The 57,671-nt window shown below is 74.0% G+C and carries 50 protein-coding genes and 1 pseudogene (2 of these 51 cut by a window edge); 37 read left to right on the top strand and 14 right to left on the bottom strand.

Annotated elements, in window-relative coordinates; translation table 11 throughout:
* The 12 genes from alaS to nusB form a co-directional block, all read left to right on the top strand.
* Positions 1-2,541 carry the 3' portion of an alanine--tRNA ligase gene (gene alaS, locus LPA54_RS08480; RefSeq protein ID WP_228975378.1) on the top strand. Its footprint begins 129 nt before the window's first position, so 2,541 of the gene's 2,670 nt are visible here — the last part of the coding sequence; the start codon falls outside the window, past its left edge; it ends in the stop codon at positions 2,539-2,541.
* On the top strand, positions 2,541-3,014 hold the full coding sequence (gene ruvX, locus LPA54_RS08475; protein ID WP_228975376.1) for a Holliday junction resolvase RuvX: 474 nt from the start codon (positions 2,541-2,543) through the stop codon (positions 3,012-3,014). The genes alaS and ruvX overlap by 1 nt, the downstream gene beginning before the upstream one ends.
* Positions 3,015-3,115: 101 nt before the next feature.
* Complete coding sequence (mltG, locus tag LPA54_RS08470) at positions 3,116-5,062, top strand: endolytic transglycosylase MltG (protein ID WP_228975375.1); 1,947 nt, start codon at positions 3,116-3,118, stop codon at positions 5,060-5,062.
* Positions 5,043-5,921: a shikimate dehydrogenase gene (locus LPA54_RS08465; RefSeq protein ID WP_228975373.1), complete on the top strand. Its 879-nt coding sequence runs from the start codon at positions 5,043-5,045 to the stop codon at positions 5,919-5,921. Before mltG ends, LPA54_RS08465 begins: the two co-directional genes overlap by 20 nt.
* A gap of 195 nt (positions 5,922-6,116) precedes the next feature.
* Entirely contained in the window at positions 6,117-7,301 is a 1,185-nt protein-coding gene (aroC, locus tag LPA54_RS08460; RefSeq protein WP_228975371.1) for a chorismate synthase, read from the top strand.
* Complete coding sequence (locus tag LPA54_RS08455) at positions 7,298-7,816, top strand: shikimate kinase (protein WP_228975369.1); 519 nt, start codon at positions 7,298-7,300, stop codon at positions 7,814-7,816. Before aroC ends, LPA54_RS08455 begins: the two co-directional genes overlap by 4 nt.
* The gene (gene aroB / locus LPA54_RS08450; RefSeq protein ID WP_228975368.1) at positions 7,813-8,907 is read left to right on the top strand and encodes a 3-dehydroquinate synthase; all 1,095 of its coding nucleotides are present in this window, start codon (positions 7,813-7,815) and stop codon (positions 8,905-8,907) included. Before LPA54_RS08455 ends, aroB begins: the two co-directional genes overlap by 4 nt.
* The gene (gene aroQ, locus LPA54_RS08445; protein ID WP_228975366.1) at positions 8,904-9,365 is read left to right on the top strand and encodes a type II 3-dehydroquinate dehydratase; all 462 of its coding nucleotides are present in this window, start codon (positions 8,904-8,906) and stop codon (positions 9,363-9,365) included. The genes aroB and aroQ overlap by 4 nt, the downstream gene beginning before the upstream one ends.
* Before the next feature lie 122 nt (positions 9,366-9,487).
* On the top strand, positions 9,488-10,513 hold the full coding sequence (locus tag LPA54_RS08440) for an AAA family ATPase (RefSeq protein WP_228975365.1): 1,026 nt from the start codon (positions 9,488-9,490) through the stop codon (positions 10,511-10,513).
* 70 nt (positions 10,514-10,583) lie between these two features.
* The gene (locus LPA54_RS08435) at positions 10,584-11,690 is read left to right on the top strand and encodes an aminopeptidase P family protein (protein WP_228975363.1); all 1,107 of its coding nucleotides are present in this window, start codon (positions 10,584-10,586) and stop codon (positions 11,688-11,690) included.
* 58 nt (positions 11,691-11,748) lie between these two features.
* Positions 11,749-12,315, top strand: coding sequence for an elongation factor P (gene efp / locus LPA54_RS08430; RefSeq protein ID WP_058941092.1), 567 nt, complete (start codon positions 11,749-11,751; stop codon positions 12,313-12,315).
* Positions 12,316-12,317: 2 nt separating this feature from the next.
* Positions 12,318-12,746, top strand: a complete 429-nt coding sequence (gene nusB, locus LPA54_RS08425; RefSeq protein WP_228975362.1) for a transcription antitermination factor NusB — start codon at positions 12,318-12,320, stop codon at positions 12,744-12,746.
* A gap of 308 nt (positions 12,747-13,054) precedes the next feature.
* On the opposite strand, the gene bldD is transcribed toward nusB, so the two are convergent.
* A complete protein-coding gene (bldD, locus tag LPA54_RS08420; protein WP_005319862.1) occupies positions 13,055-13,555 on the bottom strand; it encodes a transcriptional regulator BldD in 501 nt (166 codons plus the stop codon).
* 199 nt (positions 13,556-13,754) lie between these two features.
* On the opposite strand from bldD, the gene pyrR reads away from it, so the two are divergent.
* The 13 genes from pyrR to metK all read left to right on the top strand — a co-directional run bounded on the left by pyrR (position 13,755) and on the right by metK (position 28,381).
* Positions 13,755-14,342 (top strand): bifunctional pyr operon transcriptional regulator/uracil phosphoribosyltransferase PyrR, encoded by a 588-nt coding sequence (pyrR, locus tag LPA54_RS08415; RefSeq protein WP_228975361.1) that lies wholly within the window; start codon positions 13,755-13,757, stop codon positions 14,340-14,342.
* Positions 14,343-14,573: 231 nt separating this feature from the next.
* Positions 14,574-15,566: an aspartate carbamoyltransferase catalytic subunit gene (locus LPA54_RS08410; protein WP_228975360.1), complete on the top strand. Its 993-nt coding sequence runs from the start codon at positions 14,574-14,576 to the stop codon at positions 15,564-15,566.
* A gap of 6 nt (positions 15,567-15,572) precedes the next feature.
* Positions 15,573-16,859, top strand: coding sequence for a dihydroorotase (locus LPA54_RS08405; protein WP_228975356.1), 1,287 nt, complete (start codon positions 15,573-15,575; stop codon positions 16,857-16,859).
* Positions 16,856-17,428, top strand: a complete 573-nt coding sequence (locus tag LPA54_RS08400) for a hypothetical protein (RefSeq protein WP_228975355.1) — start codon at positions 16,856-16,858, stop codon at positions 17,426-17,428. Before LPA54_RS08405 ends, LPA54_RS08400 begins: the two co-directional genes overlap by 4 nt.
* The gene (carA, locus tag LPA54_RS08395) at positions 17,425-18,564 is read left to right on the top strand and encodes a glutamine-hydrolyzing carbamoyl-phosphate synthase small subunit (protein ID WP_228975353.1); all 1,140 of its coding nucleotides are present in this window, start codon (positions 17,425-17,427) and stop codon (positions 18,562-18,564) included. Before LPA54_RS08400 ends, carA begins: the two co-directional genes overlap by 4 nt.
* On the top strand, positions 18,557-21,865 hold the full coding sequence (carB, locus tag LPA54_RS08390; protein ID WP_228975351.1) for a carbamoyl-phosphate synthase large subunit: 3,309 nt from the start codon (positions 18,557-18,559) through the stop codon (positions 21,863-21,865). Before carA ends, carB begins: the two co-directional genes overlap by 8 nt.
* 58 nt (positions 21,866-21,923) lie before the next feature.
* Positions 21,924-23,027: a quinone-dependent dihydroorotate dehydrogenase gene (locus LPA54_RS08385; protein ID WP_228975349.1), complete on the top strand. Its 1,104-nt coding sequence runs from the start codon at positions 21,924-21,926 to the stop codon at positions 23,025-23,027.
* The gene (gene pyrF, locus LPA54_RS08380) at positions 23,024-23,869 is read left to right on the top strand and encodes an orotidine-5'-phosphate decarboxylase (protein WP_308112819.1); all 846 of its coding nucleotides are present in this window, start codon (positions 23,024-23,026) and stop codon (positions 23,867-23,869) included. The genes LPA54_RS08385 and pyrF overlap by 4 nt, the downstream gene beginning before the upstream one ends.
* A gap of 484 nt (positions 23,870-24,353) precedes the next feature.
* Positions 24,354-24,677 carry an integration host factor gene (locus tag LPA54_RS08375; protein ID WP_016638838.1) on the top strand — a complete coding sequence of 108 codons (324 nt, stop codon included), beginning with the start codon at positions 24,354-24,356 and terminating at the stop codon, positions 24,675-24,677.
* A gap of 51 nt (positions 24,678-24,728) precedes the next feature.
* Positions 24,729-25,322 carry a guanylate kinase gene (gene gmk / locus LPA54_RS08370; RefSeq protein WP_228975347.1) on the top strand — a complete coding sequence of 198 codons (594 nt, stop codon included), beginning with the start codon at positions 24,729-24,731 and terminating at the stop codon, positions 25,320-25,322.
* A gap of 29 nt (positions 25,323-25,351) precedes the next feature.
* Positions 25,352-25,624 (top strand): DNA-directed RNA polymerase subunit omega, encoded by a 273-nt coding sequence (gene rpoZ / locus LPA54_RS08365; RefSeq protein WP_003982715.1) that lies wholly within the window; start codon positions 25,352-25,354, stop codon positions 25,622-25,624.
* A 94-nt stretch (positions 25,625-25,718) separates the two neighbouring features.
* Positions 25,719-26,927 carry a bifunctional phosphopantothenoylcysteine decarboxylase/phosphopantothenate--cysteine ligase CoaBC gene (gene coaBC, locus LPA54_RS08360; protein WP_228975345.1) on the top strand — a complete coding sequence of 403 codons (1,209 nt, stop codon included), beginning with the start codon at positions 25,719-25,721 and terminating at the stop codon, positions 26,925-26,927.
* 245 nt (positions 26,928-27,172) lie between these two features.
* The gene (gene metK, locus LPA54_RS08355; protein WP_228975344.1) at positions 27,173-28,381 is read left to right on the top strand and encodes a methionine adenosyltransferase; all 1,209 of its coding nucleotides are present in this window, start codon (positions 27,173-27,175) and stop codon (positions 28,379-28,381) included.
* A gap of 124 nt (positions 28,382-28,505) precedes the next feature.
* On the opposite strand, the gene LPA54_RS08350 is transcribed toward metK, so the two are convergent.
* On the bottom strand, positions 28,506-28,880 hold the full coding sequence (locus LPA54_RS08350) for a hypothetical protein (protein ID WP_306806483.1): 375 nt from the start codon (positions 28,878-28,880) through the stop codon (positions 28,506-28,508).
* A 65-nt stretch (positions 28,881-28,945) separates the two neighbouring features.
* Between LPA54_RS08350 and LPA54_RS08345 the strand changes: the two genes are divergently transcribed.
* Entirely contained in the window at positions 28,946-31,099 is a 2,154-nt protein-coding gene (locus LPA54_RS08345; protein WP_228975342.1) for a primosomal protein N', read from the top strand.
* A gap of 97 nt (positions 31,100-31,196) precedes the next feature.
* On the opposite strand, the gene LPA54_RS08340 is transcribed toward LPA54_RS08345, so the two are convergent.
* The gene (locus tag LPA54_RS08340; protein ID WP_228975340.1) at positions 31,197-31,745 is read right to left on the bottom strand and encodes a hypothetical protein; all 549 of its coding nucleotides are present in this window, start codon (positions 31,743-31,745) and stop codon (positions 31,197-31,199) included.
* Positions 31,746-32,053: 308 nt separating this feature from the next.
* Between LPA54_RS08340 and fmt the strand changes: the two genes are divergently transcribed.
* The 6 genes from fmt (at position 32,054) to LPA54_RS08310 (ending at position 39,242) form a co-directional block, all read left to right on the top strand.
* On the top strand, positions 32,054-32,989 hold the full coding sequence (gene fmt, locus LPA54_RS08335; protein WP_228975338.1) for a methionyl-tRNA formyltransferase: 936 nt from the start codon (positions 32,054-32,056) through the stop codon (positions 32,987-32,989).
* Positions 32,990-33,122: 133 nt separating this feature from the next.
* Positions 33,123-34,559 (top strand): RsmB/NOP family class I SAM-dependent RNA methyltransferase, encoded by a 1,437-nt coding sequence (locus tag LPA54_RS08330; protein WP_228975337.1) that lies wholly within the window; start codon positions 33,123-33,125, stop codon positions 34,557-34,559.
* A 191-nt stretch (positions 34,560-34,750) separates the two neighbouring features.
* Entirely contained in the window at positions 34,751-35,434 is a 684-nt protein-coding gene (gene rpe / locus LPA54_RS08325) for a ribulose-phosphate 3-epimerase (RefSeq protein ID WP_228975336.1), read from the top strand.
* A gap of 85 nt (positions 35,435-35,519) precedes the next feature.
* Positions 35,520-36,566, top strand: a complete 1,047-nt coding sequence (locus tag LPA54_RS08320; RefSeq protein WP_228975333.1) for a sugar-binding transcriptional regulator — start codon at positions 35,520-35,522, stop codon at positions 36,564-36,566.
* A gap of 188 nt (positions 36,567-36,754) precedes the next feature.
* Entirely contained in the window at positions 36,755-38,200 is a 1,446-nt protein-coding gene (locus tag LPA54_RS08315) for a GuaB1 family IMP dehydrogenase-related protein (protein WP_228975331.1), read from the top strand.
* Between the two features lie 199 nt (positions 38,201-38,399).
* Positions 38,400-39,242, top strand: a complete 843-nt coding sequence (locus LPA54_RS08310; protein WP_228975329.1) for an RNA polymerase sigma factor SigF — start codon at positions 38,400-38,402, stop codon at positions 39,240-39,242.
* Here the strand turns inward: LPA54_RS08310 and LPA54_RS08305 are convergent.
* From LPA54_RS08305 to LPA54_RS08275, 7 genes are all read right to left on the bottom strand, one after another.
* Positions 39,181-39,696: an ATP-binding protein gene (locus LPA54_RS08305; RefSeq protein ID WP_228975328.1), complete on the bottom strand. Its 516-nt coding sequence runs from the start codon at positions 39,694-39,696 to the stop codon at positions 39,181-39,183. The genes LPA54_RS08310 and LPA54_RS08305 overlap by 62 nt on opposite strands.
* Before the next feature lie 144 nt (positions 39,697-39,840).
* The gene (locus tag LPA54_RS08300; RefSeq protein WP_228975327.1) at positions 39,841-41,097 is read right to left on the bottom strand and encodes a PP2C family protein-serine/threonine phosphatase; all 1,257 of its coding nucleotides are present in this window, start codon (positions 41,095-41,097) and stop codon (positions 39,841-39,843) included.
* Complete coding sequence (locus LPA54_RS08295) at positions 41,094-42,233, bottom strand: SpoIIE family protein phosphatase (RefSeq protein WP_228975326.1); 1,140 nt, start codon at positions 42,231-42,233, stop codon at positions 41,094-41,096. Before LPA54_RS08295 ends, LPA54_RS08300 begins: the two co-directional genes overlap by 4 nt.
* On the bottom strand, positions 42,218-42,739 hold the full coding sequence (locus LPA54_RS08290) for an anti-sigma regulatory factor (RefSeq protein ID WP_228975324.1): 522 nt from the start codon (positions 42,737-42,739) through the stop codon (positions 42,218-42,220). Before LPA54_RS08290 ends, LPA54_RS08295 begins: the two co-directional genes overlap by 16 nt.
* Positions 42,736-43,134, bottom strand: a complete 399-nt coding sequence (locus LPA54_RS08285; protein ID WP_228975321.1) for an STAS domain-containing protein — start codon at positions 43,132-43,134, stop codon at positions 42,736-42,738. Before LPA54_RS08285 ends, LPA54_RS08290 begins: the two co-directional genes overlap by 4 nt.
* Positions 43,131-44,018, bottom strand: a complete 888-nt coding sequence (locus LPA54_RS08280; protein WP_228975318.1) for an STAS domain-containing protein — start codon at positions 44,016-44,018, stop codon at positions 43,131-43,133. Before LPA54_RS08280 ends, LPA54_RS08285 begins: the two co-directional genes overlap by 4 nt.
* Before the next feature lie 362 nt (positions 44,019-44,380).
* Positions 44,381-45,430, bottom strand: coding sequence for a GDSL-type esterase/lipase family protein (locus tag LPA54_RS08275; RefSeq protein ID WP_228975317.1), 1,050 nt, complete (start codon positions 45,428-45,430; stop codon positions 44,381-44,383).
* Positions 45,431-45,746: 316 nt separating this feature from the next.
* On the opposite strand from LPA54_RS08275, the gene LPA54_RS08270 reads away from it, so the two are divergent.
* The 4 genes from LPA54_RS08270 (at position 45,747) to LPA54_RS08255 (ending at position 50,597) form a co-directional block, all read left to right on the top strand.
* Positions 45,747-47,219, top strand: a complete 1,473-nt coding sequence (locus LPA54_RS08270; protein WP_228975315.1) for an amino acid permease — start codon at positions 45,747-45,749, stop codon at positions 47,217-47,219.
* A gap of 10 nt (positions 47,220-47,229) precedes the next feature.
* Positions 47,230-47,685: an Lrp/AsnC family transcriptional regulator gene (locus LPA54_RS08265; RefSeq protein ID WP_168440253.1), complete on the top strand. Its 456-nt coding sequence runs from the start codon at positions 47,230-47,232 to the stop codon at positions 47,683-47,685.
* A gap of 352 nt (positions 47,686-48,037) precedes the next feature.
* Positions 48,038-48,835 (top strand): carbon-nitrogen hydrolase family protein, encoded by a 798-nt coding sequence (locus tag LPA54_RS08260; protein WP_228975313.1) that lies wholly within the window; start codon positions 48,038-48,040, stop codon positions 48,833-48,835.
* 70 nt (positions 48,836-48,905) lie between these two features.
* Entirely contained in the window at positions 48,906-50,597 is a 1,692-nt protein-coding gene (locus tag LPA54_RS08255; protein WP_228975312.1) for an NAD(P)/FAD-dependent oxidoreductase, read from the top strand.
* Between the two features lie 245 nt (positions 50,598-50,842).
* Here LPA54_RS08255 and LPA54_RS08250 read toward each other — a convergent pair.
* From LPA54_RS08250 to LPA54_RS08240, 3 genes and pseudogenes are all read right to left on the bottom strand, one after another.
* Positions 50,843-51,556, bottom strand: a pseudogene (locus LPA54_RS08250) (DUF5995 family protein); the annotation flags it as partial.
* 164 nt (positions 51,557-51,720) lie between these two features.
* Positions 51,721-53,196 carry a uracil-xanthine permease family protein gene (locus LPA54_RS08245; protein WP_228975311.1) on the bottom strand — a complete coding sequence of 492 codons (1,476 nt, stop codon included), beginning with the start codon at positions 53,194-53,196 and terminating at the stop codon, positions 51,721-51,723.
* A gap of 168 nt (positions 53,197-53,364) precedes the next feature.
* Positions 53,365-54,579: an MFS transporter gene (locus tag LPA54_RS08240; RefSeq protein WP_228975309.1), complete on the bottom strand. Its 1,215-nt coding sequence runs from the start codon at positions 54,577-54,579 to the stop codon at positions 53,365-53,367.
* 140 nt (positions 54,580-54,719) lie between these two features.
* Between LPA54_RS08240 and LPA54_RS08235 the strand changes: the two genes are divergently transcribed.
* Positions 54,720-56,099: an ROK family transcriptional regulator gene (locus LPA54_RS08235; protein ID WP_228975308.1), complete on the top strand. Its 1,380-nt coding sequence runs from the start codon at positions 54,720-54,722 to the stop codon at positions 56,097-56,099.
* Positions 56,100-56,581: 482 nt separating this feature from the next.
* Here the strand turns inward: LPA54_RS08235 and LPA54_RS08230 are convergent, their stop codons facing one another.
* Positions 56,582-57,671, bottom strand: the 3' end of a protein-coding gene (locus LPA54_RS08230) for a chitinase C-terminal domain-containing protein (protein ID WP_228975602.1). The gene runs 1,232 nt beyond the window's last position; 1,090 of the gene's 2,322 nt are visible here — the last part of the coding sequence; the start codon falls outside the window, past its right edge; the stop codon is at positions 56,582-56,584.

The following is a 57,671-nucleotide window of genomic DNA, read 5'->3' as shown; positions in this document are numbered from 1 at the left end:
TTCAAGCCGTACTTCCTCGGCGAGGTCAAGCCGCCCTACGCGCGCGCCACCAGCGTCCAGAAGTGCGTGCGCACGCCGGACATCGAAGAGGTCGGCAAGACCACCCGCCACGGCACGTTCTTCCAGATGTGCGGCAACTTCTCCTTCGGCGACTACTTCAAGGAAGGCGCCATCAAGCTCGCCTGGGAGCTGCTCACCTCCCCGGTCGCGCGCGGCGGCTACGGCCTGGAGCCCGAGAAGCTCTGGATCACCGTCTACCAGGACGACGACGAGGCCGAGCAGATCTGGCGCGACGTCGTGGGCGTCCCCGCCGAGCGCATCCAGCGCCTGGGCAAGAAGGACAACTTCTGGTCCATGGGCGTCCCCGGCCCCTGCGGCCCCTGCTCCGAGATCAACTACGACCGCGGCCCCGAGTTCGGCGTCGAGGGCGGCCCCGCCGTCAACGACGAGCGGTACGTGGAGATCTGGAACCTCGTCTTCATGCAGTACGAGCGGGGCGAGGGCACCTCGAAGGAGGACTTCGAGATCCTCGGCGACCTGCCGAGCAAGAACATCGACACGGGCCTCGGCCTGGAGCGCCTGGCGATGATCCTCCAGGGCGTCCGCAACATGTACGAGACGGACACCCTCAAGGTCGTCATCGACAAGGCCACCGAGCTGACCGGCGTCCGCTACGGCGAGGCCCAGGACAGCGACGTGTCCCTGCGCGTCGTCGCCGACCACATGCGCACCTCGGTCATGCTCGTCGGCGACGGCGTCACCCCGGGCAACGAGGGCCGCGGCTACGTCCTGCGCCGCATCATGCGCCGCGCCATCCGCAACATGCGGCTGCTGGGCGCCACCGGCCCGGTCGTCGGCCGGCTCGTCGACACGGTCATCCGGACGATGAGCGAGCAGTACCCGGAGCTGGAGACCGACCGCAAGCGCATCGAGACGGTCGCCCTCGCCGAGGAGGCCGCCTTCCTGAAGGCCCTCAAGGGCGGCACCAACATCCTCGACACCGCCGTCACCGAGACGAAGGCCGCCGGCGGCACCGTCCTCTCCGGCGACAAGGCGTTCCTCCTGCACGACACGTGGGGCTTCCCCATCGACCTCACCCTGGAGATGGCCGCCGAGCAGGGCCTCTCCGTGGACGAGGACGGCTTCCGCCGCCTGATGCGGGAGCAGCGCGAGCGGGCCAAGGCCGACGCCAAGGCCAAGAAGACCGGACACGCCGACGTCACCGCGTACCGCGAGATCGCCGACTCCGCCGGCGCCACCGAGTTCACCGGCTACACCAGCACCGAGGGTGAGACGACGGTCGTCGGCCTCCTCGTCAACGGCGTCCCCTCGCCGGCCGCCTCGGAGGGCGACGACGTCGAGGTCGTCCTCGACCGCACGCCGTTCTACGCCGAGGGAGGCGGCCAGATCGCCGACACCGGCCGCATCCGGCTGCACAGCGGCGCCGTCATCGAGGTCCGCGACGTCCAGCAGCCCGTCCCGGGCGTCTCCGTGCACAAGGGCTCGGTCCAGGTCGGTGAGGTCACCGTGGGCGCCACCGCCTACGCCGCCATCGACGTCCGGCGCCGCCGCGCCATCGCCCGCGCCCACAGCGCCACCCACCTCACGCACCGGGCGCTGCGCGACGCGCTCGGCCCGACGGCCGCCCAGGCCGGTTCGGAGAACCAGCCCGGCCGCTTCCGCTTCGACTTCGGCTCGCCGTCCGCCGTCCCCCAGGCGGTCATGACGGACGTCGAGCAGAAGATCAACGAGGTGCTCTCCCGCGAGCTCGACGTGCACGCCGAGGTCATGCCGATCGACGAGGCGAAGCGCCAGGGCGCCATCGCCGAGTTCGGCGAGAAGTACGGCGAGAAGGTCCGCGTGGTCACCATCGGCGACTTCTCCAAGGAGCTGTGCGGCGGCACCCACGTCCACAACACCGCGCAGCTCGGCCTGGTGAAGCTGCTCGGCGAGTCCTCCATCGGCTCCGGCGTGCGCCGCATCGAGGCCCTCGTCGGTGTCGACGCGTACAACTTCCTGGCCCGGGAGCACACGGTCGTCGCCCAGCTCCAGGAGCTGGTCAAGGGCCGCCCGGAGGAGCTCCCCGACAAGATCTCCGCCATGCTCGGCAAGCTGAAGGACGCCGAGAAGGAGATCGAGAAGTTCCGCGCCGAGAAGGTGCTCCAGGCCGCCGCCGGCCTCGCCGAGTCCGCCAAGGACGTCCGCGGCGTGGCGCTGGTCACCGGCCAGGTCCCGGACGGCACCGGCGCCGACGACCTGCGCAGGCTGGTCCTCGACGTCCGCGGCCGGATCCCGGGCGACCGCCCGGCCGTCGTCGCCCTCTTCTCCACCTCGGGCGGCCGCCCGCTGACCGTGATCGCCACCAACGAGGCCGCCCGCGAGCGCGGCCTCAAGGCCGGCGACCTGGTCCGCACCGCGGCCAAGACCCTCGGCGGCGGCGGTGGCGGCAAGCCGGACGTCGCTCAGGGCGGCGGCCAGGACCCGCACGCCGTCGGCGCCGCCGTCGAGGCCGTCGAGCGCCTGGTCGCCGAGACGGCCTGATGAACGCGATGCGACGCGGACGCCGACTGGCGGTCGACGTCGGGGACGCCCGGATCGGGGTCGCCTCGTGCGACCCCGACGGGGTCCTCGCCACGCCGGTGGAGACCGTGCCGGGACGTGACGTCCCGGCCGCCCACCGGCGGCTGCGGCAGCTGGTCGAGGAGTACGAGCCGATCGAGGTCGTCGTCGGACTGCCCCGCTCCCTCAACGGGGGCGAGGGCCCGGCGGCCGCCAAGGTCCGTGCCTTCGCCCGGGAGCTGGCCAAGGGCGTCGCCCCCGTCTCCGTGAGGCTGGTCGACGAGCGGATGACCACGGTCTCCGCCACCCAGGGGCTGCGTGCCTCGGGCGTGCGGTCGAAGAAGGGCCGCTCGGTCATCGACCAGGCCGCCGCTGTGATCATCCTGCAGAACGCTCTTGAGTCCGAACGGGTATCGGGTAATCCGCCCGGTGAGGGCGTCGAAGTGGTCATCTGATCGCGATACGGTAACGTTCCGCGCGATGCGGTGGCGTTCGAACAGCTGCCGTACGACGTAGAGGCGGACCTCCCGGAAGCCTCACGGCTGTTTGGGGATCGATGACTGAGTACGGCCGGAACCCCGGCTCCCAGCCCTGGCACCCCGAGGACCCCCTGTACGGGGACCAGGGCTGGGGCGGTCAGCAGGCCGGAGGCGCCCACTACCAGCAGCAGCCGCAGTACGGCGGTCACCAGGACGCCTACCAGCAGGGATACGCCGGACAGGGCCACGACGAGGCGGGCCGCCCGTACGACACCGGGACCCCGGGCGGCGACCCGTACGGCACCGGCGCCCAGGACCGGCAGTACGGATCCGGCCACGCCCAGCCGTACGACACGGGCGCCCACGCCCGACAGCAGTACGACACGGGAACCCACGGCGGACAGCAGTACGGCCCCGGGACGCACGGCGCCCAGCAGTACGACGGTGGAACCCACGGCGGGCAGCAGTACGACGGTGGGACGCACGGCGCCCAGCAGTACGACGGTGGAACCCACGGCGGGCAGCAGTACGGCGGCGGCTGGGACACCGGCACCGGACAGCCGGCCGCCATGGCCTACGGCCCCCCGCCCCCCGCCGACCCCTACGGCGGCCAGGGCGCCGACCCGTACAGCACCCCCGAGGCGTACCCGCCGCCGCAGCCCCCCGGCCAGCGCCGCGCCGAGCCGCACCCCCACGACGCGCACCCCCGGCGGGACGCGGACGACGGGACCGGCGAGTGGCGCGAAGACGCCCCCCGGGAGGAGCGCCGCGGCTTCTTCGACGGGCCCGACGACGACGCGGGCCGGGACGGCGGTGACGACGCCGGCCGCGACGGCCGGGACGACGGCGCTGACGGCTCCGACGACCACGACGGCGGGTACGACGACGAGCCGGCCGAGAGCCGCCGCGCCGCGCGCGAGAGCCGCGGCCGGACCAAGAAGCGCAAGAGCCGCAACGGCGTGGCCTGCCTGTTCGTCGCGCTCGTCCTCGCGGGCGGCCTCGGCGGCGTGGGCTACTTCGGCTACCAGTTCTGGCAGGACCGCTTCGGCCCCTCACCCGACTTCACGGGCACGGGCACCGGCGAGGCGGTCACCGTCGAGGTGCCCAAGGACGCCGTGGGCGCGGAGATCGGCGGCATCCTGCTGAAGGCGGGCGTCGTCAAGAGCGTCGACGCCTTCGTCACGGCGCAGGAGAAGAACCCCAAGGGCCTGTCCATCCAGCCGGGCTTCTACACCCTGCAGAAGGGCATGTCCGCCGCGTCCGCCGTCGAGGCCATGCTCAGCCCCAAGAGCCGCAACGTCCTCATCATCCCCGAGGGCCGCCGCAACGCCTGGGTGTACGAGCAGATCGACAAGCGCCTGGAGCTGGCGCCCGGGACGACGAAGAAGACCGCCCTGGAGAAGGCCGGCACCCTCGGCCTGCCCGCGTGGGCGACCGGCCACCCGAACGTCAAGGACCCGCTGGAGGGCTTCCTCTTCCCCGCCGACTACCCGGTCGCCAAGGGCAACAAGCCCGAGGACGTGCTGAAGCGGATGGTCACCCGCGCCAACAGCGAGTACGGCAAGGTCGACCTGGCCGCCAAGGCGAAGGGCCTCGGGCTCAAGAGCCCGTGGGAGCTGATCACGGTGGCGAGCCTCGTCCAGGCGGAGGGCAAGACCGAGGACGACTTCCGCAAGATGAGCGAGGTCGTCTACAACCGGCTCAAGCCCGACAACACCGAGACCAACCAGAAGCTCCAGTTCGACTCGGCCTTCAACTACCTGCGGGGCCAGAGCGAGATCAAGATCAGCGAGTCCGAGATCAACAGCAACCCGGACCCGTACAACACGTACTACCACCGGGGTCTCACGCCCGGTCCGATCGGCAACCCCGGCGCGGAGGCCCTCGCGGCGGCGCTCGAACCGACCTCGGACGGCTGGATGTACTTCGTCGCGACCGACGGCATGCACAAGACGGAGTTCGCGAAGACGCACGACGACTTCCTCAAGCTGAAGGACAAGTTCAATGACAACCAGGGGGGCTGACGGGCGGGGTGCCGGCGGGGGCGGGGCCGGCGGGCCGCGCAGGGCGGCGGTCCTGGGCTCTCCCATCGCCCACTCGCTCTCCCCGGTCCTGCACCGCGCCGCCTACGCCGAGCTCGGGCTGACCGACTGGACGTACGGCCGGTTCGAGGTCGACGAGGCGGCCCTGCCCGGCTTCTTCGAGGGGCTCGACGCCTCCTGGGCCGGCCTGTCGCTCACCATGCCGCTCAAGCGCGCCGTCATCCCGCTGCTCGACGCGGTCAGCGACACGGCCCGCTCGGTGGAGGCCGTCAACACCGTCGTCGTCACGGGCGACGGCCGCCGCGTCGGCGACAACACCGACATCCCCGGCATGATCGCCGCCCTGGGGGAGCGCGGCGTGGAGAAGGTCGAGGAGGCCGCGGTGCTCGGCGCGGGGGCCACCGCCTCCTCCGCCCTCGCCGCCCTCGCCCGCGTCTGCGCCGGGCCCGTCACCGCCTACGTGCGCAGCGCCGCCCGCGCCGACGAGATGCGCGGCTGGGGCGAGCGGCTCGGGGTGGAGGTGCGCACCGCCGACTGGGCGGACGCGCCCCGCGCGCTCACCGCGCCCCTCGTCGTAGCGACCACCCCGGCCGGCACCACCGACGCCCTCGCCGCGCACGTGCCGGAGCGGCCGGGCACCCTCTTCGACGTGCTGTACGACCCCTGGCCCACACCGCTCGCGGCCGCCTGGTCCGCCCGGTCCGGCCGGGTGGTGGGCGGCCTCGACCTCCTCGTCCACCAGGCGGTCCTCCAGGTCGAGCAGATGACCGGAAGCGCCCCGGCCCCGCTGCGCGCGATGCGGGAGGCGGGGGAGTCGGCCCTGCGCGCCGCCGCGCGGTAGCCCACCGCCCCACCGCGGAGCGACGCCCTCCGCGGTGGCGGACGGCGGTGTCACCGCAGCGCCGTGCCCGTACCGCTGTCCGGAACCTGGGACGGCGGCCTGACGGGTGGACGGACATGGGAGGATCGGGGGTGGAGGCGCGGGCCGCGTACCGGCCGAGCCGTCCGCAGATCCGGCCCGAGAGAAGGAGCACCGTTGAGCAGGTTGCGCTGGCTTACGGCGGGGGAGTCGCACGGCCCCGCGCTGGTGGCGACGCTGGAGGGTCTTCCCGCCGGTGTCCCGATCACCACGGAGATGGTGGCGGACCACCTGGCCCGGCGCCGCCTGGGCTATGGACGCGGCGCGCGGATGAAGTTCGAGCGCGACGAGGTCACGTTCCTCGGCGGTGTCCGCCACGGCCTCACCATGGGCTCGCCCGTCGCGGTCATGGTGGGCAACACCGAGTGGCCGAAGTGGGAGAAGGTGATGTCCGCCGACCCCGTCGACCCGCAGGAGCTCGCCGAGATGGCGCGCAACGCGCCGCTGACCCGCCCGCGCCCCGGCCACGCCGACCTCGCCGGCATGCAGAAGTACGGCTTCGACGAGGCCCGGCCGGTGCTGGAGCGCGCCAGCGCCCGCGAGACGGCCGCGCGCGTCGCGCTCGGCGCGGTCGCCCGGTCGTACCTGAAGGAGACCGCCGGCATCGAGATCGTCTCGCACGTCGTCGAGCTGGCCGCCGCCAAGGCGCCCTACGGCGTCCACCCGACCCCCGCCGACGTGGAGAAGCTGGACGCCGACCCGGTGCGCTGCCTCGACGCCGACGCGTCGAAGGCGATGGTCGCCGAGATCGACCAGGCCCACAAGGACGGCGACACCCTCGGCGGCGTCGTCGAGGTCCTCGCTTACGACGTGCCCGTCGGCCTCGGCTCGCACGTCCACTGGGACCGGCGGCTGGACGCCCGCCTGGCCGCCGCCCTCATGGGCATCCAGGCGATCAAGGGCGTCGAGGTCGGCGACGGCTTCGGCCTGGCGCGCGTGCCCGGGTCGCAGGCGCACGACGAGATCGTCGGCACCGACGAGGGCATCCGCCGCACCTCCGGGCGGGCCGGCGGCACCGAGGGCGGGCTGAGCACCGGCGAGCTGCTGCGGGTGCGGGCCGCCATGAAGCCGATCGCGACCGTGCCGCGCGCGCTGCGCACCGTCGACGTCGTCACCGGCGAGCCGGCCCAGGCGCACCACCAGCGCTCGGACGTCTGCGCGGTCCCGGCGGCCGGCATCGTCGCCGAGGCGATGGTCGCCCTCGTCCTCGCCGACGCGGTCGCGGAGAAGTTCGGCGGCGACAGCGTCACCGAGACCCGCCGCAACGTCCGCTCCTACCTCGACAACCTCCACATCCGGTGAGCACCGGCCCGCTGATCGTCCTGGTCGGCCCGATGGGCTCCGGCAAGTCCACCGTGGGTGCCCTGCTCGCCGAGCGCCTGGGCGTGGCCTACCGGGACACCGACGCCGACATCGTCGCCGCCGAGGGGCGGGAGGTCTCCGACATCTTCGTCGAGGACGGCGAGGAGCGCTTCCGCGAGCTGGAGCGCGCGGCCGTCCGCGCCGCCGTCGCCGAGCACACGGGCGTCCTCGCCCTCGGCGGCGGCGCCGTCCTCGACGGCGGTACGCGCGCCCTGCTCACCGGCATGCCCGTGGTCTACCTGTCGATGGACGTCGAGGAGGCCGTCCGGCGCGTCGGCCTCGGCGCCGCCCGGCCGCTCCTCGCGATCAACCCGCGCCGCCAGTGGCGCGAGCTGATGGAGGCCCGCCGCCACCTGTACACCGAAGTCGCGCGTGTCGTCGTCGCCACCGACGAGCGCACCCCCGAAGAGGTCGCCGAGGCGGTCCTCGACGCACTGGAGCTGAAGGACGAATGACGGACCAGGCAGTCACCCGCATCCACGTCGGCGGCAGCGCCGGCTCGGAGCCGTACGAGGTGCTGGTCGGACGGCAGCTCCTCGGGGAGCTGGCCGGGCTGATCGGCCCCCGGGCCAGGCGCGTCGCCGTGATCCACCCGGAGGCGCTCGCCGAGACCGGCGAGGCCCTGCGCGCCGACCTCGCCGACCAGGGGTACGAGGCCGTCGCCATCCAGGTGCCGAACGCGGAGGAGGCGAAGACCGTCGAGGTCGCCGCCTACTGCTGGAAGGCGCTCGGCCAGACCGGCTTCACCCGCACCGACGTGATCGTCGGCGTGGGCGGCGGCGCCACCACCGACCTGGCCGGGTTCGTCGCGGCGACGTGGCTGCGCGGGGTGCGCTGGGTCGCGGTGCCGACGACGGTCCTCGCCATGGTCGACGCGGCCGTCGGCGGCAAGACCGGCATCAACACCGCCGAGGGCAAGAACCTCGTCGGCGCCTTCCACCCCCCGGCCGGCGTCCTGTGCGACCTGGCCGCGCTCGACTCGCTGCCGGTGAACGACTACGTCAGCGGCCTGGCCGAGGTCATCAAGGCCGGTTTCATCGCCGACCCGGTGATCCTCGACCTGATCGAGGCGGACCCGGCCGCCGCCCGCACGCCCACCGGCGCGCACACGGCCGAGCTGATCGTGCGCTCCATCCGGGTCAAGGCGGACGTCGTCTCCTCGGACCTCAAGGAGTCGGGCCTGCGCGAGATCCTCAACTACGGCCACACCCTCGCCCACGCGATCGAGAAGAACGAGCGCTACAAGTGGCGGCACGGCGCGGCCGTCTCGGTCGGCATGGTGTTCGCCGCCGAGCTGGGCCGCCTCGCCGGCCGGCTCGACGACGCGACCGCCGACCGGCACCGCTCGGTGCTGGAGTCGGTCGGCCTGCCCCTGACCTACCGCGGCGACCAGTGGCCCAAGCTGCTGGAGACCATGAAGGTCGACAAGAAGTCCCGCGGCGACCTGCTGCGCTTCATCGTCCTCGACGGGCTGGCCAAGCCGGCGGTCCTGGAGGGCCCCGACCCGGCGGTGCTGCTCGCGGCGTACGGGGAGGTGTCCGCGTGAGGGACCGCAGGGGCGCGGACGTCCGCACGGTGTACGTCCTCAACGGCCCCAACCTCGGCCGGCTCGGCTCCCGCGAGCCCGACGTGTACGGCGCCACCTCCTACGCCGGCCTCGTGGCGGGCTGCCAGGAGCTCGGCAAGGAGCTCGGCTTCGACGTCGACGTGCGGGAGACGAACGACGAGGGCGAGCTGGTCCGCTGGCTCCACGAGGCGGCGGACCGTTCGATTCCGGTCGTTCTGAACCCGGGCGCCTTCACCCACTACTCGTACGCGATGCGGGACGCCGCGGCCCAGCGCACGGCCCCGCTGATCGAGGTGCACATCTCCAACCCGTACGCCCGCGAGGAGTTCCGCCACACGTCCGTCGTCGCGGCGGTCGCCACCGGGACGGTCGCCGGCTTCGGCATCGGCTCCTACCGGCTCGCGCTGCGCGCGCTGGCCGACGAGTTGACGGACTGAGGGCCAGCCGGAACCCTCCCGGGCCGTTCACCGTCTGACGGCGCGGGAGGGTACGGTTCGATGGCGGGCGCCCCGAACGGCCGCCCGATCAGCGTCAGTCGTACGAGACGGAGTGGCACCGGATGCAGCACGCAGTGGGGGCTCCGCTGCCGCCGCCCCACCAGCCGGGGAACGCGGCGGCCGGGTGGGCCCAGCAGGCACACCACCCCGGCCCGCCGCCCCCGCACGCCCCCCAGGGCCCGCACGGCTCCCACGGCCAGCACCCGCCCCAGGCCCCGCACGGCCCTCACGGCGGGCACGCGCCCCAGGGCCCGCACGCGCCCCAAGCGCCGCACGGCCCCCACGGCGGGCACGCGCCCCAGCCCCCGCACGGTCACGTGCCGCAGGCGCCGCCGCCACCCCAGCAGCCGCAGCACCAGCCCCAGCACCCCGGGCAGGCGCCCGGCGGCTGGACGTCACGGCCCCCCGCCCCGCACCCTCCGGCCGCGCCGCCCCCGCCCGACGCGACGGGCCACGTCCGGCTCCCGGCGGGCGCGCCGGTCATCGCCCCGGTCCCCGAGCCGGGCGCCGGCCCGACCGCCGGGACGGGCACCGCCACCCTCGCGGTCCTCCTCATCGGCCCGGCGGGCGCCGGCAAGACCACCGTCGCGCGGTACTGGGCGCAGCACCGCCGCGTCCCCACCGCCCACATCAGCCTCGACGACGTGCGCGAGTGGGTGTGCTCCGGGTTCGCCGACCCCCAGTCGGGGTGGAACGACCAGTCCGAGGCCCAGTACCGCCTGGCCCGCCGCACCTGCGGCTTCGCCGCGCGGAACTTCCTCGCCAACGGCATCTCCTGCATCCTCGACGACGCCGTCTTCCCCGACCGACCGGTCGTCGGACTCGGCGGTTGGAAGCGCCACGTCGGCCCCGGCCTGCTGCCCGTGGTCCTCCTCCCCGGCCTGGAGATCGTCCTGGAGCGCAACGCCGAGCGCTCCGGCAACCGCCGCCTCTCCGACGAGGAGGTCGCCGGCATCCACGGCCGCATGGCCGGCTGGCACGCGTCGGGCCTGCCCATCATCGACAACACCCACTACGACGTGGAGACCACGGCCCGCGCCCTCGACGACGTCCTCGCCCGCTCCCTGGCCAGCCCGCCGAGCTGGTGACCGGCCGGGGCCCGTCCCGATCGGCCCCCTCCGGACTGCCGGGTCGCGCCCGCGCTCGTAGGCTCGGGTCATGTCCCAGGTGTTCGCAGACCGCCGCGGGCGGCTGCGCGGCCGGTGCGCGGTGGCCGGATCCGCGGCGGCGCTGGTCTCCCGCCCCGCCAACGTCCGCTACCTCGCGGGCGGCTCGCCGCCCGGCTCCGTACTGCTGGTCGGGGCGGAGGACGACGTGCTGCTGTGCCCCCGCCCGCCGAGCGGCGACCCCACCGAGGGACGGGTCGACGAGGGGCTGCGGCTCGTCGTGCTGCCGTCCGGCGGCGGGGACCCGGCCGTCGCCGCGGCCGACCTGGCCCTGCGCGCCGACGCCGACGGGCTGGCCGTGGAGGAGCACCACCTGAGCGTCGCCCGCTACCGGGCGCTCGGCTCCGCCGCCCCCCGGCTGCGCCTCGCGGACCTCGGCCACGCCGTCGAGCAGGAGCGCGTGGTCAAGGACGACGACGAGATCACCTGCCTGCGCATCGCGGCGGAGATCACCGACCAGGCCCTCGGCGAGCTGCTCGAGTCGATCCTCGTCGGCCGCACCGAGCGCCACCTCGCCCTGGAGTTGGAGCGGCGCCTCGTCGACCACGGCGCCGACGGCCCCGCCTTCCCCACCTCCGTCGCCACGGGACCGCACTCGGGGCGCGGCGGCCACCGCCCCACCGACCGCCGGGTGGAGGAGGGCGACTTCCTCTCCGTCTGCCTCGGAGCGGACTACCGCGGGTACCGCTGCGAGATCGGCCGGACGTTCGTCATCGGCACCGCCCCCGCCGACTGGCAGATCGAGCTGTACGACCTCGTCTTCGCCGCCCAGCGGGCCGCGCGGGAGGCACTCGCGCCGGGCGCCGCCTACCGGGACGTGGACCGGGCGGCCCGCCAGCTCCTCGACGCGGCGGGCCACGGGGCCGCCCTCGCGCCGAGCCTCGGCCACGGGGTCGGCCTCGAAATCGAGGAGGACCCGCAGTTGTCCCCCTCGGCCATGGGTAAACTGGACGCTTGCGTGCCGGTCACCGTCGAACCAGGGGTCCACCTCCCGGGACGGGGCGGGGTCCGGATCGATGACACGCTCGTCGTGCGCCAGGAGGCGGACGGCGGCCCCGAGCTACTCACCATCACGACCAAGGAGCTGCTCGCGCTGTAGCGCGTGACGCACCACGCCTCGGTCGTCCACCAGCGTCAGTCCAGGAGATTCCGCAACCGTGGCTTCCACGAACGACCTCAAGAACGGCATGGTGCTCAAGCTCGACAACGACCAGCTCTGGTCCGTGGTCGAGTTCCAGCACGTCAAGCCCGGCAAGGGCCCCGCCTTCGTGCGCACCAAGCTCAAGAACGTGCTGTCCGGCAAGATCGTCGACAAGACGTTCAACGCCGGTGTGAAGGTCGAGACGGCCACCGTCGACCGCCGCGACATGCAGTTCTCGTACATGGACGGCGAGTACTTCGTCTTCATGGACATGCAGACGTACGACCAGCTGCACGTCTCCCGGGCCGCCGTCGGCGACGCCGCGAACTTCCTGGTCGAGGGCTTCACCGCCACCGTCGCCACGCACGAGGGCGAGGTGCTGTACGTCGAGCTCCCCGCCGCCGTCGAGCTGACCATCCAGGAGACCGAGCCGGGCGTCCAGGGCGACCGCTCCACCGGTGGCACCAAGCCCGCCACCCTGGAGACCGGCCACCAGATCCAGGTCCCGCTCTTCATCACCACCGGTGAGAAGATCAAGGTCGACACCCGCACCAGCGACTACCTCGGCCGGGTGAACAGCTAACCGTGGCCGCCCGCAACAAGGCCCGCAAGCGCGCCTTCCAGATCCTCTTCGAGGCCGACCAGCGCGGGGTGCCCGCGCAGGAGGTCCTCGCGGACTGGATCCGGCACGCCCGGTCCGACGAACGGCAGCCGCCGGTCAACGAGTACACGATGGAGCTCGTCGAGGGGTACACCCAGTACGCCCGCCGTATCGACGACCTCATCTCCACCTACGCGGTGGGCTGGACTCTCGACCGGATGCCGGTCGTCGACCGGAACATCCTGCGCCTCGGCGCGTACGAGCTGGTCTGGGTCGACGCCACACCGGACGCGGTGGCCATCGACGAGGCCGTCCAGCTGGCCAAGGAGTTCTCCACGGACGACTCCCCGTCCTTCGTCAACGGCATGCTGGCCCGCTTCAAGGACCTGAAGCCGGGGCTCCGCCGAGCCTGAACACGCCTCGAAGGGCCCGCAGCACCCGTGCTGCGGGCCCTTCGGCGTGCATCGGAACCGCGGGGCAGGCGCACCGCCGGGGGGAACGGGCCGGCGGGGAACGGCGCGCGGCCCTGCGCGAGCGCCGCGGGCGGGGCGCGGCGGTCGCCCGCGGAGGGGCGCGCACCTCGACGGCGGCACGGCGCGACGCGTCAGGGACGCCCTGCCGGGGCGCCCCGGCGCCGCGGGGCCACCGACGCGTGGAGGGTGGTCCCGGGACGGGACCACCCTCCGGCGGCAACGTTTCTGCTCGGGCGGCGAGGGCCGCCTCAGCTCTCCTCGTGCGCGACCGCGCGCCGCGCGTCCGCGTCCAGCACGCCCCAGCTGATCAGCTGCTCGGTGAGGACCGACGGGGACTGGTCGTAGATGACCGCGAGCGTGCGCAGGTCGTCCTGGCGGATCGACAGCACCTTGCCGTTGTAGTCGCCGCGCTGCGACTGGATCGTCGCGGCGTAGCGCTGCAGCGGGCCCGCCTTCTCCTGCGGGACGTGGGCCAGGCGCTCCAGGTCCAGGACGAGCTTCGGCGGCGGCTCGGCGGCACCGCCCGGCGTGGTGCCCGGCAGCAGCTCCTGCACCGGGACGCCGTAGAAGTCAGCCAGCTCGGCGAGGCGCTGCACGGTCACGGCGCGGTCGCCGCGCTCGTACGAACCGACCACGACGGCCTTCCAGCGACCCTGGGACTTCTCCTCCACGCCGTGGAGGGAGAGGCCCTGCTGGGTGCGGATGGCACGGAGCTTGGCCCCGAGCTGTTTGGCGTATTCGCTGGACATATAGCTCCCTGGACACTGTTACAACGTGGCGGCTCCGCCGCGTGGCTGGTAACTCACTGTGAGGTTACGCAGCGTTACTGGGGTGCGTCAAGCCGGGTGGTCCGTCCCGACCCCCTCCTCACCCCTGGTACCGTGGATGACGCAATTCCGACGTCCTTTAAGGTCCGTCCCGTGAGGCGGAGAAGGAGGTCCGTTCCGTATGGACGCCATCCAGCAGTCCGATGCCCGACCCGTACTCGAGGGTCCGGACATCGCGCGGGTCCTGACCCGCATCGCCCACGAGATCGTCGAGCGCGCCAAGGGCGCCGACGACGTCGTCCTCCTCGGCATCCCGACGCGGGGAGTCTTCCTCGCCCGGCGCCTCGCCGAGAAGCTGCGGCAGATCACCGGCCGCACGGCCCCCGTCGGCTCCCTCGACATCACCCTGCACCGGGACGACCTGCGCCTGCGCCCCGCGCGGACGCTGGCCCCCACCGAGATCCCCGACGAGGGCGTGGACGGCCGGCTGGTCGTCCTCGTCGACGACGTGCTCTTCTCCGGCCGCACCATCCGCGCCGCCCTCGACGCCCTCGGCGACGTCGGCCGCCCCCGCGCCGTGCAGCTGGCGGTCCTGGTCGACCGCGGCCACCGGGAGCTGCCCATCCGCGCCGACTACGTGGGGAAGAACCTCCCGACCTCGCTGCGCGAGACGGTCAAGGTCCAGCTCACCGAGGAGGACGGCCGCGACGCCGTACTGCTCGGCGTGCGCGAGCCCGCCCCCGAGCCCGCCCCGACCGGCGAGAACTAGCCAATCGCGCGCCCAGCGCGACCCCGGCCCCCGTACGCCCCCACGCGCCCCGGCGCGCGGCACGGCACACGGGCGAGCGGGAGTCGCGCCGCCCGCCCCGGCAGAGCCCGCCCCCCGCAGGCCCGCCGCGGACCGGCGACCCGAGCCGCCGCCGACGGCCGCGCCCGAGCCCGCCCCTGCCCGGCCACGTCCACGGAACCGACCTCCCCACCCCCGGAGCCCCACCCCCCGATGAAGCGCCACCTCATCTCGGCCGCCGACCTCACCCGCGACGAAGCCGTCCATCTCCTCGACACCGCCGAGGAGATGGCCCGGCTCGCCGACCGGCCGATCAAGAAGCTCCCCACCCTGCGCGGCCGGACGATATGCAACCTCTTCTTCGAGGACTCCACCCGCACCCGCGTCTCCTTCGAGGCCGCCGAGAAGCGCCTCTCCGCCGACGTCATCAACTTCACCGCCAAGGGCTCCAGCGTCTCCAAGGGCGAGTCGCTCAAGGACACCGCCCAGACCCTCGCGGCCGTCGGCGTCGACGCGGTCGTCATACGCCACCACGCCTCCGGCGCCCCCCACCGGCTCGCCACCAGCGGCTGGATCGACGCCCCGGTGATCAACGCCGGCGACGGCACCCACCAGCACCCCACCCAGGCCCTCCTGGACGCCTTCACCCTGCGCCGCCGCCTCGTCGGCCGCGGCACCGCCCGCGACCGCGCCGGCCGCGACCTGTCCGGCCTGCGCGTCACCGTCGTCGGTGACGTCCTGCACAGCCGGGTCGCCCGCTCCGACGTCGACCTGCTGCACACCCTCGGCGCCGAGGTCACCCTCGTCGCCCCGCCCACGCTCGTCCCCGTCGGCGTCGGGAACTGGCCCTGCGAGGTCAGCTACGACCTCGACGGCGCCCTCGCCGCGTCGGACGCCGTGATGATGCTGCGCGTCCAGCGCGAGCGCATGAACGCCGCGTTCTTCCCCACCGAGCGGGAGTACGCGCGCCGCTACGGCCTCGACGCCGCCCGCCTGGCCAAGCTCCCCGACCACGCGGTCGTCATGCACCCCGGACCCATGGTCCGCGGCATGGAGATCACCGCCGAGGTCGCCGACTCCCCCCGCTGCACCGTCGTCGAACAGGTCGCCAACGGCGTCTTCGTCCGCATGGCCGTCCTCTACCTGCTCCTGGGCGGCAGCGAGCCCGCCCTCACCCAGCCGTCGTCCCGTACCGAGGAGAAGTAACCCCGTATGAGCAAGACCCTGATCCGTGGTGCGAAGGTCCTCGGCGGCCGGGCCCAGGACGTCCTCGTCGACGGCGAGACCATCGCCGCCGTCGGCACCGGCCTGGACGCCGAGGGCGCCACCGTCGTCGAGGCCGAGGGGCGCGTCCTGCTGCCCGGCCTGGTCGACCTCCACACCCACCTGCGCGAGCCGGGCCGCGAGGACTCCGAGACGGTCCTCACCGGCACCCGCGCCGCCGCCTCCGGCGGCTACACCTCCGTGTTCGCCATGGCCAACACCTCACCCGTCGCCGACACCGCCGGCGTGGTCGAGCAGGTCCACCGGCTCGGCCGGGAGCACGGCTACTGCGACGTGCAGCCCATCGGCGCCGTCACCGTCGGCCTGGAGGGCAAGCGCCTCGCCGAGCTGGGGGCCATGCACGAGTCCGCCGCCGGCGTCACCGTCTTCTCCGACGACGGCAAGTGCGTCGACGACCCCGTGATCATGCGCCGCGCCCTGGAGTACGTGAAGGCCTTCGGCGGCGTCATCGCCCAGCACGCCCAGGAGCCCCGCCTCACCGAGGGCGCCCAGATGAACGAGGGCGCCGTCTCCGCCGAGCTGGGCCTCGGCGGCTGGCCGGCCGTCGCCGAGGAGTCGATCATCGCCCGGGACGTCCTCCTCGCCGAGCACGTCGGCTCCCGCGTCCACATCTGCCACCTGTCGACCGCCGGGTCCGTGGAGATCGTCCGCTGGGCCAAGTCCCGCGGCATCGACGTCACCGCCGAGGTCACCCCGCACCACCTGCTCCTCACCGACGAGCTGGTCCGCACCTACGACCCGGTGTACAAGGTCAACCCGCCGCTGCGCACCGAGCGCGACGTCATGGCCCTGCGCGAGGCGCTCGCCGACGGCACCATCGACATCGTCGCCACCGACCACGCCCCCCACCCGCACGAGGACAAGGACTGCGAGTGGGCCGCCGCCGCCATGGGCATGGTCGGCCTGGAGACCGCGCTCTCCGTCGTCCAGCACACGATGGTCGACACCGGTCTCCTCGACTGGGCGGGCGTCGCCGACCGCATGTCGCACGCCCCCGCGCGGATCGGCCGGGCCACCGGCCACGGACGGCCTGTCTCGGTTGGTGAGCCCGCCAACCTGGTGCTCGTGGATCCGGCATACCGTGGAGCCGTGGACCCCGCGGGTTTCGCCTCCCGCAGCCGCAACACCCCCTACGAGGGCCGCGAGCTGCCGGGGCGCGTCACCCACACCTTCCTGCGGGGCCGGGCAACGCTCATGGACGGGAAGCTCGCGTGACACCTCTGATCCCCCTCGCCGCCGAGCCCAAGTCGGCGGAAGTGACCGACTGGGCCGCCCGCCTCGGCTGGGTCGGCGTACTGCTGCTCTTCATCGCCCTCGTCTACTGGCTCATGCGCCAGGGCTGGACCTGGCGCGCCCGCCTCCAGGCGGACCTGCCGGAGCTCCCCACCGCGCCGGACGAGCCCGGTGCGGAGAGACTGGGCATGAGCGGGCGCTACCACGGGTCCACGACCGCCGGGCAGTGGCTCGACCGGATCGTGGCCCACGGCCTGGGCACCCGCAGCCGCGCCGAGCTGACGCTCACCGACGCCGGCCTGGTGGTCGTACGCCCCGGCGCGCGCGACTTCTTCGTCCCCGCCGACCAGCTCCGCGGAGCACGGCTCGACAAGGGCATCGCCGGCAAGGTCCTCGCCGAGGGCGGCCTGCTGGTCGTCACCTGGCAGCACGGCGACACCCTGATCGACTCCGGCTTCCGGTCCGACCGGGCCGCCGAGCACACCGCCTGGGTCGAGGCCATCGACTCCCTCACCACCGACACCACCACGACGGAAGGCGCCGCACGATGACGACCTCCACCCGGGGAACCAGGGTTCCCGCCGTACTCGTCCTGGAGGACGGCCGCATCTTCCGCGGCCGCGCCTACGGGGCCGTGGGGGAGACCTTCGGAGAGGCCGTCTTCTCCACCGGGATGACCGGCTACCAGGAGACCCTGACCGACCCCTCGTACCACCGCCAGGTCGTCGTCATGACCGCCCCGCACGTCGGGAACACGGGCGTCAACGACGAGGACGCCGAGTCGGCCCGCATCTGGGTCTCCGGCTACGTCGTCCGCGACCCCGCCCGCACCCCCTCCAACTGGCGGTCCACCCGCACCCTCGACGAGGAGCTGGAGCGCCAGGGCGTCGTCGGCATCAGCGGCGTCGACACCCGCGCCCTCACCCGCCACCTGCGCGAGCGCGGCGCGATGCGCGTCGGCATCTTCTCCGGCGGAGCCGTCGCCGACGACGCGGCCCTCCTCGCCAAGGTGCAGGCCGCCCCGCAGATGACGGGCGCCGACCTCTCCGCCGAGGTCGCCACCAAGGAGCCCTACGTCGTCCCCGCGATCGGCCAGAAGCGCTTCACCGTCGCCGCCGTCGACCTCGGCATCAAGGGCATGACCCCGCAGCGGATGGCCGAGCGCGGCATCGAGGTGCACGTGCTGCCCGCCACCGCCACCGCCGACGACGTCTACGCCGTCGACCCGGACGGAGTCTTCTTCTCCAACGGCCCCGGCGACCCCGCCACCGCCGACGGACCCGTCTCCGTGATGCAGGCCGTGCTGGAGCGCCGGACGCCCCTGTTCGGCATCTGCTTCGGCAACCAGATCCTCGGCCGCGCCCTCGGCTTCGGCACCTACAAGCTGAAGTACGGCCACCGCGGCATCAACCAGCCCGTGCAGGACCGCACGACCGGCAAGGTCGAGGTCACCGCGCACAACCACGGCTTCGCCGTCGACGCCCCGCTCGACACGGCGTCCGACACCCCCTACGGCCGCGCCGAGGTCTCCCACGTCTGCCTCAACGACAACGTGGTGGAGGGCCTGCGGCTCCTCGACCGGCCGGCCTTCAGCGTCCAGTACCACCCCGAGGCGGCCGCCGGCCCGCACGACGCCGCGTACCTCTTCGACCGCTTCGTTTCCCTGATGGAGGGCGAGCGTGCCTAAGCGCACCGATATCCAGTCCGTCCTGGTCATCGGCTCCGGCCCGATCGTCATCGGTCAGGCCGCCGAGTTCGACTACTCCGGCACCCAGGCGTGCCGCGTCCTCAAGGCCGAGGGCCTGCGGGTCATCCTCGTCAACTCCAACCCGGCGACGATCATGACCGACCCGGAGATCGCCGACGCCACGTACGTCGAGCCGATCACCCCCGAGTTCGTCGAGAAGATCATCGCCAAGGAGCGCCCCGACGCCCTCCTGCCCACCCTCGGCGGCCAGACCGCGCTGAACACCGCCATCTCCATGCACGAGCAGGGGGTGCTGGAGAAGTACGGCGTCGAGCTGATCGGCGCCAACGTCGAGGCGATCAACAAGGGCGAGGACCGCGACCTCTTCAAGGACGTCGTGGAGGAGGTCCGCAAGAAGATCGGCCACGGCGAGTCCGCCCGCTCCGTCATCTGCCACTCCATGGACGACGTCCTCAAGGGCGTGGAGACCCTCGGCGGCTACCCGGTCGTCGTACGCCCCTCCTTCACCATGGGCGGCGCCGGCTCCGGATTCGCCCACGACGAGGAGGAGCTGCGCCGCATCGCCGGCCAGGGCCTCACGCTCTCCCCGACCACCGAGGTGCTCCTGGAGGAGTCCATCCTCGGCTGGAAGGAGTACGAGCTGGAGCTGATGCGCGACAAGGCCGACAACGTCGTGGTCGTCTGCTCCATCGAGAACTTCGACCCCATGGGCGTCCACACGGGCGACTCGATCACCGTCGCCCCGGCGATGACCCTCACCGACCGCGAGTACCAGCGGCTGCGCGACATCGGCATCGCGATCATCCGCGAGGTCGGCGTCGACACCGGCGGCTGCAACATCCAGTTCGCGATCGACCCCGTCGACGGCCGGATCATCGTCATCGAGATGAACCCGCGCGTCTCGCGCTCCTCCGCGCTCGCCTCGAAGGCCACCGGCTTCCCGATCGCCAAGATCGCCGCCAAGCTGGCCGTCGGCTACACGCTCGACGAGATCCCCAACGACATCACCGAGAAGACCCCGGCCTCCTTCGAGCCGACGCTCGACTACGTCGTGGTCAAGGCGCCGCGCTTCGCCTTCGAGAAGTTCCCGTCCGCCGACTCCACCCTCACCACGACCATGAAGTCGGTCGGCGAGGCCATGGCCATCGGAAGGAACTTCACCGAGGCCCTGCAGAAGGCCCTGCGCTCCCTGGAGAAGAAGGGCAGCCAGTTCTCCTTCGTCGGCGAGCCCGGCGACAAGGCGGAGCTGCTGAGCGAGGCGGTCCGCCCGACCGACGGCCGCATCAACGCCGTCATGCAGGCCATCCGCGCCGGCGCGACCCGCGAGGAGGTCTTCGACGCCACGAAGATCGACCCGTGGTTCGTCGACCAGCTCTTCCTCATCAAGGAGATCGCCGACGAGCTGGCCGCCGCCGACCGGCTCGACCCCGAGCTGCTCGCCGAGGCCAAGCGGCACGGCTTCTCCGACCAGCAGATCGCCGAGATCCGCGGTCTGCGCGAGGACGTCGTCCGCGAGGTGCGCCACGCCCTCGGCGTCCGCCCGGTCTACAAGACGGTCGACACCTGCGCCGCCGAGTTCGCCGCCAAGACGCCGTACTTCTACTCGTCCTACGACGAGGAGAGCGAGGTCGCCCCGCGCGAGAAGCCCGCGGTGATCATCCTCGGCTCCGGCCCGAACCGCATCGGCCAGGGCATCGAATTCGACTACTCCTGCGTCCACGCCTCCTTCGCGCTGAGCGAGGCGGGCTACGAGACCGTGATGGTCAACTGCAACCCCGAGACGGTCTCGACCGACTACGACACCTCCGACCGCCTGTACTTCGAGCCCCTCACGCTCGAGGACGTGCTGGAGATCGTCCACGCCGAGTCCCTCGCCGGCCCGATCGCCGGCGTCGTCGTCCAGCTCGGCGGCCAGACCCCGCTGGGCCTCGCCCAGGCGCTCAAGGACAACGGCGTGCCCGTGGTCGGCACCCCGCCGGAGGCCATCCACGCCGCCGAGGACCGCGGCGCCTTCGGCCGGGTCCTCGCGGAGGCGGGGCTCCCGGCCCCCAAGCACGGCACCGCCACCACCTTCGCCGGCGCCAAGGCCATCGCCGACGAGATCGGCTACCCCGTCCTCGTCCGCCCCTCGTACGTGCTGGGCGGCCGCGGCATGGAGATCGTCTACGACGAGGCGCGGCTGGAGGCCTACATCGCCGAGTCCACCGAGATCTCCCCGACCCGGCCGGTCCTCGTCGACCGGTTCCTCGACGACGCCATCGAGATCGACGTCGACGCCCTCTACGACGGGCACGAGCTCTACCTCGGCGGCGTCATGGAGCACATCGAGGAGGCCGGCATCCACTCCGGCGACTCGGCGTGCGCCCTGCCCCCGATCACGCTCGGCGGGTTCGACATCAAGCGCCTGCGCGCCTCCACCGAGGCGATCGCGAAGGGCGTCGGCGTCCGCGGCCTGATCAACATCCAGTTCGCGATGGCCGGCGACATCCTCTACGTCCTGGAGGCCAACCCGCGCGCCTCCCGGACGGTCCCCTTCACCTCCAAGGCGACCGCCGTGCCGCTGGCGAAGGCCGCCGCCCGCATCTCGCTGGGCGCCACCGTCGCCGAACTGCGCGCCGAGGGCCTGCTGCCGAGGAACGGCGACGGCGGCACGCTCCCGCTGGACGCGCCGATCTCCGTCAAGGAGGCCGTCATGCCGTGGTCGCGCTTCCGCGACATCCACGGCCGCGGCGTGGACACCGTCCTCGGCCCGGAGATGCGCTCCACCGGCGAGGTCATGGGCATCGACTCCGTCTTCGGCACCGCGTACGCCAAGTCGCAGGCCGGCGCGTACGGCCCGCTGCCCACCAAGGGCCGCGCGTTCATCTCGGTCGCCAACCGCGACAAGCGCTCGATGATCTTCCCGGCGCGCGAGCTCGTCGCCCACGGCTTCGAGCTGCTCGCCACCTCCGGCACCGCCGAGGTCCTCAAGCGCAACGGCATCAACGCCACCGCGGTGCGCAAGCTCAGCGAGGGCGAGGGCCCGAACGGCGAGAAGACCATCGTCCAGCTGATCCACGACGGCCAGGTCGACCTCATCGTCAACACCCCGTACGGCACCGGCGGCCGCCTCGACGGCTACGAGATCCGCACCGCGGCCGTCTCCCGCGGCGTCCCCTGCCTGACCACGGTCCAGGCGCTCGCCGCGGCGGTCCAGGGCATCGACGCCCTCAACCACGGCGACGTCGGCGTCCGCTCCCTCCAGGAACACGCGCAGCACCTGATCGCGGCCCGCGACTGACAGCCCACGAGGGGGACACCGGAAACGGTGTCCCCCTCCTCATGAGGACACCACCACCATGTACAAGCTCTTCTTCCGGCTGTGCTTCACACGGATGGACCCCGAGCAGGCCCACCACCTGGCCTTCCGCTGGATCCGCCTCGCCGCCCGCGTCCCCGTCCTGCGGACCTTCCTCGCCGCCCTCCTCGCGCCCCGGTACCGGGAGCTGCGGACGGAGGCGCTCGGCCTGCGGATGCACGGGCCGTTCGGCCTCGCCGCCGGCTTCGACAAGAACGCCGTCGCCATCGACGGCATGGCGATGCTCGGCTTCGACCACGTCGAGATCGGCACGGTCACCGGCGAGCCGCAGCCGGGCAACCCCCGCAAGCGCCTCTTCCGGCTCGTGCCGGACCGCGCCCTGATCAACCGGATGGGCTTCAACAACGACGGCTCCGCCGCCGTCGCCGAGCGCCTGCGCACGCGCGTCCCGGTCTTCCGCACGGTCGTCGGCGTCAACATCGGCAAGACGAAGGCCGTGCCCGAGGCGGAGGCCGTCGCCGACTACGTGAAGTCGGCCGAGCGCCTCGCCCGGCACGCCGACTACCTCGTCGTCAACGTCTCCTCCCCGAACACCCCGGGCCTGCGCAACCTCCAGGCCACGGAGTCCCTGCGGCCGCTGCTGACGGCGGTGCGCGAGGCCGCGGACCGCACGGTCACCGACCGGCGCGTCCCCCTCCTCGTCAAGATCGCCCCCGACCTGGCCGACGAGGACGTCGACGCCGTCGCCGACCTCGCCGTCGAGCTGGGCCTGGACGGCATCATCGCCACCAACACCACCGTCTCCCGCGAGGGCCTGGCCTCCCCGGCGCGGCTCGCCGGCGAGACGGGCGGCCTGTCCGGCGCCCCGCTCAAGCAGCGCTCGCTGGAGGTCCTGCGCCGCCTCCACGCGCGCGTCGGCGACCGCCTCACGCTCGTCGGCGTCGGCGGCATCGAGAACGCCGAGGACGCCTGGCAGCGCATCCTCGCCGGCGCCACGCTGGTCCAGGGCTACAGCGCCTTCGTCTACGAGGGCCCCTTCTACGCCCGCGCCCTCCACAAGGGCCTGGCGGCCCGGCTCCGGGCCTCCCCGTACGCGACCCTCGCCGACGCCGTCGGCGCGGACACCCGAAAGGCGGTCCAGTGACAGCGACCCCGGTTCCCTTCGGCGCCCGGCTGCGCGAAGCCATGGACGCCCGCGGCCCGCTCTGCGTCGGCATCGACCCGCACGCGTCCCTGCTGGCCGCGTGGGGCCTGAAGGACGACGTGGACGGCCTGGAGACCTTCACCCGCACCGTCGTCGACGCCCTCGCCGGGACCGTCGCCGTCTTCAAGCCGCAGAGCGCCTTCTTCGAGCGGTTCGGCTCGCGCGGCCTCGCGGTGCTGGAGCGCGCCGTCGCCGACCTGCGCGGCGCCGGGGCGCTGGTGGTCATGGACGCCAAGCGCGGGGACATCGGCTCGACCATGGCGGCCTACGCCGAGACCTACCTGCGCCCGGACGCGCCGCTCTTCTCGGACGCGCTGACGGTCTCGCCGTTCCTCGGGTACGGCTCCCTGGAGCCCGCCGTGCGGCTGGCGCGCGAGAGCGGCGCCGGGCTGTTCGTCCTCGCCCTGACCTCCAACCCGGAGGGCGCCGAGGTGCAGCGGGCGGTCCGCGAGGACGGGCGGACCGTCGCCGCGACCGTACTGGCGCGCCTGGCCGAGGAGAACGCCGGGCAGGCTCCGCTGGGGTCCTTCGGCGCGGTCGTCGGCGCCACCCTCGGCGACCTGTCCTCCTTCGACCTGGAGGTCAACGGCCCGCTCCTGGCCCCGGGCATCGGCGCCCAGGGCGCCACCCCGGCGGACCTGCCGGCCGTCTTCGGCGCCGCCGTGCGCAACGTCGTGCCGAACGTCAGCCGCGGCGTCCTGCGCCACGGCCCGGACGCCGCCGCCCTGCGCGACGCGGCGCTGCGGTACGCCGACGAGGTCCGGGCCGCCGTCGGCTCCTGACCCGCCTACGCCCTACGTCGCCTCCTGCCGCCCTTCGGCCCCGCACGCGCCCCCGACCGGTCCCGCCGGCCGGGGGCGCGGCCGGCCCACCGGCCGATACCGGCCGTCCGCGGTGCCCCACCGGCCGGTTCCCGCCGGTCTCGCGGCGGCGAGGGGCCGCACTGTGACGCACCTCACTCACCCCCCGGCACACCGCCGCACACCTGCGGCGCTGCCGCCGTGTGACACCCCCGGGACGGGCCGTGACGGGTGTTGACGGATTCGAGCCCCAAACCTGTGCGTTATGTCCCGTATGTCGGGCAAGCTCGATGCTGACCAGGACTTTTCCGCTGTTCTCGCTGACTCGGACCGCCATGGCCGCTAGTCTCCGACGAGAGTCAGCGTTCGCAGCGGTCACTGCGTTGCTCGTTGCTCCCTTGGTGTGGGCCGACTAGGTTCCTCACCGGTCCGTATCCGACAGTTCGACATCCGAGGTGACGTAGGCGTGGCTCTTCCGCCCCTTACCCCTGAACAGCGCGCAGCCGCGCTCGAAAAGGCCGCCGCGGCTCGCCGGGAGCGGGCCGAGGTCAAGAATCGACTCAAGCACTCCGGTGCCTCGCTCCACGAGGTCATCAAGCAGGGTCAGGAGAACGATGTCATCGGCAAGATGAAGGTCTCCGCCCTGCTGGAGTCCCTGCCGGGCGTGGGCAAGGTCCGCGCCAAGCAGATCATGGAGCGGCTCGGCATCTCCGAGAGCCGCCGCGTGCGCGGGCTCGGTTCCAACCAGATCGCCTCCCTGGAGCGCGAGTTCGGCGGCTCCGGCGCCTGACGGCCGGTACCGGCGTCCTGGACCGCTCCCGGAAGCTGGAATAATCGCCCCATGGCTGCAACATCCCGGGGGACGACCCCCGAGCCCCCGGACGTACGTCCGCGGCTGACCGTGCTCTCCGGCCCCTCCGGGGTCGGCAAGAGCACGGTCGTCGCCCATATGCGCAAGGTCCACCCGGAGGTCTGGCTCTCGGTGTCGGCCACGACCCGCCAGCCGCGCCCCGGCGAGCAGGACGGCGTCCAGTACCACTTCGTCTCGGACGACGAGTTCGACAAGCTGATCGCCAACGGCGAGCTGCTGGAGTGGGCCGAGTTCGCGGGCAACCGCTACGGCACGCCGCGCCGCGCGGTCCAGGAGCGCCTGGAGTCCGGCGAGCCCGTGCTGCTGGAGATCGACCTCCAGGGCGCCCGGCTGGTCCGCGAGTCCATGCCGGAGGCCCAGCTGGTCTTCCTCGCCCCGCCGAGCTGGGACGAGCTGGTCAGGCGGCTCACCGGCCGGGGCACGGAGTCGCCGGAGGTCATCGAGCGGCGCCTCGGAGCTGCCAAGGTCGAACTGGCCGCGGAGTCCGAGTTCGACGTCACCCTCGTCAACACCTCCGTCGAGGACGTGGCGCGTGAGCTGCTAGCCTTGATGGACGTTGTCTGATTCTTGTCCACTTTTTCGGAAGGTAGAGCGTGTCCTCTTCCATCACCGCGCCCGAGGGCATCATCAACCCGCCGATCGACGAGCTGCTCGAGGCCACTGACTCGAAGTACAGCCTCGTGATCTACGCGGCCAAGCGCGCGCGGCAGATCAACGCGTACTACTCGCAGCTCGGTGAGGGCCTGCTGGAGTACGTCGGGCCCCTGGTGGACACCCACGTCCACGAGAAGCCCCTCTCGATCGCCCTGCGGGAGATCAACGCGGGCCTGCTGACCTCCGAGGCCGTCGAGGGCCCGGCGCAGTAAGCGCTCCTACACGACATCACCAGGCCCGGCGGCACGACCGCCGGGCCTGAGGTGTGTCCCGGTAGTCGTCCGAACCCCACCAGCGGGAGGCGCAGTGTCCGAGTCCAAGCCCCAGGTCGTCCTCGGAGTCAGCGGCGGCATCGCCGCCTACAAGGCGTGCGAGCTGCTGCGCCGGCTGACCGAGTCGGGCCACGACGTGCGGGTCGTCCCGACGGCGTCCGCCCTGCACTTCGTCGGCGCGGCGACCTGGTCCGCGCTCTCCGGCAACCCGGTGTCCGCCGAGGTCTGGGACGACGTGCACGAGGTCCCGCACGTGCGCATCGGACAGGGCGCCGACCTCGTCGTCGTCGCCCCCGCCACCGCCGACACGCTGGCCAAGGCCGCCCACGGCCTCGCCGGGGACCTCCTCACCAACACGCTCCTCACCGCCCGCTGCCCGGTCGTCTTCGCCCCGGCGATGCACACCGAGATGTGGGAGCACCCGGCCACCCAGGAGAACGTCGCCACGCTGAGGCGCCGCGGCGCCGTCGTCATCGAGCCCGCCGTCGGCCGCCTCACCGGTGCCGACACGGGCAAGGGGCGCCTCCCCGACCCCGGCGAGATCTTCGAGGTGTGCCGCCGCGTGCTGGCCCGCGGGGTCACCGAGCCCGACCTCACCGGTCGGCACGTCGTCGTCAGCGCCGGCGGCACGCGCGAGCCGTTGGACCCCGTCCGCTTCCTCGGCAACCGCTCCTCCGGCAAGCAGGGCTACGCCCTCGCCCGCACGGCCGCGGCCCGGGGCGCCCGCGTCACCCTCGTCGCCGCCGACACCGGCCTCCCCGACCCGGCCGGCGTCGACGTCGTCCGGGTCGGCACGGCCGTACAGCTGCGCGAGGCCGTGCTGAAGGCCGCCGCCGACGCGGACGCCGTCGTCATGGCCGCCGCCGTGGCCGACTTCCGACCCGCCGCGTACGCCGCGGGGAAGATCAAGAAGCGGGAGGGGCAGGAGCCCGAGCCCGTCGTCCTCGTCCGCAACCCCGACGTCCTCGCGGAGCTCTCCGCCGACCGCGCCCGCCCCGGCCAGGTCGTCGTCGGCTTCGCCGCCGAGACCGACGACGTCCTCGCCAACGGCCGCGCCAAGCTCCGCCGCAAGGGATGCGACCTCCTCGTCGTCAACGAGGTGGGGGAGCGCAGGACCTTCGGCTCGGAGGAGAACGAGGCCGTCGTCCTCGGCGCCGACGGCAGCGAGACACCGGTGCCGCACGGTCCGAAGGAGGCCCTCGCGGACACCGTGTGGGACCTGGTCGTCCCGCGCCTCCCCTGAAGCCGGCCCGCCGTGATTCCCCTCACAGCCCCCGGCGCCCGCGAACGGGGCGAACTCCCGCGTTCGGACGGGTGATCTTGCCGTCGCCGGTGCGGCCGATGTGGCCAATCAGGCTCCCGTTGTGCGAGACACCTGGTCCAATGCCCGAGAGTGCCCGATAAACTGTTCCCGGAACGACGCGGGGCGCAGCCCCCTGCCGGTCCACCAATGATCAGCCAGCAGCCGCTGCAAACCCAGGGAGCGTTGTGTCCCGTCGTCTGTTCACCTCGGAGTCCGTGACCGAGGGTCACCCCGACAAGATCGCTGACCAGATCAGCGACACCATTCTCGACGCGTTGTTGCGGGAGGATCCCGCTTCGCGTGTCGCCGTGGAGACGTTGATCACCACCGGTCTGGTGCACGTGGCCGGCGAGGTGACGACCAAGGCGTACGCGGACATTCCCACGCTGGTGCGCAACAAGATCCTGGAGATCGGTTACGACTCGTCGAAGAAGGGCTTCGACGGCGCGTCGTGCGGGGTGTCGGTGTCGATCGGCGCGCAGTCCCCGGACATCGCGCAGGGTGTGGACACCGCCTATGAGACCCGGGTGGAGGGTGACGAGGACGAGCTGGACAAGCAGGGTGCGGGCGACCAGGGCCTGATGTTCGGCTACGCGTCGGATGAGACGCCGGAGCTGATGCCGCTGCCGATCCACCTCGCGCACCGGTTGTCGAAGCGGCTGACCGAGGTCCGCAAGAACGGCACGATCCCCTACCTGCGTCCCGACGGCAAGACGCAGGTCACCATCGAGTACGACGGTGACAAGGCGGTGCGTCTGGACACGGTGGTGGTGTCCTCGCAGCACGCCTCGGACATCGACCTGGAGTCGCTGCTGGCGCCCGACATCCGCGAGTTCGTCGTGGAGCATGTGCTGAAGCAGCTGCTGGACGACGGGATCAAGCTGGACACCGAGGGTTACCGGCTGCTGGTCAACCCGACGGGTCGGTTCGAGATCGGCGGGCCGATGGGCGACGCGGGCCTGACCGGCCGGAAGATCATCATCGACACCTACGGCGGCATGGCCCGCCACGGTGGTGGCGCGTTCTCGGGCAAGGACCCCTCGAAGGTCGACCGCTCGGCCGCGTACGCGATGCGCTGGGTCGCCAAGAACGTCGTCGCGGCCGGTCTGGCCTCCCGCTGCGAGGTCCAGGTCGCCTACGCCATCGGCAAGGCCGAGCCGGTGGGCCTGTTCGTCGAGACCTTCGGCACCGCCAAGGTCGACGTGGAGAGGATCGAGAACGCCATCGCGGCGGTCTTCGACCTCCGCCCCGCCGCGATCATCCGCGACCTCGACCTGCTCCGCCCGATCTACTCCCAGACGGCCGCCTACGGCCACTTCGGCCGCGAACTGCCCGACTTCACCTGGGAACGCACCGACCGCGTCGACGCCCTCCGCCACGCCGCCGGCCTGTAGGAACCCGCCTCGAAGTCCGGCACCCCGCCCCGGGGATGCCGGACTTCGGCGTGTCAGCGGCCGGCCCGCGGATACCCGACCGCGACGGCGTCCTCGGCGAGGTCGGCCGGCGTCAGCCGCGGGTTCAGGGCAGGCAGACGGTCATGGCGGGGAAGCCGTCGCCGTCGCGGGTACACGGCTCCAGGTACCGGTGGAAGACATCGGGGACCTCGTCGACGACGCCCGGCCACGGCCCGTCGCCGACGTAGGGGCTCATCGGCGACTCGTGGTCGAAGCCCACCACGAGGGCGCCCGCCGGGGCGAAGACGATCGCGTACTCGTCCCCCGAGCCGTTGCTCATCGCGGCGAGCTCCTCGGTCGCCGTCCAGCGCGCGTGGAAGGTGAAGCGCCGGTGCGCGGGGTCCGGGCGGAGGATCGCCTCCAGCAGGGCGAGGGCGCGGCAGTGGTCGCGCAGGGCGGGTACGGGCGGCAGAAGCGCCGCGGTGTCATGGACGGTCACGCGGTCATCACAGCACGTCCCGCCGACACCCGGCGCTGTCGGTGGGCTCTGGTAGGAATGGGGCTGTGAGCGGCGAGGAAGGGCGGGCGGAAGGCGGCGGGGGCCGGGGGGCCGAGCCGCCCGAGCAGCTCGCGCTGATACGGGACAGCGTCCGGGCGGCGAAGGCGCCGCGCGCCAGGCCGCGGACGTGGCGGGGGGCCGCGCTCGCCGCGGAGCTGCCCGTCGCGCGGGTCGTGGTGAACAAGGGCGTCCTCCACCTCGACCAGTTCTTCGACTACGCCGTGCCCGCCGAGCTCGACGCCGTCGCCCAGCCGGGCGTGCGGGTGCGGGTGCGGTTCGGGGCCGGCGCGCACCGGGTGCGGGGCGGGCGGCGCGAGGGCGGGCGCCTCATCGACGGGTTCCTCGTGGAGCGGCGCGCCGACTCCGACTACTCCGGGCCCCTGGCCGCCCTCGCCGACGTGGTGTCGCCCGAGCCCGTCCTCGGCGCGGAGCTGCTCGCCCTGGCACGGGCCGTCGCCGACCGATACGCCGGGAGCCTCGCCGACGTGCTCCAGCTGGCCGTCCCCCCGCGCAGCGCCCGCGCCGAGGGCCGCCCCTCCCCGGAGCCGCTGCCGGCGCCCGCCGCGCCGGAGCCCGGGACGTGGTCGCGGTACGCGCGGGGTGAGGCGTTCCTGGCTGCCCTCGCGCGGGGCGCCGCGCCGCGGGCCGTGTGGAACGCGCTCCCTGGCCCGCACTGGGCGGAGGAGCTGGCCAGGGCCGTCGGCGCCACGCTCGCCTCCGGCCGCGGCGCGCTCGTCGTCGTGCCCGACGGGCGGGCGGCCGGGCGGGTGGACGCGGCGCTGACCGCGGTCCTCGGCGAGGGCCGGCACGCGGTGCTGACCGCCGAGGCCGGGCCCGAGAGGCGGTACGCCCAGTGGCTCGCCGTCCGGCGCGGGGCCGTGCGCGCCGTCGTGGGGACGCGCGCCGCGATGTTCGCCCCCGTGCGGGACCTCGGGCTCGTCGCGATCTGGGACGACGGCGACTCCAGCCACAGCGAGCCCCACGCGCCGCTGCCGCACGCCCGCGAGGTGCTGTTGCTGCGCGCCGCGAACGACCGCTGCGCCTTCCTCCTCGGCGGGACGAGCTGCACGGTCGAGGCGGCGCAGCTCGTCGAGAGCGGCTGGGCCAAGCCCCTGGCGGCCCCGCGCGACCAGGTGCGTGCCGCCGCGCCGCTCGTACGGACCGTGGGGGACGGCGAGCTGGCGCGGGACGAGGCCGCGCGCGCCGCGCGCCTGCCGTCCCTCGCGTGGCAGGCCGTACGGGACGGGCTGAAGACGGGGCCGGTGCTGGTGCAGGTGCCCCGGCGCGGTTATGTGCCGCGGTTGGCGTGCGAGCGGTGCCGTGCTCCGGCGCGGTGCGGGCACTGCGCGGGCCCCCTGGAGGCGCCCGAGCAGCGCGAGTTGCGCTGCGGCTGGTGCGGGCGCGGCGAGCCGGACTGGCACTGCGCCGAGTGCGGCGGCACCCGGTTGCGTGCCCAGGTGGTGGGCGCGCGGCGCACCGCCGAGGAACTGGGGCGCGCCTTCCCGGCCGTACCGGTGCGCACCTCCGGGCGGGACCACGTCCTCGACGCCGTACCGGCCCGGCCCGCGCTCGTGGTGAGCACGCCGGGCGCCGAACCGGTCGCCGAGGGCGGGTACGCGGCCGCGCTCCTCCTGGACGGCTGGGCGCTGCTGTCCCGGCCCGACCTGCGGGCCGGCGAGGAAGCGCTGCGCCGCTGGATCGACGCGGCGTCCCTGGTGCGCGGCCAGGCCGAGGGCGGGACGGTCGTGGTCGTCGCCGAACCGACGCTGCGGCCGGTGCAGGCGCTGGTGCGGTGGGACCCCGTGGGGCACGCCCAGCGGGAGCTTGCCGAGCGGGCCGAGCTGGGGTTCCCGCCGGTCTCCCGGATGGCCGCGGTGGCGGGGCCCGCCGAGGCGGTCGCGGAGTTCCTGGCGGCCGTGCGGCTCCCCGCCGAGGCCGAGGTCCTCGGGCCGGTCCCGCTCCGCCGGCCCGCCCCGGGCGGCCCGCGCCGCCCGGGCGACCCGCCCCCGGGGGAGGTTTGGGAACGCGCCCTGCTGCGGGTCCCGCCGGGCAGCGGGGCCTCTCTGGCCGCCGCGCTGAAGACCGCCCAGGCGGCCCGGCTGGCGAAGGGCGGGACCACGCCCGTGCGCGTGCGGATCGACCCACCGGACATCGGCTGAACCGGCGGGGCGCGGCGGACGGCCGGCGACGTGCGACGGCCGCCCGGCCCGCCGCGGGGGAGGGGCGGCGGGCCGGGCGGCCGGTGGGAGGGGAGGGTCAGCCGTTGCGCGGGCCGGGGAAGGCGCTCGGGCGGACCTCCTCGCGGTGGGACGGGTCCCGCAGCGACTGGGCCGTCGGCTGCGGCGGCATCGAGCGGGCCGCCGGGACCGACGCGACGGGCGCGGCCACCGGGATGGTGCGCGTGGCCCCGGGCTCGCCCGCGTGGTCCGCGCCGGCCGCGGCCGGCTGCTGCGCCGACGCCCGGCGGGCGCCGTACCGGCGGTGCACCGCCTGCTTCGTCACGCCCAGCGCCGAGCCGACCGCGTCCCACGAGAAACCCAGCGAGCGGTCGAAGTCGACGGCCGCGGTCACCAGCGTCTCCACGCTGTCGCGCAGCTCCTGGGCGAGCCGGACGGTGGGGGCCGGGGCCCTGCCGTAGACGACGAAGCCCGTCGAGGGGCCGGAGCGACGCGGGCGGTAGACGTTGCCCAGCTGGGCGGTGAGCGTGCGCAGGGCGTCCACCTGCCGGCGGACCCGCTCGATGTCCCGCACCAGCAGGTGCAGACTCGCCCGGGCTTGGGCGTCGTGGGTTGCGTGGTCGGCCATTGACAAGCCTCTCGAACCGGCGTTGAAAGGGGGCGGGCCGCGTCCTGGAGCGACCCGATACGGTCAATCTGCTTTGACAACGCGCCACCCGTGGCCGGGGTCACGCAGCGGGGGCGTATCCGCATATGCGCAGGGCGCACGGATATGCGTACGCCCCCCGGACCCGGGCGGCGCGGGAGCCGGCCGACCAGGTCGGCCGGGGCGGCGCCCCACAGGGCAGGCCCTAGACTGGTGCGTTGCCCGACCGCCCCCGGGACCCGGCAGGGCCTCTCCCGCCGCGCTCCGACGAACAAGCGAGGTATCACGGAGTGAAGCTCGTCTTCGCAGGCACCCCCGAGGTCGCCGTACCCGCCCTGGACGCCCTCATCGCCTCCGACCGGCACGAGGTCGCCGCCGTCGTCACCAGGCCCGACGCGCCCGCGGGACGGGGCCGCAGGCTGGTCGCGAGCCCGGTGGCGGAGCGGGCGGCCGAGGCGGGGATCGAGGTGCTCAAGCCGGCCAGGCCCCGTGACGAGGACTTCCTCGCCCGGCTCCGCGAGATCGCGCCCGACTGCTGCCCGGTGGTCGCCTACGGCGCGCTCCTGCCGAAGGTCGCGCTCGACATCCCCGCCCACGGCTGGGTCAACCTGCATTTCTCCCTGCTGCCCGCCTGGCGCGGCGCCGCGCCGGTCCAGCACGCGCTGATGGCGGGGGACGAGATGACCGGCGCGTCGACCTTCCTGATCGAGGAGGGCCTGGACTCCGGGCCCGTGTACGGCGTGGTCACCGAGGCGGTCCGGCCCACCGACACCAGCGGCGACCTGCTCACCCGGCTGGCGTTCGCCGGCTCCGGGCTGCTCGCCGCGACCATGGACGGCATCGAGGACGGCACCCTGAAGGCCGTCCCGCAGCCCGCCGAGGGCGTCACGCTCGCGCCGAAGATCACCGTCGAGGACGCCCGGGTCGACTGGACCGCGCCGGCGCTCCGCGTCGACCGCGTCGTGCGCGGCTGCACCCCGGCCCCCGGGGCGTGGACCCTCTTCCGCGGCGAGCGCCTCAAGCTGGTCCAGGCCGTGCCCGCCCCGGGCCGAACCGACCTGGCCCCCGGCGAGCTGGCGGTCGGCAAGAACGACGTGCACGTCGGCACCGGCTCGCACGCCGTCGAGCTGCTGTGGGTGCAGGCCCAGGGCAAGAAGCCCATGCGGGCCGCGGACTGGGCGCGCGGCGTGCGCATCGGCGCGGGCGAGCGCCTCGGCGCCGCCTGACGCCTCGCCCGGCGGTCGGCGCGCCCCGCCGGCCGCCGGCCCCCGGGGGACCGGCGCCCCGGGGGCCGGGCCGCGCGGACGAGCGGCGCACTACGCTGGAAGGGTTCTACCGAATGCGAAAGCGGAGCACCTTTTGAGCGAGCAAGCCCGTCGCCGTCCCCCCAAGCCCCACCGGCGCCCCAAGAAGGACCCCGTGCGGATCCTGGCCTTCGAGGCGCTGCGCGCCGTCGACGAGCGGGACGCCTACGCCAACCTCGTCCTCCCGCCCCTGCTGCGCAAGGCGCGGGAGAAGGACGGCTTCGACGCGCGGGACGCGGCGCTGGCGACGGAGCTGGTCTACGGGACGCTGCGGCGCCAGGGCACGTACGACGCGATCGTCGCCGCCTGCGTCGACCGGCCGCTGCGCGAGGTCGACCCGCCGGTGCTGGACGTGCTGGCGCTCGGCGCGCACCAGCTGCTCGGGACGCGGATCCCGACGCACGCGGCGGTCTCGGCCAGCGTCGAGCTGGCGCGCGTGGTGCTCGGCGACGGACGGGCGAAGTTCGTCAACGCCGTACTGCGCAAGGTCGCCCAGCACGACCTGGACGCCTGGCTGGAGCGGGTCGCGCCGCCCTACGACGAGGACCCGGAGGACCACCTCGCCGTCGTGCACGCACACCCGCGCTGGGTGGTCTCCGCCCTGTGGGACGCCCTGGGCGGCGGCCGCGCGGGCATCGAGGACCTGCTGGAGGCCGACAACGAACGGCCCGAGGTGACCCTCGTCGCCCGCCCCGGCCGGGCCACCCCCGACGAGCTGCTGGCGGCGCTCGGCGAGGACGCCGCGCTCCCCGGGCGCTGGTCGCCCTACGCCGTGCGCCTCTCCGAGGGCGGCGAGCCGGGCGCCCTGGACGCCGTCCGGGAGGGCCGGGTCGGCGTGCAGGACGAGGGCAGCCAGCTCGTGGCACTCGCCCTGGCCGACGCTCCCCTCGACGGCCGGGACGAGCGGTGGCTGGACGGGTGCGCCGGTCCCGGCGGCAAGGCCGCCCTGCTCGGCGCGCTCGCCGCTCGGCGCGGGGCCTTCCTGCTCGCCGCCGAGAAGCAGCCCCACCGGGCCCGCCTCGTCGCGCGCGCCCTGGAGGGCAACCCCGGCCCGTACGAGGTCGTCACCGCCGACGGCACCCGCCCGCCCTGGCGACCGGGCTCCTTCGACCGCGTCCTCGTCGACGTGCCCTGCTCGGGCCTCGGCGCCCTGCGCCGCCGCCCCGAGGCGCGCTGGCGCCGCCGCCCCGAGGACCTGGACGGCTTCGCCCCGCTCCAGCGGTCGCTGCTCGCCGAGGCGCTGAAGGCGGTGCGCGTCGGCGGCGTCGTCGGGTACGCGACCTGCTCGCCGCACCTCGCGGAGACCCGGGCGGTCGTCGACGACATCCTGAGGGGGCGCGGGGAGGCGGCGGGGACGAGCGCCGAGCTGATCGACGCCCGCCCCCTGATGCCCGGCGTGCCCGCGCTCGGCGACGGGCCCGACGTACAGCTCTGGCCCCACCTGCACGGCACGGACGCGATGTACCTGGCGCTCCTGCGCCGCACCGCCTGACGGCCGCACCGCCTGACGGTCGGCCGTCAGGCGGCACGTGCCCGCCGGCGCGCGCCGGTTGCGGCCGGCGCCGCCCGTACGGACGAGCCCCGCCCGGATTCGCCGGGAATCGGGCGGACTGTCCCAGCCCGGCCCCGGCCGTCCACGGGATCGGGGCGAGGAAGGGCCCCGGGACGTGGCAGGCTTGGCCCATGGCCCAGATCAACCCCAGCATCCTGTCCGCCGACTTCTCCCGCCTCGCCGAGGAGGCCCGGGCGGTCGACGGCGCCGACTGGCTCCACGTCGACGTCATGGACAACCACTTCGTGCCCAACCTGACCCTGGGCGTTCCGGTCGTGGAGTCGCTGAGCCGGGCGACGGACATCCCGCTCGACTGCCACCTGATGATCGAGGACCCCGACCGCTGGGCCCCGCAGTACGTGGAGGCGGGCGCGGGCTCCGTCACCTTCCACGTGGAGGCCGCCGCCGCCCCCGTGCGGCTGGCGCGGGAGATCCGGGCCAAGGGCGCCCGCGCCTCCATGGCGCTCAAGCCCGCCACGCCCATCGAGCCGTTCGAGGACCTGCTCCCCGAACTGGACATGCTGCTCATCATGACCGTCGAACCCGGCTTCGGCGGGCAGGCCTTCCTCGACATCATGCTGCCCAAGATCCGCCGCACCCGTGAGCTGATCTCCAAGCACGGCCTGGAGCTGTGGCTCCAGGTCGACGGAGGCGTCTCCGCGGCCACCATCGAGCGGTGCGCCGAGGCCGGGGCCGACGTCTTCGTCGCCGGTTCCGCCGTGTACGGGGCCGACGACCCGGCCGGGGCCGTGCGGGCGCTGCGCGCCGACGCCGAGCGGGCGACCGCCTCGGCGGCGTGGGCGTGCGGACACTGAGCCACCGCCGGGTCACCGGCAGATGAACGCAAACCAACAGGACTGATCAAGGGTCGTCGGATCTGCAAGGATGGCCATCCGTAGTGTGAAGAGCAGTGAGGAGAACGCGGTGTCTGCAATGTCGGCGGGACGTCCAGCCCTGCGGATGGGACCCGCGGAGCTGGTGCAGGCGGCGGCCATGGCGCGCCGCTTCTACCTGGAGGGCAAGTCCAAGATCCAGATCGCCGAGGAGTTCGGCGTCAGCCGCTTCAAGGTGGCCCGCGTCCTGGAGACCGCTCTGGAGCGCGACCTCGTACGGATCGAGATCCGCGTACCCGCCGAGCTGGACGCGGAGCGCTCCGACGCCCTGCGCGCCCGCTACGGCCTGCGCCACGCCGTCGTCGTCGAGTCCCCGGCGGAGGCCGAGGACGAGTCGCCGGACCCGGAGAACCTCGGCGAGGTGGCGGCCGACCTCCTCGGCGAGCTCGTCGCCGAGGGCGACGTGCTGGGCCTGGCCTGGGGCAGATCCACCATCCACATGGCCGCCGCCCTCGACCGGCTGCCGCCCTGCACGGTCGTCCAGCTCACCGGCGTGTACGACGCGGGGACCGCCGAGCGCGGGTCGGTGGAGGCCGTGCGGCGCGCCGCCCAGGTCTCCGGCGGCGAGGCCCACCCCATCTACGCCCCGATGCTGCTGCCCGACCCGGCCACCGCGGCCGCGCTGCGCAACCAGACCGGCATCGCCCGTGCCTTCGAGTACTTCGACAAGGTCACCGTCGCCGCGGTGTCCATCGGCTCGTGGGAGCCGGGCATCTCCACCGTCCACGACATGCTCAGCGACGAGGAGCGCGCCCACTACGCGTCGCTCGGCGTCGCCGCGGAGATGTCCGCGCACCTCTTCGACGCCTCCGGCCGCCGCGTCGGGCGCGACCTGGGCGAGCGGTGCATCACCGTCGAGGCGGACCGGCTGCGCCGGATCCCCGAGGTCGTCGCCATCGCCGGCGGCCACCGCAAGGCGGCCGCCATCGGCGCGGTGCTCCGCTCGGGGCTGGTCACCAGCCTCGTCACGGACACGGCCGCCGCCGACTACCTGCTGACCGAGTCCGAGCCGGGCCCGCGTCCCGCGCTGGAGCGCGCTGACCCCGACAACTGACCCGGCCGGACCCGCGCCGCCCCCGTCGGCGGGGACGGAGTTGGAGGAACGCACCAGGTCACCCCGCGTGACCTGGAGGTTCCGCCCGGGGGTCGAACGCGCGTCGGCATGGGACAATGAAGTACGTGCGTTTTCCCCCCGGCTGAGATGCCCGGGGGCCAACTCCGAACGACTGGGATGTTCAGCACGTGCGTTTCCTCAATGACCTGAAGCCGCCGTACGACCTCACGTACGACGATGTGTTCATGGTGCCTAGCCGCTCGGCCGTGGGCTCCCGCCAGGGCGTCGACCTCACCACCCCCGACGGCACCGGGACCACCATCCCGCTGGTCGTGGCCAACATGACCGCCATCGCCGGCCGCCGCATGGCGGAGACCGTCGCCCGCCGCGGTGGGCTGGTCGTGATTCCCCAGGACATCCCGATCGAGGTCGTCACCGACGTGATCTCCTGGGTGAAGAGCCGCCATCACGTGCTCGACACCCCGATCGTGCTCGACGCCCACCAGACCGTCGCCGACGCGCTGTCGCTGCTGCCCAAGCGCGCGCACAACGCCGGCGTCGTCGTCGACGCGGACCAGCGCCCCATCGGCGTCGTCACCGACGAGGACCTCTCCGGTGTGGACCGCTTCACGCAGCTGTCCGAGGTCATGTCCAAGGACGAGCTGCTGCTGCTCGACGCGGACATCGACCCGCGCGAGGCGTTCAACGTCCTCGACCACCGCAACCGCCGCTACGCCCCGGCCGTGGACGCGGAGGGCCGCCTCGCCGGCATCCTGACCCGCAAGGGCGCGCTGCGCGCCACGCTGTACACGCCGGCCGTCGACGCGAACGGCAAGCTCCGCGTCGCCGCGGCCGTCGGCATCAACGGCGACGTCGCGGGCAAGGCCAAGCAGCTCCTCGACGCGGGTGTCGACACCCTCGTCGTGGACACCGCGCACGGTCACCAGGAGTCGATGATCGCCGCCGTCAGGGCCGTCCGCGGCCTCGACCCGCAGGTCCCGATCGTCGCCGGCAACATCGTCGCCGCCGAGGGCGTGCGCGACCTCATCGAGGCCGGCGCGGACATCATCAAGGTCGGTGTGGGCCCCGGCGCCATGTGCACCACCCGGATGATGACCGGCGTGGGCCGCCCGCAGTTCTCCGCCGTCCTGGAGTGCGCCGCCGAGGCGAAGAAGTACGGCAAGCACGTGTGGGCCGACGGTGGCGTCCGCCACCCCCGCGACGTCGCGATGGCCCTCGCCGCCGGCGCGTCGAACGTGATGATCGGCTCCTGGTTCGCCGGTACGTACGAGTCCCCGGGCGACCTCCAGCAGGACGCCGGCGGCCGTCTGTACAAGGAGTCGTTCGGCATGGCGTCCAAGCGCGCCGTCCGCAACCGCACCAGCGAGGAGTCCGCGTACGACCGCGCCCGCAAGGCGGTCTTCGAGGAGGGCATCTCGCACTCGCGGATGTTCCTCGACCCGTCCCGCCCGGGCGTCGAGGACCTGATCGACTCGATCATCGCGGGCGTCCGCTCCTCCTGCACCTACGCGGGTGCCGCCTCGCTGGAGGAGTTCGCGGAGAAGGCCGTCGTCGGCGTCCAGAGCGCCGCCGGCTACGCCGAGGGCAAGCCGCTGCACGCCAGCTGGAGCTGACCCCCGCGCGCCGGTCCGCCCCGGCAGCGCCGAGGAGCCGTCCCCGCCGCGCGCGGGGGCGGCTCCCGTGTGTGCGGCCCCCGGGAGGGCGGCAGGGCGCTGGGCAGTGGCCGGAAGACGTCCCCGCCGGGTGTGCCCGGCCCGATCGGGGGTAGGCGCGCTTCCGGCAACGTCGACACGAAGGGAGGGCACAGTGTCCATGGCGACCACGACCCCGACGGAAGCGGCACCGGCGGCTCCCCTGCCCCGGATCCCGGACCCCACGGAGGTCGCGCCCCGGGACGCCAAGGAACTCTCGAAGCTGTTCTTCGCACGCCTCGCCGTCCTGGAGGAGGGCACCGAGGAGCACCAGTACGTGCGCAACACGCTCATCGAGCTGAACCTGTCCCTCGTGAAGTACGCGGCCACCCGCTTCCGCAGCCGCTCGGACCAGATGGAGGACATCGTCCAGGTCGGCACCATCGGCCTCATCAAGGCCATCGACCGGTTCGAGCTGAGCCGCCAGGTCGAGTTCGCCTCGTTCGCCATGCCGTGCGTCATCGGCGAGATCAAGCGCTTCTTCCGCGACACGAGTTGGTCGGTGCACGTGCCCCGGCGCCTGCAGGAGATGCGCATCGACCTCGCCCGCGCCACCGACGAGCTCTTCCAGCGGCTGGACCGCTCACCGACCGCCGGCGAGCTGGCCGAGCACCTCGGGGTCGACGAGGACGAGGTCGTCGAGGGCCTCGTCGCGGCCAACGGGTACTCGGCGGCCTCGCTCGACATGCCGCTCGACGACTCCGGGGAGCCCGCGTCGGCCACCCTCGCCGACCTCCTCGGCGAGGAGGACCGCGCCATGCGGCTGACCGAGGACCTCCAGGCCCTCAAGCCGATGGTCGAGGAGCTCGACGACCGCGACCGGGCCATCCTGCACATGCGGTTCGTGGAGGAGATGACCCAGGCGCAGATCGGGGAGCGGCTCGGCGTCTCGCAGATGCACGTCAGTCGTCTGCTCTCGCGGATGACGACCCGGATGCGGGAGCGGATGCTGAGCGAGGGCTGAGGCCCGGCGCGCCCGCGCCGCCCGCCCGCCCGTCCCGCGCGTCGGAGGGCGCTGCCCGGTCCCGCGCGTCGGAGGCCCCCTCCGACCGGTCGGCGTCCGGCTCCCACCACACGGCCCGCACCGTCTTCCCCGTGGGGCCCGGCCGCACGTCGACCTCGTCGACCAGGCGCAGCACCAGAGGCCAGCCGAACCCGCCGCCGCCGCCGAAGTCCGGCCGCCGCACCTCCGGTGGGACGGGGCTCGCGTCGTCCAGCTCCAGGGTGAGCCGCCGCCCCTGGACGAGCAGCCGCAGCCGCCACCGCCCGTCGGTGTGGCGCAGCGCGTTCGCGAGGAGTTCGGTCACGACGAGACGGACGGCCGCGAGGTCCGCCCACGGGCAGCGGTCGGCCACGAAGCCGGTCACGACGTCGCGGACCTCACCGCTGTCGGCGGTGCGTGAGTCCAGTACAAGCACGGTGCCTCCTTCCCGGCTCCGCGTACCCGTTCCGCGCGGTGTTCACCACCGTGTGGCGAGGACTCACCACTGTGACCAAAGCGTCACCGACACGTCCGCGCGAATCGCCGGGACCGCCCCGCCGGGTAGCCTTCGGCGGCGGGCTCACCCGGTGGCGTCGTCGTCGCGGCGCCGCACGGTCAGCGCGACCGTGTCGTCGGAGTGCAGGATCACCGTGTGCATCTCCTTGGCGATGGCGACCGGCACCTGCTCGATCGGCAGGCCCCGGTGGCGCCGCGCGGCGTCCGTGAGGCGGCGCTCGCCCTCCCGGGGGTCGCGGCGGCTCTCGGTCAGCCCGTCGGTGTACAGCACGAGCACGTCGCCCGGGTCGAGGCGGTCCTCGACCACCGTCTCGCTGCCGGGCAGGGGGAAGCCGACCCCCCGCCCCGAGGCCTCCAGGAACCGGGTGCCGCCGTCGCGGCGCACCAGCAGCGCCGGGGGATGGCTGCCGTTCGCCAGTCGCAGCCCGCCCGTCTCCGGGTCGATCCGCACCACCTGCACCGTCGCCATCAGCTCCTGGTCGAAGTCGGCGAGCGCCTCCGCGGCGCGGGCGACCAGCGTGCGCAGCTCGTGGCCCTCCAGGGCCAGCGTGCGGACCGCGTGGGTGACGTTGAGGGCGCTGCGGGTACTGGTCAGCCCGTGCCCGAGGGCGTCCACGATGGTGATGTGGACCGTGCCGTCGGGGAGCCGGAACCAGTCGTACAGGTCGCCGCCGGTGGGCGCGTGGCTCTCGGCCGGCTCGTAGCGGACGGCCATCTCCAGGCCGGGCGCCCGCACCGGCGGGGGCCGCAGGGCGTCCTCCAACTGCCGCAGCATCCGGCCGTGCGCCTTGCGGAGCTGCTCGTCGCGCTCCTCCAACTGCACGTACAGGGCGAGCACGCCGCTGTTGGTCTCGGACAGCTCGTCCTTCAGCCGCCGGTGCTCGCGCGCCAGCGCGTCCAGCCGCTCCACGAGGGCGGCCGCCTCCTCCTCCAGCAGCGCGACCGGGTCGGGCGGGGCGGCCTCGGACGGCCCGGCCGGGGCGGCGGCGGCGTCGGCGGACGCGGGGAGGGGCACGGTCCAGGCCGCCCCGGCGGGTGGTTCGTCCCGCGCGGGGAGGGGCAGCCCGGTCAGCGGGGGAGGGGCGTCCGCGCCGGGCAGCCGCAGGCGCACCGTCAGGGACGCCGGCTGCGCGCCCGGCGGCGGCAGGACCTCCAGGGACACGGGCCGGCCGGCCGCCAGCTCACCCGCGGCGAGCCGGCTCGCCGACAGCACGAGCCGGGAGCGGAGGTCCGGCTCCACCCCGGCCCGGTGCGCCAGCCGGCGCAGGGTGGTGCGCAGTTCGTCCAGTGAGTGGTGCGTGGTGGTGCACGGGGATCTCATGGTCTTCTCCGGACGGGGCCCACGGCCAGTACGGTGACGTCGTCCCGGACGGCGCGGTGGTGGTGGGCGAGGACGACGGCGAGCAGGGGGGCGGGCAGGGCGGTGAGCCCGGGGAGCGGCTGCCTGGCCCAGTCGCCCTCGACGCCGTCGCTGTGCATCAGCAGCGTGCCGCCGTCCGCGTCCGGCAGCCGGTGCGCCGTCGGCGCGGGCATGTTCCAGCCGACCACGCCGGGCTGCGCGCCGAAGCGGTGGCGCACGCCGTCGTGGCCGACCACGCAGGCGCGGACGTTCCCGACGGCGCAGTGCTCCACGGCGTCGTCCGCCGTCCGCCGCAGCAGCCCCACGGCGGCGCCCCGGGTGCTGCGCAGCGCCGCGTGCACCGCACGCATCAGCTGGGGCAGCGGCAGGCCGGGGGAGCCCCGGAAGGCGTCCACGGCGCGGTCGGCGGCCTCGGCGGCGGCCGGGCCGTGGCCCAGGCCGTCGGCGACGAGCGCCGTCACCGTCCCGCCGTCGGGCGACGTGTCCAGCGCCCACGCGTCGCCGCAGGAGGTCTCGCCCTCGGCGGGCAGCCGCACCGACCCGGCGTCGGGCGGGGGCGCGGCCCGGCCCTCGGGTGGTTCCCCGGGTGCTTCCCCGGTCCCCTCCGCTTCGTCCGCGCCTCCCGCGCGGGGGCTCAACCGCGCGCAGGCCGCCGCGCCCCGGCCCGGTACGGACCGCAGCAGGAAGTGGTCGGCCAGGCCGCGTACGGACCGCAGGTCGCCGGGGGCGGGGCCGCCCGGCCAGGGGGCGGCCCCGCCCCCGGCGGACACGCCCGGGCCGAGGCCGTCCATGCCGAGGCCGCCCGCGGGGGCCGCGCCGGACGGCCGGTGGGTGTCCCGCGGCTGCGGGCCGGAGCCGACGGCGAGGATGTCCAGCCCCGGGCGCAGGGCCGGCGGCTGTATGTACACGGCGCCGCTCAGCTGCTGGGCGGCGAGGGCGCGCGCCAGCGCGCCGGCGCACTCGGCGGCGCGGTCGGCGAGGGCCGCGGGCAGCCCGGCGGCGGCCGCCGCCCGCCGGGCGACCGCGGCCGCGATCCCCGCCGCCCCGTCGTCCTGGACGCCGATCCGGGTGGTGAGCGCCGTCACCGGTCGTTCCACCGGGTGGCCACCACCGTGGTGCCCTGTCCCGGGGCGGTGCGGATCTGGAAGTCGTGCACGAGCCGCCGGGCGCCACCGAGGCCGTGGCCGAGCCCGCTGCCGGTGGTGTAGCCGTCCTGGAGGGCCGTCTCCACGTCCGGAATGCCCGGCCCCTCGTCCCGTACGGTCAGCCGCAGGCCCCGCCGGCCGCCGGGGGACAGCAGCCGCAGCTCCAGCGTCCCGCCGCCGCCGTGCACGTAGGCGTTGCGGGCCAGCTCGCTCGCGGCGGTGACGACGCGGGTCTGGTCGACGATGCCGAACCCGGCCTGGACCGTGGCGGCCCGTACGGCATGACGGACCGTCAGCAGGTCCTCCTCGGACCGCACGTCGTGGCGGTAGTACAGCTCCTCGCCGTCGGCCGCCGCCAGGTCCTCCGCGTCCGGTGCGAGCCCCGCGGGGTCCTCCACCGGCGAACGGGGCCGGCCCACCAGGGTGTCCGCCGCCAGGGCGTCCCCTCCCCGCGTCATGGGCGGCCCTCCCCGAGCGGTTGCGGCATCCGCTGCCAGCCGAGCGCGGTCAGCCCCTGCTCGGCGTTGAGCGCCGTCTCGACGCCGGTCAGCTGCAGGCCCAGCTCGACCAGGGTGATCGCGACGGCCGGCCGCATGCCCGCCACGATGACGCGCGCGCCGAGCAGCCGCGACATGGTCGTCAGCTCCATGAGGGTGCGGGCGACGAAGGAGTCGATGATCTCCAGGCGGGAGATGTCGATGAGCACGCCGCGGGCGCCGTCCGCCGCGATGCGCTCGGTGAGCTCGGCGGTGAACGCCAGCGCTGACGTGTCGTCCAGCTCGTTCAGCAGCCCGGTGACGAGCACGTCGCCGAGCCGCAGGATCGGTACGCCCGTGGCGCGAGGGGGCGTCACTCGGTCACCGGCCGGGGGATGGCACCCGGGTCGACGGAGGGCTGGTCGGTGAGGCGGACGGCGGCGGCCAGCGCGTCGGCCAGCGTGGCCCGGGTGAGGATCGTGGACAGGTCGATCCCCAGCTGCGCGATGGTCTGCGCGATGGGGGGCCGGATCCCGCTGATGACGCAGTCGGCGCCCATCAGCCGAACCGCGTTCACCGTGTGCATCAGGTGCTGGGCGACCGCCGTGTCGACGGCCGGCACACCCGTGATGTCGATGATCGCCACTTGGGCCTCGTTGTCCTCGATGGCCTGCAGGAGGCTCTCCATGACCACCTGGGTGCGCGCGGTGTCCAGCGTCCCGATGAGCGGGACCGCCAGCACGTGCCGCCACAGGCGCACCACCGGCGTGGAGATCTCCAGCAGCTGGCGGCTCTGCCGCTGGATGATCTCCTCGCGGCCCTCCACGTACGTCTCGAAGGAGAGGACGCCCGCCGCGTCGAGCAGCCGGTTGATGAGGATGGCGGCGGAGAACAGCTCGGCGGAGTCACGCGTGGTGTGCTGGACCGCCGTGAGCAGCGCCTCCTTGAGCGACAGCACGGCGAGCGAGGTGGCGGTCGGCGACACGCCGGCGCGGGCGCGGCGCAGCGACAGCTCTATGACGGTGCGTCGCAGGTCGTTCCGCGTGGTCACGAGCCGCTCCACGGGGACGTCGCTGGCCAGTCCGGCGGCGAGCGCGGAGATGAGCAGGTCGGCCTCCTCGCGGACCTCGTGCTCGCTCATGTCCGTACTGAGCACGGCCTGTTCCAGCTGGAGCCGGACCCAGCGGTCCGCGATCTCCTCCTCGCGGTCGCGCAGCGCCTCGCACAGCCGGTCCCGCACACTCGATTCGCTGAAGTTCACACGCACCTCTCGCACCTGACGGGAGACGACCCCGCCCGGCGCCGCGCACGCGACCGGCGCCCGCGGAACTCGGCCGGGGTCCCCTACACCTTCGTACAACGCAGTCGGACATCGTAGGGTTCGCCGGTGGCGGGTGCACACGCGCGCGGTCCGTCCCGTCACAGTCGTTCCGGATGCGCCCCTACCCCCTCGCGGTCGTCCCATGCCCGCCTGTCCGCGAGGTGCCGGACGGGGGTTCCCACCGTCGTCCGGGGCCCCCGCGGCCGTCGTACGGGTGTCCGTACCGCGTCGCCCGGGCTGCCCGCGCCCGGCGCCCCGCGTGGCGTGCAGGGGCGAGCCCGGGTGCCCGCGTCCGCGCCCTCCTAGGCGGTCCGGGTCGCCGCGCGCCCCGCGAGGAGGCCGTGCGTCCGTACCGCGTCCGCGACGGCGGCGGCGACCCGGGCGTGGCCGGCGTCGTTCGGGTGGAGGCCGTCCGCCAGGTGCTCCGGGGTCAGTACCGGGAGCCCCGGCAGGAGCGCCAGCCGCCGGTCCCCTTCGGCCCGCAGGTCGCGCACGGCCTCCTCCATGGCCGCGCGCAGGTCGGCCAGGGTCGCGCCCAGGGCGTTGGCCGTCGACTCGGCGTCCGGGCGCAGCAGCGGGGAGAGCACCAGCAGCGGCGTGTCGGGGTGGCCCCGCCGGACCAGTGCCAGGAACGCCCGCGTCACCTCGTACATCAGCGGCGCCGACGTCGGCACCGGCTGCCAGCAGTTCGTGCCCCAGGCGAGCGTCAGCAGCGAGGCGGGCAGCGTGGCCAGCTGCTGGGCGACGGGCAGCTCGCCCCGCGCCGAACCCGCGTACCCGAGGTTCACCGGGTCCAGCCGCAGCGCGCGCCCGGCGACCGCCGGCCAGGCGTGCGCGGGACGGGTTGCCCACCAGCCCTCGGTGATCGAGTCGCCGTGCACCACCCAGCGCGGCCGCGGCGGCGCCGGACGCACCTCGCCGCCGACCGCCCGCACCCCCAGCACCACGGGGGCCTGGCTCTCCGGCGGGTGCACGGTGTACGCGCCACCGTCCACCCGGTCCGCCGGCAGCGGCAGCCTCACCACGGCCTCCCCGTCGGCCGGCTCCCCGCACGTCTCGGTGAGGCAGCGCCCCTCCCGCCACAGCGCGAAGGAGTGGGCGACCTCACGCAGCCGCTCGCCCGGCTCGGGCACCCGCGCCCGGTAGCGCAGCTCCACGGCCCGCGTCCCCGGCGCGGCGGTGAACTCCAGCCGCACCCCGATCGGCAGCGCCGCCCGCTCGGAGACGTCCCACGGCAGCACGCCCAGCGACGCGGGGTCGGCCCGCACCGCGCGGGGGCCGTCCAGCCACGCCGTACCCCGCAGGAAGGGCAGCGGATCAAGCCACTCCCCACCGCTCTCCGACGCCGTCATCGGCGACCTCCCCTCACCCCTGCGACCTGCCCGTGTCCTGCCCTCGAATGCCCCGATGTGTCGATTCATGCGGCACCGCGCAATGTTTCCCCGTCCGTGCCCGAAGTGCGCAATGATCGATCGGTACTGCGCAACAACCCTGCATTACACAAGCGAACCTCCGCCTCGTAGGCTCGGGGCCCGTACCTGGAGTGGCGGTGACCGCCTGCTCGGCGGTTCCCCCTCCCCTGGGTCCCTCGTGGGCTGTCTCCCCGCTGCCCGCGCGCCGCCGTCGGTCCCGCCGTACCCCCGACCGCAGCGATGAAGGAGCCCCGCAGTGCTCGATCACGGCGCAGCCCCACCGGCCACCGAGCCCTCCGCACCGAAGCCCGCCGGAGCGTCCCGGTTCTCCGCCCTCGGCCGTCGCAAGCCGGTGGAAGACCTGGTCGCGGAGGGTGGCCAGGGCGAGGGCGGCTCGCTCCGCCGCTCGCTGTCCATGTGGCAGCTCACCATGATCAGTATCGGTGCCACGCTCGGTACGGGAATCTTCGTCGTCCTCGGCGAGGCCGTGCCTGTCGCCGGACCCGCCGTCACGATCGCGTTCCTCATAGCCGGTCTCACGGCGCTGTTCTCGGCGCTCTCCTACGCCGAGCTGGCCGGCACCATCCCGGTCGCCGGCTCCTCCTACTCGTACACGTACGCAACGATGGGCGAACTCGTCGCCTGGGTGTGCGGCTGGTGCCTCATCCTCGAGTACGGCGTGTCCGTCGCCGCCGTGGCCGTGGGCTGGGGCGACTACCTCAACGAGTTCCTCAACGGCACCATCGGCGTCACCATCCCCGAGGCCCTCTCCACCGCGCCCGCCGAGGGCGGCATCGTCGACTTCCCGGCGCTCCTCGTCGTCATGCTCGCCATGGTGTTCCTGCTCGCCGGCGCCCGCGAGTCCGCCCGCGTCAACACCGTCATGGTCATCGTCAAGATCGCCGCCCTGGCGCTGTTCATCGCCGTCGGCTTCATGGGTTTCAAGTCCGGCAACTACGCCGACTTCATGCCGCTCGGCATCACGGGCGTCACCGGCGCCGGAGCGATGCTGTTCTTCTCGTACATCGGCTTCGACGCCGCCTCCACCGCCGGTGAGGAGGCCAAGGACCCCAAGCGCGACCTGCCGCGCGCGATCATGCTGTCGCTGCTGATCGTCACCGCGCTGTACGTGCTGGTCGCCGGTGTCGCCGTCGGCGCCTGGAACTGGACGAAGTTCGAGGGCTCCGAGGCATCCCTCGCCGCGATCATGAACGACGTCACCGGGCAGACGTTCTTCGGCACCCTGCTCGCCCTCGGCGCGGTCATCTCCATCGCGAGCGTCGTCCTCGCCGTGCTGTACGGCCAGACCCGCATCCTCTTCGCCATGTCCCGCGACGGCCTGGTGCCCAAGGCCTTCGGCAAGGTCGACAAGAAGACCGGCACCCCGCGCAACGGCACGATCATCGTCTCCGTGTTCTGCGCGCTGCTGGCCGGCGTCATCCCGCTCGGGGAGCTGGTCGACGCCACCAGCATCGGTACGCTCTTCGCGTTCGCCCTGGTCAACGTCGCCGTCGTGATCCTCCGCCACACGCGCCCCGACATGGAGCGCAGTTTCAAGGTGCCCTTCGGCTGGCTGTTCCCGGCGCTCGGCTTCGGCTTCTGCGTGTTCAACATGACGCGGCTCGGCCTGTCGACATGGATCGCCTTCGGTGTCTGGATGGCCGCGGGCCTCGTGTTCTACTTCCTGTACGGCATGCGCCGCTCCCGATTGGCCACTGCAGAGAAGTGATCCACCCCCCGTGCGACTGAACGACCTCGACGAACGCATCGTCCACGCCCTGGCCGAGGACGCCCGCCGCAGCTACGCCGACATCGGCTCGCTCGTCGGCCTCTCCGCGCCGGCCGTGAAACGGCGCGTGGACCGGCTGCGGGCCGAAGGCGCCATCACCGGCTTCACGGTCCGCGTGGACCCGGCGGCGCTCGGCTGGGAGACCGAGGGCTTCATCGAGATCTACGCACGGGGCAACACCTCGCCCGAGACCATCCAGCGCGGTCTCGAGCGCTACCCGGAAGTCGCGTCCGCGTCCACCGTCACGGGGGAGGCGGACGCGATCGTCCAGGTCTTCGCCTCCGACATGCGCCACTTCGAGCGCGTGCTGGAGCGCATCGCCGGCGAGCCCTTCGTCGAGCGCACCAAGTCGGTGCTGGTGCTCTCCCCGCTCCTGCGCCGGTTCTCCTCCGGTTCCCCGGCCTGACGGCGCCTCCGGGCTTCCGGGCCCCGCCCCCGGGGCAGGCGCCTGTCGGCCCGGCAAGGCAGGCGCCTGGGGCCCGGGCGAGGCAGGCGCCGGCCCGGCGGGGCAGGCGCCTGGGGCTCCCGGAGCAAGCGCCTCCCGGCCCGCGAGGCAGACGCCCGCGGCTCCGCGGCGGCCACCCGCGCGGCCCCGCCGCCACGGCGGGGCGCGCCGCGCAACGAATCACCGGTGAGCGGCCGGATCACGCAACGCTTCGGCGGTCGGTCCGCAACGCTCACGCCTTGTCCGGCGAGAAGTCCGGACCGTACCTTTCTTGGGTAATCCCCCCGATCACCGCACCCCGCGAGGTCCGCCCATGCCGCCGCTGCGCACCGCCCTGCTCCAGAGCTCCGGACAGCTCGGTGACGTGGCCGCCAACCTCAAGATCCTCGACGGCGCCGCCGCCCGCGCCGCGGCCGCCGGCGCGGGCCTGCTCGTGGCCCCCGAGATGTTCCTGACCGGGTACGCGATCGGCGAGGGGCTGCACCGGCTGGCCGAGGCCGCCGACGGGGACGCCGCGGACGCGGTCGCCGAGATCGCCGGGCGGCACGGCGTCGCCCTGGCCTACGGCTACCCGGAGCGCGACGGCGAGACCGTGTACAACGCCGCCCAGCTCATCGGCCCCGACGGCGCCCGCCTCGCGAACTACCGCAAGACCCACCTCTTCGGCGACTTCGAGCAGCAGTGGTTCACGCCCGGTGACCGCGCCGTCGTCCAGGCCGAGCTGGCCGGGGTCCGTGTCGGCCTCATGATCTGCTACGACGTGGAGTTCCCGGAGAACGTCCGGGCCCACGCCCTGGCCGGGACCGACCTCCTCCTCGTCCCGACGGCGCTGATGCACCCGGCGCAGGTCGTCGCCCGGTCCGTGGTCCCCGTGCGGGCCTTCGAGAGCCAGCTGTACATCGCCTACGCCAACCGCACCGGCCCCGAGGGCGACTTCGAGTTCGTCGGCATGTCCGCCCTGGCCGGCCCCGACGGCTCCGCCCGGGCCCGCGCCGGCCTCGGCGAGGAACTCGTCACCGGTGACGTCGACCCCGAGCTGCTCAGCCGGTCGCGCGGCGAGAACCCGTACCTGCGGGACCGCCGCCCCGGCCTCTACACCTCCCTCGTCTGAGCCTCCCCCGGCCGGCGCCCCACCCCGCTCCCCCCGCCTCTTCTCCACCCGTGCAAGGAGTCCGTACCCCATGACGTCCACGGTGCCCACCGCCGTCCAGCACACCGACGCGCAGCCGCCCATCACCATGTTCGGCCCGGACTTCCCGTACGCGTACGACGACTTCCTCGCCCACCCGGCCGGCCTCGGTCAGATACCGGCGACCGAGCACGGCACGGAGGTGGCGGTCATCGGCGGCGGCCTGTCCGGCGTCGTCGCCGCGTACGAGCTGATGAAGATGGGCCTGAAGCCGGTCGTGTACGAGGCCGACCAGCTCGGCGGCCGGCTGCGGACGGTCGGTTTCGACGGCTGCGACCCCGAGCTGAACTGCGAGCTCGGCGCGATGCGCTTCCCGCCCTCCTCCACGGCCCTCCAGCACTACATCGACCTGGTCGGGCTGGAGACCAGGCCGTTCCCCAACCCGCTCGCCGAGTCGACCCCCTCCACCGTCGTGGACCTCAAGGGCGAGTCGCACTACGCGGAGACCATCGCCGACCTGCCGCAGGTCTACCGGGACGTCGCCCAGGCGTGGAACGCCTGCCTGGAGGAGGGCGCCGACTTCTCCGACATGAACCGCGCCATGCGCGAGCGCGACGTGCCGCGCATCCGCGAGATCTGGGGCAAGCTCGTCGAGAAGCTCGACAACCAGACCTTCTACGGCTTCCTCTGCGAGTCCGAGGCGTTCAAGTCCTTCCGGCACCGCGAGATCTTCGGCCAGGTCGGCTTCGGCACCGGCGGCTGGGACACCGACTTCCCCAACTCCATCCTGGAGATCCTCCGCGTCGTCTACACCGAGGCCGACGACTACCACCGCGGCATCGTCGGCGGCAGCCAGCAGCTCCCGCTGCGGCTGTGGGAGCGCGAACCGGAGAAGATCGTCCACTGGCCGCTCGGCACCTCGCTGAGCTCGCTGCACGGCGGCGACCCGAAGCCGGCCGTGACCCGGCTGCACCGCACCGCCGGCAACCGGATCACGGTCACCGACGCGAACGGCGACATCCGCACCTACCGCGCCGCGATCTTCACCGCGCAGTCCTGGATGCTGCTGTCGAAGATCGAGTGCGACGACTCACTCTTCCCGATCGACCACTGGACGGCGATCGAGCGCACGCACTACATGGAGTCGTCGAAGCTGTTCGTCCCCGTGGACCGGCCGTTCTGGCTGGACAAGGACGAGGAGACCGGCCGGGACGTCATGTCGATGACGCTCACCGACCGGATGACCCGCGGCACGTACCTGCTGGACAACGGCCCGGACAAGCCGGCCGTCATCTGCCTGTCGTACACGTGGTGCGACGACAGCCTGAAATGGCTGCCGCTCTCCGCGAACGAGCGGATGGAGGTCATGCTGAAGTCGCTCGGCGAGATCTATCCGAAGGTCGACATCCGCAAGCACATCATCGGCAACCCGGTGACCGTGTCGTGGGAGAACGAGCCCTACTTCATGGGCGCCTTCAAGGCGAACCTGCCCGGTCACTACCGCTACCAGCGGCGCCTGTACACCCACTTCATGCAGGACCGGCTGCCGGAGGACAAGCGGGGCATCTTCCTCGCCGGCGACGACATCTCCTGGACGGCCGGCTGGGCCGAGGGCGCCGTGCAGACCGCGCTCAACGCCGTCTGGGGCGTCATGCACCACCTCGGTGGCGGGACCGACCCGTCCAACCCCGGCCCGGGCGACGTCTACGACGAGATCGCCCCGGTGGAGCTGCCGGAGGACTGAGGGCGCGGGGGAGCGCCGTCCCCCGGGCCGGGCCCGCGCGCCACGACGCCGCGCGGCCCGGCCCCGGGCGTTTTGGCCCCGGGCCCGACCCGGGGGGTTCCGGCTCCGGGCGTTCCGGCCTGGGGGGCCTCGGTCCGGGGTTTCCCGATCCCGTGCGGCGCGATCCCGTATGGCCCGGCCCCGTGCGACCCGATCCCGTGCGACCTGGCCCCGCAGAACCCGATCCCGCGGGTCCCGGTACTCCCCAGCGGCGTCAGCAGCATCCGTCCCACCAGCCCCACCGAGCGGTCCAGGCGTTCGGCGAACCCCTCGGCCAGCTCCACCCCCCACGGCCCCGGCACCCGGCGCAGCTGCCACAGCGAGCGGGCCGCGAGCCACGCCCCGTCCCGGGCCCGCTCCAGACTCCAGCACCCCAGCAGGTGCGTCATCGGGTCCGCGACCTCCAGGAGGTCCGGGCCCGGCATCAACTCCTCGCGTACGCGCTCCTCCAGCAGGACGAGCACCTCGCCCACCCGCTCGAAGTCGGCCTCCAGGCGGGCCGGTTCGCAGTCGAGGTCGCGGCAGGTGTCCACCACCGCCAGCGCGAGGTCGTGGCCGATGTGCGCGTTGACGCCGGCCAGCGCGAACTGCAGCGGCCGCACGCCCGGGTGGCGCCGGTACGCGAAGAGCGGCCGCCAGCACGCCGGGGGCCGCCCGCCCGCCGCCGCCGCGTCGACCGCCGCCACGTACCGCTCGGCGAACCGGACGGCGAGCGTGGCGGCGCCGTCGTGGTCCCGGAAGGCTCCCGCCCCGGCGAGGCGCCCGATCTCCTGGGTGACCCTCAGGTAGACGTCGTTGAAGACGCGGACCCCGTCGCCCGCCGGCCACAGGGACCGGAAGTCCCGCATCCGGTCGGCCACCGCCCGTACCCCGGGCGGCTCGGCGCCGGCGCCCGGGGTGTACTCGTCGATCTGCCCCATGCGGGCAGCGTCCCAGCCTCCGGGGCCGGGCGGAAGCCGCCGGGCGGGGCGTCCCCGGAACGGGCGAAGGACCGGCCGGCCGCCGCCGCGGCCCCGCCGGTCCTCCGTACACCCGTGTGATCCGTGTAACCCGTGTGCGCCCGCGCGCCCACGGGCGGGGGCGCCTACGGCCGCGCCGTCGGCCCGTCGCCGTCGCCGCCCCGCTCTCCGCCGTCGGCCCGCTGCTCCCCGGCCCCGGCCCCGACCCCGTCGCCGTCCCGCTCCGGGGACGCGGCGTCGTACGCCGAGGTGCCCGCGTCGAGCAGCGGCTCCTGCCCCTTCAGATGGGCCGGGGCGAACGCCCGCAGCGCGTGGTAGCCGGTGATCACGACGATGGTGCCGAGGGCGATACCGCCGAGTTCGAAGCTGTCGGTGATCTTCAGGCTGACGCCGCCGACGCCGATGATGATGCCGGCGGCCGCGGGCACCAGGTTGAGCGGGTTGCGCAGGTCCACCCCGGCGTTGATCCAGATCTGCGCCCCGAGGAGGCCGATCATGCCGTACAGGATGACGGTGATCCCGCCGAGGACGCCGCCGGGGATGGCGGCGACAACCGCGCCGAACTTCGGGCAGAGGCCGAAGAGCAGCGCGAAGCCGGCCGCCGCCCAGTAGGCGGCGGTCGAGTAGACCCGGGTCGCGGCCATGACGCCGATGTTCTCGGAGTACGTGGTGTTGGGCGGGCCGCCGACTGCGGTGGACAGCATCGACGCGGCGCCGTCGGCGGCGATGGCGGTGCCGAGCTGGTCGTCCAGCGGGTCACCCGTCATCTCGCCGACGGCCTTGACGTGCCCGGCGTTCTCCGCGACGAGCGCGATGACCACGGGCAGGGCGACCAGGATCGCCGACCACTCGAAGCTCGGCGCGTGGAAGGAGGGCAGGCCGATCCAGTCGGCCCGGCCGACCGCGGAGAGGTCCAGGCGCCAGTGGTCGACCGCCTCGCCGCCGCCGACGGGGGAGTGGATGCGGCCGAGGGCCAGGTCGAACACCCACGACAGGACGTACCCGAAGACCAGGCCCAGGAAGATCGCCACCCGCGACCAGAAGCCGCGCAGGCACACCACCGCGAGGCCGGTGAAGAGCATCACCAGCAGCGCCGTCCACTGGTCCTGCGGCCAGTAGGTGGCGGCGGTCACCGGCGCCAGGTTGAAGCCGATCAGCATCACCACGGCGCCCGTCACGATCGGCGGCATCGTCGCGTGGATGACCCGCGCGCCGAACCGCCGCACCGCCACGCCCGCGAGGAACAGCGCGAGTCCGACGACCAGGATGGCGCCGGTGACGGTGGAGCTGTCGCCGCCGGAGGCGCGGATCGCGGCGGCCACCCCCACGAACGACAGGGAGCAGCCGAGGTAGCTGGGCACCCGGCCGCGCGTCGCGAGGAGGAAGATCATCGTCGCGACGCCGGACATCATGATCGCGAGGTTGGGGTCGAGGCCCATGAGGACGGGCGCCACGAACGACGCGCCGAACATGGCGACCACGTGCTGGGCGCCGAGCCCCGCGGTCCGCGGCCAGGACAGCCGCTCGTCCGGACGCACCACGGCGCCGGGAGCGGGTGTCCGCCCGTCGCCGTGCAGGGTCCAGCGCACGCCGAGGTTCATGGGTGGGTCGCTCCCGTTCTCCGGGGCTCGCCCGGTGGGTGGACGGCGCCGCGTGACGCGCGGCGGCCGGAGGTGAACGGACGCCATGGTAATGCGACGCGTGTGCGGTCCCGGCCGCCCGCCGGACCGGCGGCAGCGGCGCTGGCGGTGTGGCGCCGGTGGTGGTGCTCAGGCGCCGCGGTCGCCGCTGCCCGCCGTGCGGCTCGCGGCGGTGCCGCCCACCCCGCCGCCCCGCCGGCCGCGCGGGCCGAGCACGCTCGCGCCGAGCACCAGGCCGAAGGTCAGGAGGGTCACGAGCCCGAACGACACCGTCAGCGACGTGACGTCCGCCAGCCCGCCGATCGCCGAGGGGGCGATCAGCCCGGAGGTGTACGTGATGGTGGCGACGCCGGCGATGGCCTGGCTCGGGTTCGGGCCGCTGCGCCCGGCCGCGGCGAACGCCAGCGGTACGACGACCGCGACGCCCAGCCCCATCAGCGCGAACCCGCCCATCGCGGCCGCCGGATGGGGCGCCGCGACGACCAGGACGCCGCCCGCCGTGGCCGCGACGCCTCCGGTCCGCACCGTGCGCACGGCGCCGAAGCGGTCCACGACGCGGTCGCCCACCAGCCGCGCCACCGCCATGGTGAGGGTGAACGCCGTCGTGGAGGCCGCCGCGGTGCCGGCCGACGCGCCGAGCGCGTCCTCCAGGTACACCGCCGACCAGTCCAGGCTCGCGCCCTCCGCGAAGACCCCGCAGAAGCCGATCGCGCCGATCACCAGCGCCGAGCGCGGCGGAAGCGCGAACCGCGGCGGCGCCGCCTCGCCCGGCGAACTGCGCAGGTCCAGCACGCCCCGGCAGAAGACCAGGCCAAGCACGGTCAGCACCGCCGCGGCCAGGAGGTGGTGCACCCGGGCGTCGGCGCCCAGGTGCGCGGCGACCGTACCGGCGGCGGAACCGACAAGCGCGCCCACGCTCCACATCCCGTGCAGGCTGGACATGACGGACCGGCCGAGCCGGTTCTCCACCTCCACGCCCAGCGCGTTCATCGCCACGTCGGACATGCCGGCGGTCGCGCCGTAGACGAACAGCGTGGCGCACAGGCCGAGGAGGTTCGGCGCCAGCGACGGCAGGACCAGCGACAGCGTCCACATCGCGAGGAGCCCGCGCAGCGCGGTGCGCGCCCCGAACCGGTGGCTGACGGCGCCCGCCAGCGGCATCGCCAGGGACGCGCCGAGGGCGGGGAAGGCCAGGGCCAGGCCCAGCTGCCCCGGGCTGACCCCCGCGTGCTCCTGGATCCACGGGATGCGGGTCGCGAAGCTGCCGGTGACCGCTCCGTGCACGCAGAACACGGCGGCGACGGCGTACCGCGCCCGTTTGACCTTCTCCACGCCGTACGGCACGGACCCTCCCCGGTTCCTCTGTTCATGTGGTTTCGATGTGTGCGTCTGTGGTTTCCGACGGTGTTCCGGCGCACGCCGGTGCCGCGCCGCGTAAATTATCAGGAACCCTGCCTGAAAGTAAGGTCTGAAAGGATCCCGGCATGCCCACCGCCCCCGCGTCCCCCAGCACCGCCCGGGCCATCAACGACCGGCTCGCCCTGCGCCTGCTCCAGGACGAGGGGCCCCTGACGGCCGCCGAGCTGAAGAGGCTGACCGGGCTGTCCCGGCCCACCGTCGCCGACCTCGTCGAACGGCTCCAGGGCGCCGGCCTCGTGCGGGTCGTCGGGGAGTCCGGCGCCGAGCGGCGCGGGCCCAACGCCCGGGTCTACGGGCTCGTCGCCGACCGCGCCCACCTCGCCGCCCTCGACGTACGCCTGCGCGGTGTCACCGTCACCGTCACCGACCTGCTGGGCGAGCCGCTCGCCGAGGCCGCGGCGCCCATCGGCGACGACACGGAGACGGGGTCGGCCGTGGAGCGGGCCGCCGCCCTGCTGGAGCGCACCGTCCGGGAGGCGGGCGCGACCCGGCTGCACACCGTCGGCATCGGGGCCCCGGGTCTCGTCGACCCGGCCACCGGCGCCCTGCGCGACTCGGCGGGCCTGCCCGCGTGGCACCGCCGCCTGGTCACCGCCCTGCGGGAGCGGCTGTCGGCGACCGTGCTCGTGGAGAACGAGACGAACCTCGCCGCCACCGCCGAGCTGCGCGAGGGGGCCGCCCGCGACCGCGACACGTTCGTCCTGCTGTGGCTCGGCCACGGCGTCGGCGCCGCCGTCGTCCTGGACGGCGCCCTGCGGCGCGGCGCGTCGGGCGGCGCCGGCGAGATCGGCTTCCTCCCGGTACCCGGCACCGCCGCGCTCCCGTCGGCGACCGACTGCGCCGGGGGCTTCCACGCCCTCGCCGGCTCGGCGGCGGTGCGGGAACTGGCGCGGGCGTACGGGATCGAGCCCACCCGCCCCGAGGGCGAGGGCGAACCGGAGGGAGCCTCGGCCGTCCGGGCGGCACGGGAGCGGCCGGGCGACCGCGACGGCACCCGCCCCGCGAACGGCCCGGCGGGCGGCGTCCGGGCGGACGGCTCGGTGGACGGCTCGGTGGACGGGTCGGCGGTGGGCGCCACGGGAGACCGTCCCCGGCGGGACGGCCCGGCGGACGGCGGAGCGGCAGTCGGCGGCCCTGCGGGCCGCCCTCGGGCGGACGCGGCCGGGGCCTTCCTCGATGCCCTCGCCGAGCGCGTCGCCCTGGGCGCCGCCGCCGTCACCGCCGTGCTCGACCCGGGGTGCGTCGTCCTCGGCGGCGAGCTCGGACACGCGGGCGGCGCCGCGCTCGCCGAGCGCGTGGAGGCCCGCCTCGCGACCCTCTCGCCGCTGCGCACCGAGGTCAGGGCCAGCACCCTGGGAGGCGCGGCGGTGCTGCGCGGCGCGCTCCTCACCGCCAGGGACGCCGCCCAGGACGACCTCTTCGGCGGCCCGGTCCACACGTCCTAGCAGCCCGTCGCCGGCCGGGGGAGCGCCCCGGCGGCCGGCGGCAACAGCCGCGCCGGCCGGCGCGCGGCGAGGGCCGGCCGCCACTGCCCGGCCACGTCGGCACGGCCGTCACGACCGCACCGCGCGCCGCGAACGACGCGACGGCGAACCACGCGGCCGTTGCGCGACGCGACGGCGAACCACGCGGCCGTTGCGCGACGCGACGGCGGACCACGCGGCAGCGAACGACGCGAACGACGCGACCCCGACGAACGCCGTCCCCCGCCCTGGCCGCCGGCGCGGGAGCGCCGTCGGCCTCCGCGCCTGCCGGTCCCGGCCCGGCCCGGCGGGTGAGGAGCCGCGCGGGAACGCAAAGGAGACCCGGCGGCGGGCAAGGGCCTTTCTCACCGCCGCCGGGTCTCCGTCCTGTCGCCGGGGCGCCCTCGTCGGGCGCCCCGGCGCGGGCGCCCGAGGTCAGGCGGCGCCCTGGTCACGCGTGGGCGTCAGCAGGTACCCAGGTCCTGCCAGACCCCCCACTGGCCGGTGGTGCCGGGCTCCTCGCCCTGCGTCCACCACTTCGCCTTCCACGTGTGGCTCTTGTGGGAGACGGTCGTGCCGCTGCCGTAGGAGGACGTGGCGTTCCACGCGGGGGCCGTGCACGCGCCCGGGGTGGGCGGCGGGTCGCTCGGCCCCGGCGTCGGACCCGTGCCGGGCTCGACGACGGTGGTGCCGCGCGCCAGGTCGCCGGCGAGCGCGTACGTCGTGCCCGCGATGTTCACCGTCCAGTTCGACGGGGTCGACACCGGCAGGTAGTAGTTGAAGGACAGCTCCACCGAGGCGCCCGGCGCCAGGGTCTGCCAGGCCGGCAGCTTCAGCGAGGCGCGGTGGAAGTCGCCCTTCAACCCGCCCACGTTGTTCCCGGTGTGGTCGCTGCTGATGACCTTGGTGCCGAAGCCGGACTGGTCGGAGGCGTTGCCCGGGGCGGAGGTGGCGTAGTCGAACTGGAACTCCGTGCCGCCCGGCAGCGTCGTCTTGGTGTTGTTGGTGATCTTCACCTTGGGCGTGATCGGGTAGTTGGAGTCGCCGAGCTTGAACTCGCCGAACTGCACGCCGATGTCCACGGCCTTGGTGGGCAGGGCCTTGTTCGAGACCTTCGCGCCGTACGGGGCGGCCGCCTTGAACTTCTCGTACATCAGCGTGGTCAGCGTCGAGCCCGGCTCGTACTGGCCCTTCGCCGCGTTCCAGGCGTAGTCGCCGGCCAGCTCCCAGACCATCGTGCCGCCGATGCCCTTGTCGACCACGTAGTCGGCCTTGCGGGCCACCGACTGCTCGTCCTCCGTCGACAGGAAGACCTTCTTCTCGGCGTTCCACAGCCACGGCGCGACGAGCGTCGAGTCGTACTTGCGGGCGTAGGTGCCGGTGAGCCGGGTGTCGGCGGGGAAGCCGTAGCTCTTCAGGTAGTCCCCGGTGACACCCTTCTCCAGGTTCTTGGCGTGCCACATCGGGTTGGAGCCCGCCGGGGACTCCTTGCCGTTGTCGTCCTTGTCGTGCCAGAGGTTGTCGATGCCTACCGCGCCGTCACCGCACTTGGTC

Origin of the sequence: Streptomyces sp. DH12 (genome assembly GCF_020873895.1) — a bacterium.
Lineage (GTDB): Bacteria > Actinomycetota > Actinomycetes > Streptomycetales > Streptomycetaceae > Streptomyces.
Note: the sequence above shows the minus strand (reverse complement) of the source record. Positions and strands in the feature narration are given on the sequence as shown.

Bases quoted from the DNA above. Each gene is read 5' to 3' on its own strand.
- LPA54_RS08440 (WP_228975365.1), top strand. From the start codon at position 9,488: ATGCAGCACGCAGTGGGGGCTCCGCTGCCGCCGCCCCACCAGCCGGGG.
- LPA54_RS08290 (WP_228975324.1), bottom strand. From the start codon at position 42,739: ATGACGCGGGGAGGGGACGCCCTGGCGGCGGACACCCTGGTGGGCCGG.
- ruvX (WP_228975376.1), top strand. From the start codon at position 2,541: ATGAACGCGATGCGACGCGGACGCCGACTGGCGGTCGACGTCGGGGAC.
- LPA54_RS08300 (WP_228975327.1), bottom strand. From the start codon at position 41,097: ATGAGATCCCCGTGCACCACCACGCACCACTCACTGGACGAACTGCGC.
- LPA54_RS08405 (WP_228975356.1), top strand. From the start codon at position 15,573: ATGAGCAAGACCCTGATCCGTGGTGCGAAGGTCCTCGGCGGCCGGGCC.
- LPA54_RS08410 (WP_228975360.1), top strand. From the start codon at position 14,574: ATGAAGCGCCACCTCATCTCGGCCGCCGACCTCACCCGCGACGAAGCC.
- rpe (WP_228975336.1), top strand. From the start codon at position 34,751: ATGGCCCAGATCAACCCCAGCATCCTGTCCGCCGACTTCTCCCGCCTC.
- aroB (WP_228975368.1), top strand. From the start codon at position 7,813: ATGACGGACCAGGCAGTCACCCGCATCCACGTCGGCGGCAGCGCCGGC.
- LPA54_RS08310 (WP_228975329.1), top strand. From the start codon at position 38,400: ATGGCGACCACGACCCCGACGGAAGCGGCACCGGCGGCTCCCCTGCCC.
- LPA54_RS08340 (WP_228975340.1), bottom strand. From the start codon at position 31,745: ATGGCCGACCACGCAACCCACGACGCCCAAGCCCGGGCGAGTCTGCAC.
- LPA54_RS08435 (WP_228975363.1), top strand. From the start codon at position 10,584: ATGTCCCAGGTGTTCGCAGACCGCCGCGGGCGGCTGCGCGGCCGGTGC.
- LPA54_RS08465 (WP_228975373.1), top strand. From the start codon at position 5,043: ATGACAACCAGGGGGGCTGACGGGCGGGGTGCCGGCGGGGGCGGGGCC.
- mltG (WP_228975375.1), top strand. From the start codon at position 3,116: ATGACTGAGTACGGCCGGAACCCCGGCTCCCAGCCCTGGCACCCCGAG.
- LPA54_RS08385 (WP_228975349.1), top strand. From the start codon at position 21,924: ATGTACAAGCTCTTCTTCCGGCTGTGCTTCACACGGATGGACCCCGAG.
- LPA54_RS08260 (WP_228975313.1), top strand. From the start codon at position 48,038: ATGCCGCCGCTGCGCACCGCCCTGCTCCAGAGCTCCGGACAGCTCGGT.
- bldD (WP_005319862.1), bottom strand. From the start codon at position 13,555: ATGTCCAGCGAATACGCCAAACAGCTCGGGGCCAAGCTCCGTGCCATC.
- gmk (WP_228975347.1), top strand. From the start codon at position 24,729: ATGGCTGCAACATCCCGGGGGACGACCCCCGAGCCCCCGGACGTACGT.
- LPA54_RS08235 (WP_228975308.1), top strand. From the start codon at position 54,720: ATGCCCACCGCCCCCGCGTCCCCCAGCACCGCCCGGGCCATCAACGAC.
- carA (WP_228975353.1), top strand. From the start codon at position 17,425: ATGACGACCTCCACCCGGGGAACCAGGGTTCCCGCCGTACTCGTCCTG.
- LPA54_RS08255 (WP_228975312.1), top strand. From the start codon at position 48,906: ATGACGTCCACGGTGCCCACCGCCGTCCAGCACACCGACGCGCAGCCG.
- LPA54_RS08275 (WP_228975317.1), bottom strand. From the start codon at position 45,430: ATGACGGCGTCGGAGAGCGGTGGGGAGTGGCTTGATCCGCTGCCCTTC.
- LPA54_RS08245 (WP_228975311.1), bottom strand. From the start codon at position 53,196: ATGAACCTCGGCGTGCGCTGGACCCTGCACGGCGACGGGCGGACACCC.
- pyrR (WP_228975361.1), top strand. From the start codon at position 13,755: ATGGACGCCATCCAGCAGTCCGATGCCCGACCCGTACTCGAGGGTCCG.